This is a genomic window from Novosphingobium malaysiense (assembly GCF_000802225.1).
In the GTDB taxonomy this organism is placed as follows: Bacteria; Pseudomonadota; Alphaproteobacteria; order Sphingomonadales; family Sphingomonadaceae; genus Novosphingobium; species Novosphingobium malaysiense.
Genome location: NZ_JTDI01000003.1, coordinates 1 through 57,671 on the forward strand (window position 1 = coordinate 1; position 57,671 = coordinate 57,671).

General features: G+C 63.6%; 41 protein-coding genes, 1 tRNA gene and 1 pseudogene (1 of these 43 running past the window's edge). 19 read left to right on the top strand and 24 right to left on the bottom strand.

The window, feature by feature from the left end:
• Positions 1 to 181 precede the first annotated feature (181 nt).
• Both LK12_RS07960 and LK12_RS25140 read left to right on the top strand, forming a co-directional pair.
• Positions 182 to 258, top strand: a tRNA-Met gene (locus LK12_RS07960).
• Between the two features lie 298 nt (positions 259 to 556).
• Positions 557 to 721, top strand: a pseudogene (locus LK12_RS25140) (transposase); the annotation flags it as partial.
• A 42-nt stretch (positions 722 to 763) separates the two neighbouring features.
• On the opposite strand, the gene LK12_RS07970 reads toward LK12_RS25140, so the two are convergent.
• Positions 764 to 3,013, bottom strand: coding sequence for an arylsulfatase (locus tag LK12_RS07970; RefSeq protein ID WP_269430665.1), 2,250 nt, complete (start codon positions 3,011 to 3,013; stop codon positions 764 to 766).
• 214 nt (positions 3,014 to 3,227) lie between these two features.
• Here LK12_RS07970 and LK12_RS07975 point away from each other — a divergent pair, with 214 nt between their 5' ends.
• Positions 3,228 to 4,121, top strand: a complete 894-nt coding sequence (locus LK12_RS07975; protein ID WP_197063496.1) for a LysR family transcriptional regulator — start codon at positions 3,228 to 3,230, stop codon at positions 4,119 to 4,121.
• 741 nt (positions 4,122 to 4,862) lie between these two features.
• Here LK12_RS07975 and LK12_RS07980 read toward each other — a convergent pair.
• The 5 genes from LK12_RS07980 to LK12_RS08000 form a co-directional block, all read right to left on the bottom strand.
• The gene (locus tag LK12_RS07980) at positions 4,863 to 5,072 is read right to left on the bottom strand and encodes a hypothetical protein (protein ID WP_039281856.1); all 210 of its coding nucleotides are present in this window, start codon (positions 5,070 to 5,072) and stop codon (positions 4,863 to 4,865) included.
• Positions 5,073 to 5,947: 875 nt separating this feature from the next.
• Positions 5,948 to 8,416, bottom strand: coding sequence for a malto-oligosyltrehalose synthase (gene treY / locus LK12_RS07985; RefSeq protein WP_052223276.1), 2,469 nt, complete (start codon positions 8,414 to 8,416; stop codon positions 5,948 to 5,950).
• Positions 8,413 to 10,131: a malto-oligosyltrehalose trehalohydrolase gene (gene treZ, locus LK12_RS07990; RefSeq protein WP_052223277.1), complete on the bottom strand. Its 1,719-nt coding sequence runs from the start codon at positions 10,129 to 10,131 to the stop codon at positions 8,413 to 8,415. Before treZ ends, treY begins: the two co-directional genes overlap by 4 nt.
• A complete protein-coding gene (gene glgX, locus LK12_RS07995; RefSeq protein ID WP_039281860.1) occupies positions 10,128 to 12,236 on the bottom strand; it encodes a glycogen debranching protein GlgX in 2,109 nt (702 codons plus the stop codon). Before glgX ends, treZ begins: the two co-directional genes overlap by 4 nt.
• A gap of 15 nt (positions 12,237 to 12,251) precedes the next feature.
• Entirely contained in the window at positions 12,252 to 12,545 is a 294-nt protein-coding gene (locus LK12_RS08000; protein ID WP_039284939.1) for a DUF2934 domain-containing protein, read from the bottom strand.
• A gap of 257 nt (positions 12,546 to 12,802) precedes the next feature.
• On the opposite strand from LK12_RS08000, the gene LK12_RS08005 reads away from it, so the two are divergent.
• From LK12_RS08005 to glgB, 3 genes are read left to right on the top strand one after another with little or no spacing between them, the layout of a single operon-like run.
• Positions 12,803 to 15,886 carry a maltotransferase domain-containing protein gene (locus LK12_RS08005; protein WP_197063497.1) on the top strand — a complete coding sequence of 1,028 codons (3,084 nt, stop codon included), beginning with the start codon at positions 12,803 to 12,805 and terminating at the stop codon, positions 15,884 to 15,886.
• Entirely contained in the window at positions 15,883 to 19,080 is a 3,198-nt protein-coding gene (gene treS, locus LK12_RS08010; RefSeq protein WP_039281862.1) for a maltose alpha-D-glucosyltransferase, read from the top strand. The genes LK12_RS08005 and treS overlap by 4 nt, the downstream gene beginning before the upstream one ends.
• Positions 19,077 to 21,269, top strand: a complete 2,193-nt coding sequence (glgB, locus tag LK12_RS08015; RefSeq protein ID WP_039281865.1) for a 1,4-alpha-glucan branching protein GlgB — start codon at positions 19,077 to 19,079, stop codon at positions 21,267 to 21,269. Before treS ends, glgB begins: the two co-directional genes overlap by 4 nt.
• A gap of 63 nt (positions 21,270 to 21,332) precedes the next feature.
• On the opposite strand, the gene LK12_RS08020 is transcribed toward glgB, so the two are convergent.
• Entirely contained in the window at positions 21,333 to 21,557 is a 225-nt protein-coding gene (locus LK12_RS08020) for a hypothetical protein (RefSeq protein WP_039281869.1), read from the bottom strand.
• Between the two features lie 65 nt (positions 21,558 to 21,622).
• Positions 21,623 to 22,624 carry an AraC family transcriptional regulator gene (locus tag LK12_RS08025; RefSeq protein ID WP_231568290.1) on the bottom strand — a complete coding sequence of 334 codons (1,002 nt, stop codon included), beginning with the start codon at positions 22,622 to 22,624 and terminating at the stop codon, positions 21,623 to 21,625.
• A gap of 394 nt (positions 22,625 to 23,018) precedes the next feature.
• On the opposite strand from LK12_RS08025, the gene LK12_RS08030 reads away from it, so the two are divergent.
• From LK12_RS08030 to LK12_RS08055, 6 genes are read left to right on the top strand one after another with little or no spacing between them, the layout of a single operon-like run.
• Positions 23,019 to 24,029 carry an SDR family oxidoreductase gene (locus tag LK12_RS08030; protein WP_039281872.1) on the top strand — a complete coding sequence of 337 codons (1,011 nt, stop codon included), beginning with the start codon at positions 23,019 to 23,021 and terminating at the stop codon, positions 24,027 to 24,029.
• Positions 24,026 to 25,822 carry a glycoside hydrolase family 15 protein gene (locus LK12_RS08035; protein ID WP_039281875.1) on the top strand — a complete coding sequence of 599 codons (1,797 nt, stop codon included), beginning with the start codon at positions 24,026 to 24,028 and terminating at the stop codon, positions 25,820 to 25,822. Before LK12_RS08030 ends, LK12_RS08035 begins: the two co-directional genes overlap by 4 nt.
• Positions 25,819 to 26,703 (top strand): COX aromatic rich motif-containing protein, encoded by an 885-nt coding sequence (locus tag LK12_RS08040; protein WP_039281878.1) that lies wholly within the window; start codon positions 25,819 to 25,821, stop codon positions 26,701 to 26,703. Before LK12_RS08035 ends, LK12_RS08040 begins: the two co-directional genes overlap by 4 nt.
• On the top strand, positions 26,700 to 28,790 hold the full coding sequence (locus tag LK12_RS08045) for a cbb3-type cytochrome c oxidase subunit I (protein WP_082010429.1): 2,091 nt from the start codon (positions 26,700 to 26,702) through the stop codon (positions 28,788 to 28,790). Before LK12_RS08040 ends, LK12_RS08045 begins: the two co-directional genes overlap by 4 nt.
• Complete coding sequence (locus tag LK12_RS08050) at positions 28,787 to 29,413, top strand: cytochrome (ubi)quinol oxidase subunit III (RefSeq protein ID WP_039281882.1); 627 nt, start codon at positions 28,787 to 28,789, stop codon at positions 29,411 to 29,413. Before LK12_RS08045 ends, LK12_RS08050 begins: the two co-directional genes overlap by 4 nt.
• Positions 29,410 to 29,721, top strand: a complete 312-nt coding sequence (locus LK12_RS08055; protein WP_039281884.1) for a cytochrome o ubiquinol oxidase subunit IV — start codon at positions 29,410 to 29,412, stop codon at positions 29,719 to 29,721. Before LK12_RS08050 ends, LK12_RS08055 begins: the two co-directional genes overlap by 4 nt.
• A gap of 6 nt (positions 29,722 to 29,727) precedes the next feature.
• Here LK12_RS08055 and LK12_RS08060 read toward each other — a convergent pair whose 3' ends face one another.
• Entirely contained in the window at positions 29,728 to 31,068 is a 1,341-nt protein-coding gene (locus tag LK12_RS08060) for a sensor histidine kinase (protein WP_231568291.1), read from the bottom strand.
• Between the two features lie 44 nt (positions 31,069 to 31,112).
• Positions 31,113 to 31,769, bottom strand: a complete 657-nt coding sequence (locus LK12_RS08065) for a response regulator transcription factor (protein ID WP_039281886.1) — start codon at positions 31,767 to 31,769, stop codon at positions 31,113 to 31,115.
• 114 nt (positions 31,770 to 31,883) lie between these two features.
• Here LK12_RS08065 and LK12_RS08070 point away from each other — a divergent pair, with 114 nt between their 5' ends.
• The 6 genes from LK12_RS08070 (at position 31,884) to LK12_RS08095 (ending at position 39,805) form a co-directional block, all read left to right on the top strand.
• Positions 31,884 to 32,999 carry an efflux RND transporter periplasmic adaptor subunit gene (locus LK12_RS08070; protein ID WP_039281888.1) on the top strand — a complete coding sequence of 372 codons (1,116 nt, stop codon included), beginning with the start codon at positions 31,884 to 31,886 and terminating at the stop codon, positions 32,997 to 32,999.
• Between the two features lie 7 nt (positions 33,000 to 33,006).
• Entirely contained in the window at positions 33,007 to 36,132 is a 3,126-nt protein-coding gene (locus LK12_RS08075) for an efflux RND transporter permease subunit (RefSeq protein ID WP_039281890.1), read from the top strand.
• Positions 36,125 to 37,357 carry a TolC family protein gene (locus LK12_RS08080; protein ID WP_039281891.1) on the top strand — a complete coding sequence of 411 codons (1,233 nt, stop codon included), beginning with the start codon at positions 36,125 to 36,127 and terminating at the stop codon, positions 37,355 to 37,357. The genes LK12_RS08075 and LK12_RS08080 overlap by 8 nt, the downstream gene beginning before the upstream one ends.
• Positions 37,358 to 37,458: 101 nt before the next feature.
• Positions 37,459 to 37,803, top strand: coding sequence for a DNA-directed RNA polymerase subunit omega (gene rpoZ, locus LK12_RS08085; protein ID WP_039281892.1), 345 nt, complete (start codon positions 37,459 to 37,461; stop codon positions 37,801 to 37,803).
• A gap of 45 nt (positions 37,804 to 37,848) precedes the next feature.
• Positions 37,849 to 38,673, top strand: a complete 825-nt coding sequence (locus LK12_RS08090; RefSeq protein WP_082010430.1) for a ParA family protein — start codon at positions 37,849 to 37,851, stop codon at positions 38,671 to 38,673.
• Positions 38,674 to 38,758: 85 nt separating this feature from the next.
• Positions 38,759 to 39,805: a DUF3667 domain-containing protein gene (locus LK12_RS08095; RefSeq protein ID WP_039281893.1), complete on the top strand. Its 1,047-nt coding sequence runs from the start codon at positions 38,759 to 38,761 to the stop codon at positions 39,803 to 39,805.
• Between the two features lie 93 nt (positions 39,806 to 39,898).
• Here LK12_RS08095 and ftsH read toward each other — a convergent pair whose 3' ends face one another.
• The 5 genes from ftsH to LK12_RS08120 all read right to left on the bottom strand — a co-directional run bounded on the left by ftsH (position 39,899) and on the right by LK12_RS08120 (position 47,395).
• Positions 39,899 to 41,830: an ATP-dependent zinc metalloprotease FtsH gene (gene ftsH / locus LK12_RS08100; protein ID WP_039281896.1), complete on the bottom strand. Its 1,932-nt coding sequence runs from the start codon at positions 41,828 to 41,830 to the stop codon at positions 39,899 to 39,901.
• 125 nt (positions 41,831 to 41,955) lie between these two features.
• Complete coding sequence (locus tag LK12_RS08105; protein ID WP_039281899.1) at positions 41,956 to 42,732, bottom strand: tyrosine-protein phosphatase; 777 nt, start codon at positions 42,730 to 42,732, stop codon at positions 41,956 to 41,958.
• A gap of 7 nt (positions 42,733 to 42,739) precedes the next feature.
• Positions 42,740 to 43,249, bottom strand: a complete 510-nt coding sequence (locus LK12_RS08110) for a 2,4'-dihydroxyacetophenone dioxygenase family protein (protein ID WP_039281901.1) — start codon at positions 43,247 to 43,249, stop codon at positions 42,740 to 42,742.
• A gap of 82 nt (positions 43,250 to 43,331) precedes the next feature.
• Positions 43,332 to 45,419, bottom strand: coding sequence for a hydantoinase/oxoprolinase family protein (locus tag LK12_RS08115; RefSeq protein WP_039281904.1), 2,088 nt, complete (start codon positions 45,417 to 45,419; stop codon positions 43,332 to 43,334).
• Between the two features lie 155 nt (positions 45,420 to 45,574).
• The gene (locus tag LK12_RS08120) at positions 45,575 to 47,395 is read right to left on the bottom strand and encodes a hydantoinase B/oxoprolinase family protein (RefSeq protein ID WP_039281909.1); all 1,821 of its coding nucleotides are present in this window, start codon (positions 47,393 to 47,395) and stop codon (positions 45,575 to 45,577) included.
• Between the two features lie 174 nt (positions 47,396 to 47,569).
• Between LK12_RS08120 and LK12_RS08125 the strand changes: the two genes are divergently transcribed.
• Positions 47,570 to 48,745 (top strand): aminotransferase, encoded by a 1,176-nt coding sequence (locus LK12_RS08125; RefSeq protein ID WP_039281911.1) that lies wholly within the window; start codon positions 47,570 to 47,572, stop codon positions 48,743 to 48,745.
• 57 nt (positions 48,746 to 48,802) lie between these two features.
• Here the strand turns inward: LK12_RS08125 and LK12_RS08130 are convergent, their stop codons facing one another.
• From LK12_RS08130 to LK12_RS08170, 9 genes are all read right to left on the bottom strand, one after another.
• Complete coding sequence (locus LK12_RS08130; protein ID WP_039281914.1) at positions 48,803 to 50,098, bottom strand: amidohydrolase family protein; 1,296 nt, start codon at positions 50,096 to 50,098, stop codon at positions 48,803 to 48,805.
• A gap of 170 nt (positions 50,099 to 50,268) precedes the next feature.
• Positions 50,269 to 50,760, bottom strand: a complete 492-nt coding sequence (locus LK12_RS08135; RefSeq protein WP_052223280.1) for a hypothetical protein — start codon at positions 50,758 to 50,760, stop codon at positions 50,269 to 50,271.
• Between the two features lie 20 nt (positions 50,761 to 50,780).
• Positions 50,781 to 51,587, bottom strand: a complete 807-nt coding sequence (locus LK12_RS08140; protein WP_052223281.1) for an FAD:protein FMN transferase — start codon at positions 51,585 to 51,587, stop codon at positions 50,781 to 50,783.
• 10 nt (positions 51,588 to 51,597) lie between these two features.
• A complete protein-coding gene (locus LK12_RS08145; RefSeq protein ID WP_039281919.1) occupies positions 51,598 to 52,146 on the bottom strand; it encodes an FMN-binding protein in 549 nt (182 codons plus the stop codon).
• Positions 52,147 to 52,160: 14 nt separating this feature from the next.
• Complete coding sequence (locus LK12_RS08150; protein ID WP_039281921.1) at positions 52,161 to 53,051, bottom strand: DUF6662 family protein; 891 nt, start codon at positions 53,049 to 53,051, stop codon at positions 52,161 to 52,163.
• Positions 53,052 to 53,361: 310 nt separating this feature from the next.
• Positions 53,362 to 54,189 (bottom strand): SAM-dependent methyltransferase, encoded by an 828-nt coding sequence (locus LK12_RS24905; protein WP_039281923.1) that lies wholly within the window; start codon positions 54,187 to 54,189, stop codon positions 53,362 to 53,364.
• Positions 54,182 to 55,123, bottom strand: coding sequence for a glycine/sarcosine N-methyltransferase (locus tag LK12_RS25420; protein ID WP_456237687.1), 942 nt, complete (start codon positions 55,121 to 55,123; stop codon positions 54,182 to 54,184). Before LK12_RS25420 ends, LK12_RS24905 begins: the two co-directional genes overlap by 8 nt.
• A gap of 488 nt (positions 55,124 to 55,611) precedes the next feature.
• Positions 55,612 to 56,352 carry an SDR family NAD(P)-dependent oxidoreductase gene (locus LK12_RS08165; RefSeq protein ID WP_039281925.1) on the bottom strand — a complete coding sequence of 247 codons (741 nt, stop codon included), beginning with the start codon at positions 56,350 to 56,352 and terminating at the stop codon, positions 55,612 to 55,614.
• 11 nt (positions 56,353 to 56,363) lie between these two features.
• On the bottom strand, positions 56,364 to 57,671 hold the 3' portion of the coding sequence (locus LK12_RS08170) for a replicative DNA helicase (RefSeq protein WP_039281928.1). It continues 207 nt past the right edge of the window; 1,308 of the gene's 1,515 nt are visible here — the last part of the coding sequence; the start codon falls outside the window, past its right edge; it ends in the stop codon at positions 56,364 to 56,366.

Below are 57,671 nucleotides of genomic sequence, written 5' to 3' on the forward strand. Positions count from 1 at the left end.
ATTCTCAATGATCAAGGGCGAAAGCCCAAAAGGGGCCCCAAAAGGCCCCTTTTTGCGTCTCAACACGGCGCAAAAACACATAGGTGACGCGGGGTGGAGCAGCCCGCCGTTCAGGCCGACAACGTCGGAATGAACAACAAACAATCTGCTGCCGGGCTGCCATGTCAGCCCTCAATGGTGACGCGGGGTGGAGCAGCCCGGTAGCTCGTCAGGCTCATAACCTGAAGGTCGTAGGTTCAAATCCTACCCCCGCAACCACCGCCATAGAACTCGACACGCCGCCCACCAGGGCGGCGTTGTCGTTTAAGGCCCACGCCGCCAAATCTGCCGCGTTTGCTACGACTTCTGCTTCCGGACCATTGGCTGCTTCAGGGTAGATCATGACGCTCTCGATGAGATTATCCATCAATTCTGCGGCCTGAGCTTACGCTAGAGTCCGTAAACGGCCGGCTCTTCGACGATCCGGAACGTCCCCTTTCAGGGGCGCAAGTTGAGACTGAGCAGCCCCTAGATTTCTGGACGCCTTCTATCCTAATTTTGAGGACAGGAGACGACGATGGGGAAGCCCAATTTCAGCGATGAGTTCAAGCGGGATGCGGAGGCTCAGATCACCGAACGTGGGTATCCGGTAGCGGAGATTTCTGAGCGGTTCGGCCTCAGTCAGCATTCGCTGTATGCCTGGAAGCGGCAATTGGCGAAGGTGGTTTCTGGTGATGCCAGCAAGCAGGCTCCCGCTGTCTTCTTAGTCATTGTCTCTCTGCCCTCAATGCGGCCTCGTTACCATCGGCTGTACCGCACCTAGATCGAACGAAACCTTGTCGATCGTGCCGTCAAAGGCGAATGGCAGACGATAGTCATCGACCAGCGGCGTCCCAGCGTCATGGCCGATAGTGGCTTCTTCCGGGCTGAACTCGAACGGGACTGTGTGTTCCAGTCTGCCCCTGGCAACCGGCATGCCATCGACGGATAGGCTGAGCGTCCCTCCCTTGCCGAAGCCAGGACCGTCAACCATGAAGGCGATTGCAATCTTGTGCCGTCCGGCAGTGAGCGGCTCTGGCGCCGCAACGCGCACAAGCGCCTGCGCGCGATCGCTGTTGCGGTAGAAGAAGGCCGGTTTGCCGCCCAGAACCGCCAGCCCCCAACCTGAAAAACGGCCGCCTTGCGTCACCAGCATGCCCTCACCGCCGCCAGCCGGCACCTCCACGTCGGCCTCGATCGTCCAGCTGCGATTGTTGATCGCCGGGAACGCGCCAGATGGGTAGCGCTCGTCCGTGGGATAGAGCACATGGATGCCAGGCTCCGAAAGCGGCTCTGGCCGTGTGCCCGGCAGCATCGACGAAAAGTTGCTGTATTGCAGCGGCAGCACATTGTTGCGCGTCGCTTCCCTTTCCCAGAGGGCCTTGAGTTCGGCCACCTTGTCGGGGTGGGCAGCGGCGACGTCGGTGGTCTGGGACCAGTCGCGCCGCAAGTCGTAGAGCTGCCATTGAACTGCCGGGTCAGGCATCGCCGCATCAAGCCGCGGCTCCACCTTCACCGCTTCGGACAGCATCCAGCCATCGTGGTAGATCCCCGCATGGCCGAAGACCTCGAAGTATTGCGTCTTATGCCGCGCAGGCGCCATGGGGGAGTCGAAGCTATATGCGAAGCTGACGCCATCGAAAGGTTGCTGCGCAATCCCCTTCAGGCTCTTGGGCGCGGGCACGCCTGCCGCTTCGAGCACGGTCGGCATCACGTCGTTCACATCGACGAACTGGCTGCGCACGCCGCGTTGCACGATACCCGCCGGCCAGGACACCACCATGCCATTGCGGACCCCTCCCAGACGTGAGGCCACCAATTTGTAATAGGGGAACGGCGTGTTCAGCGCCGATGCCCAGCCCACCGGTCCTATGGGAAGACTGTCCGGCCCGCCGATGTCATCCAGTTTGGCCAGGGCATGGGTCATTTCGTCCCCGCCCTGCATCGCCGCGCTTATACGCGTGGCGTAGTTGACGCCACCGATCGCCCCGCCTTCGCCCGAGGCCCCGTTGTCGCCCTGAATGAACACGATCATGGTATTATTCAGTTCACCGGTGCGCTTCAGCGTATCAAGGACGCGCCCGATCTGCGCATCGCAGTAGGTCAGCATCGCAGCGTAGACTTCCATGTAGTGTGATGCGACCTTGCGCTCATCGGGCGACAGACTGTTCCACGGCCGCGTGCCTTCGGGCATGGGGGCGAGTCTGGTATCGGGTGGCACAAGGCCGAGCTTCTTCTGCCGGGCAAGTGCAGCCTCTCGGTAGGCGTCCCATCCGGAATCGAACTTGCCCTTGAAGCGCGCGATCCATTCAGCCGGCGCCTGCAGCGGTGCATGCGCGGTACCGGGCGCGTAATAGATCAGGAAGGGTTTTTCGGGGTTTTGCGAGTGCTGTGTCAAAAGCCAATCGATTGTATGATTGGCCAGATCGCGATCAAACACATAGCCGGACTCGGTCCCGTCGCCGCGCGTGGGCGGCTCGACGCTGCGGGTATTCTCGATCAGCTGCGGTGCGAACTGATCGGTCCAGCCCCCATTGAATCCGTAGAAGTAGCTGAAGCCAAGTCCATTACCCCATTGATCGAACGGCCCCATCGGCCCGCTCTGCCAGGTCGGGACATTGTGGTTCTTCCCAAACATCGCGGTGTCATAGCCGGCAGCGGACAGGACGTGCGCGATGGTGCCGGCGCTCTTGGGAATGACCGAATTGTATCCCGGTTCCGGGCGGGCGAGATCAGATACCGTCCCGAACCCCACCGCATGGTGATTGCGACCTGTTAGCAGCGCCGCGCGCGAGGATGAGCAAATCGCCGTGGTATTGAAGTTGTTGTAGACGAGACCGTTTGCCGCCAGCCGGTCTAGATTAGGCGTTGGAATGGCCCCGCCGAAGGTGCTGCTTGCCGCAAAGCCGACGTCGTCGGTCATGATGAGGAGGACGTTTGGTGCGCCATTGGGCGCCGTGGGTTTCGTGGGGAACCCGGATGGCGCCGGTTCCACTGACGGCTGAGCCGTCGCCTGAGCCCCGAATGTCAAAAGTCCGGTGCCGGCCAGCAGGGCATGTCTGACGACCTGCCTGATCCTCGTGTTCATGGTATCTCCCGCTCCCGCTTGCCGCTGCCATGACGGCTTGAGCCCTTTAGGATTTATCTTGCCTCGTGCACCAATTTGCGTCCAATGCATAATATGCGCTTCAGTAATGTATTGGACGCATATGATTGAATTTCGAACTCTCCGCCATTTTGTCGCCGTTGCCCGGCGCCTGAACTATTCACGTGCGGCCGAAGATGTTGGTCTGTCGCAATCTGCGCTGACGCGCAGCATCCAGTCGCTTGAGAAACAGACTGGCCTGCGGCTGTTCGACCGGACCCGTGCTTCCGTAACGCTCACTCCGCAAGGAAAGGCCTCTTTTCACGCGGCGCAGCAATTGCTCGCCTCGGCGGAGGATTTTACCAGCGAGATGGAGGCCATGGCCAAAGGCAAGGGCGGCCGGCTGAACTTCGGCATTGCTCCCGTTCCGGCACGTGTACTGCTCGCCGGTGTGTTGTCTGAAGTCTTCCGCGACACGCCCCGCCTGGAATGCAATGTCCTCGTCCGCGGCCCCGACGAGTTGTGGCCCATGCTGGAAGTCGGTGAGATCGAATTCTTCATCGCAGGCGAAGGGCAGATTCCAGAGCCCATGTCTGCGCGCATAGAACCGCTAGGCACCTTTCCGGTGAACATCGTCGTGCGGGCAGGTCATCCGGTCACGAGTGTCGCCGAAATTGACCGTGCCTACCCATTGTTGATGGCAAATAAGGCAGGAGTCGATAACGCCCTTATTTCCGAGCTGTTGCAGAAGAACAGCCACCCGACCCACGTGATCGAGGATTTCACGACGCTACTATCGCTCGTGCAGTCAACGGATGCCCTCTTGCTCGTCACCCCACTGGCCTTGAGAGAGCATCTTCAGGCGGGCACGCTGCGGGAATTGTCAGGCAAGAAGCCGACGGCAACCGGATTCCATCGGGTACTGTTGTATGCCAAGGCGGGCCGTACCTGCTCCTCAAGCGCGATGGCGGTTCGAGCCTTGTTCCAGCGCGCCATTCAAAACCCGCCTTGGCAATGATTGCACTACGATATGCGCAACATGAAAGGTGCTAGCGCCGAAGATACGACATAATTGCAGTAGAAACTGCCAGAGGATATAAATTGGTCGCAGCGCTGAATTGTTGATCAAGCTTGGCTAGTCTGCCTTAAGGCTCGTTGCACCGCTTTACATCGACTTGTCGCAACTTCGTGTTCTATTCCTGAAAGCCCGGTTGGACCGACTTTCCTAGCTTGGGCGATATGAGCACACACCGGAAAATATGTCCGTTTGCAGAAGGATGAAAACTCATCACGAGCGACCGGGATTGGTCGATGGCGGAACTGCCGTTTTCGACCCAGCTCGAGCCGTTCCGGTTTGGACGCGGGCACGACGGCTCACGCCAAGACCGGCCATTCCGAACACGCCGACGTGGACGAACCCGCTCTGGCTCCGGCAATCTGCGCATGTCATACAATCACACGTGGTTACCCGTTGGGCGCGGTACCGTCCGAACAATGCTGTGGTCAGTCAAACGGAAGCGAGTTCTGCACCGCTGGAATTCGGCCCCCGCAACCAATACACGAAAACCAACCGCAAACTTACCTCGCGCAAGACCGCACCCCTCAGCTGCCCGATAACCCCGAAACACAGCGGGAACGGCCCACGCACACCGCGCAAAAATGCACATAATCCCATCGGGCGATGTCGGGTGGGTGATCACTTCCAACTCGCTATTGCAGCAGTCCCCGATCTCGTCGCACCAGGCCGGATCATCGTCCGCTATTTTATGAGCCAGACTTGTTCTTCGGTTCGCCGGAGCCGGCAAATACGCTTGTTGCCCTGCCATAACTCCGCATATCTGTTAGCAGCTTCAAGACCCGCTATCATTAGCGCCTTGGCGGGATCGGGCGCCATAAATTCCACGATCTTGTCGACTCCCAGTCCATCGTCTTCGAACTTCAAGCGGTATGTCAAAAGCGGGCCGGCCATCGATCAATCCTAGTCCCCTGGGGCAACGACGTCTGGCCTAGGAACGGGCGCTTATGCCAGATCATTCCGGTGAAGTGTTTTTACTGAGCGATCATATGAGTTTATGCTCATTTGTGAGCGCAGTTTGGAGGTGGATAGGCCGGCGGACCGGTGCTCCGCTAGTCGGCGAGAACAGCAAGGCGGCGAACCTTGCGACACTGTCTTGACGCCGCTTGCCATCTGCGCGGTCATCCCATCGCCGGGGGCAGGCTTCCTCTCGTTCGGCCATCTGCAAGGCCCTCGGCCAAAAGCAGCCTCTTTTCCGTTTTATGGTACTCCGTGGAAAGCAACGCTTCGGTCGGATCTGCTCCCGAAAATTAGGCTGGTCCTGGCCATTTTGACGGGTTCTAGAAGCCTACCGATCACACCGTAGCCAAATGTACGACTGAGGTGGTCCCGCCTATTTGGACAGGTTTGCGGCTAAGTTTAGCTCATCCGGTTTTTGTTCATGCCGCCATTCTGATGCGTCTATTTGCCCGTATGCCTCGGCCGGGGTTCATCGATGGCTGGCTCCGGCATTACCGCGTAAGGTCGTGACTTGTCGGTTCGACGTGCCGCCGGTCGCCTGATGCATGGCCATGTGAACTGCGTCAGGGGCCGACTATCTGATGTATCCCGGGCGCGCGTGCACAGAGCAAAACGCGCGGCGGTGCAAATTACGCCAAAGAGGCTGCAATTCTATTGTGGACACAGACTGACGCGATCCCACCTCCGCCATCGTTGCGAAAGACGCGGTTGCCGTGCCAACACCGCTCCCGCTTATTGTCTGGGAGACCGTGAGAGAGTGGCAGCGGTCGCGCCTATCGGTGGAGCCAGTCGCCGCCTGATTCGGCGCGTCATGGCACCAGGTTGGTGTAAACCACGCCGTTGGCAAACGCTTCGGCAGCGGCGAGCATGCCGCCGTCTCCGGTCACGATCCGCGTATCGTCCCACCATTCGGCCTTCGGGCATTTCGCCGTCCCGTCGACAAGGGCTTCGGCGAGGCGCACGGCTATCGCGCACTCAAGGCGCATCTCGCCTTCGCTTCGGACGAAGGCAAGGATGTGCTCGGCCCGCGGGCCTTCGACAGACAGAGGGCGATAGTCCCCGCGAGCGAAGAGCGATGGATGACGTCGACGCAACGCGAGCATGTTGCGGATCAGGTATGGTTTGGCAGATAGGTCCGCCGGTCCGGAGACGTTGGCGAGCAGATTGCGACGGCAATCGTAGTCGACGGGGCGTCGGTTATCCGGGTCGACGAGGCTGAAGTCCTCCAGTTCGCTGCCCTGATAGATGTCGGGCACGCCGGGAGCGAGAAACTGCAGGGCCGTTTGCGCGAGGGAATTGGCCTCGGCGGCGGGGGCAAGCTTGCGCATGAAAGCTGCGAAGGATTGGCGAAAATCGGCATGCCGTTCATCTGTCAGCAGGTCCGCGGCCAACGTCTTGCAGCGTGCTTCGTATTCAAGGTCGGGCGCCGCCCAGGACGAGCGCACCTTTGCTTCGCGCAGCGCCTTTTCCTGCCAGGCATGGATGCGTGAGAGGAAGGCGGAAGGGGCCGAGCGGGCGTTGTCGTCCCAAGCGCCAACCAGGGTTTGCAGCAGCATGTAGAGGTCCGACGGATCGACGCCGGTCTCGCTGTCCCCGGCGTACGTCAACCAGTCCCTTGCATGGGATGCCCAGATATCGGGGGTGCCTGAAAGGACCGCAAGCCGGGCCCTCGCATCTGGTCCGCGTTTGTGGTCGTGGGTGGCCAGCGAGAGCATGGCGTGCGGCTGTTTGGCGGCGCGACTGGCCATCGCGGCGTGGAATTCATTGATGCTCAGCGCGCCATGCGCGGGATCCGAGCCGACTTCGTTGCAGGACAGCAGCACGCCATGGCGGTAGAAAGCCGTGTCTTCGACCGCTTTTGCAGCAATCGGGGCGCTGAGTTGCTGAAACTTTCTCACTGCCTGCGCGGCGATTTCGGGATCGCCAGGACCGGTGCCAGCAAGCCATTCGAGGACCTGCGCGACGATGGAAGCCTCGCCGGGGCCTGCCAGGGCTTGGGCGCCTTTGCGGGCGGCTTCGCGGACAGAAGCATCTTCCGGCGGCGCGTCGGTGCCGGTGCCGTAGGTGCGGTATACCGGGAACACCCATAGCAATCGCTCGATCGCGCGGCGCAGCATTGGCCGCGGAATCCAGGCAAGGTCCTCGATTGTCGTTGTCAGCTCGGTGAAGGCCTCGACGCAGGCCTCCAGCTGGCTTTCGAACTGCCAGGCCAGCAGTTGCTGGCGTGCGGAAAGTTCCTCGGCGGCGAAATCGGGGGGGCGGCCGCTTATTTCGGTCCACAGCGCCCGCAGACGGACCAATCCGGAGGAATCGTGGAGCAGGGCCGTCGCCTCGCGCATGAAATCGTAGCCGCTGGTACCTTCGATCGGCCAGTCCGCCGGAACCTGTTCACCCGGTGCAAGAATCTTCTCGACGACGATATAGGGGCGCCGTCCCTCTGCGGCGGACATCAGGCCTTCGGATAGTTTGCGGCAGTAGCCGGCCGGATCGGTCAGCCCGTCGATGTGATCCACGCGCACGCCGTCGATGATACCTTCGCCGAACAGCCGGAAGGGAAGCGCGTGGGTGGCTTCGAACACCGCCGGATCCTCGGCGCGCAGTCCGGCGAGTTCGTTGATCGAGAAGAACCGACGCCAGTTGATCCGGTCGTTCGCGGTCCGCCAGTAGGCCAGCCGGTAATGCTGCCGTCCCGCTAGTACGGCGAGGGCTTCGCGGCCGATTTCGGTTGCAGGATCGTGAAGCGCCAAGGCGTCGGCGATGCCGTGCACAGGGTCGTCCGGACGCAGGGGGTAGAGTGTTTCGCCGTAGAGTTGAAGATGACGCGTGCCATCGGCCTCGACAAGGCGCAGATGCCCGTCCGTAATGGCCGCTGCCAGCGTACCGCCCAGCACCGGCAGCAACAGCGGATCGCGCCAGTCTATGTCGAAATAGCGCGCGTACGAGCTGGCTTGCCCGTTTCTCAGGACATCCTGCCACCAGTGATTTTCGCCGCCGGCTACGCCCATGTGATTGGGCACAATGTCGATGATCAGCCCCATCTCGCGTTCGCGCAATGCGGCTGCGAGTTGCCGCAATCCTGGCTCACCGCCGAGTTCGGGATTGACCCGTGTCGGATCCGTGACGTCGTAGCCGTGCAACGAACCGCGCCGTGCGGTCGTGATCGGCGACGAGTAGACATGGCTCACGCCGAGCTCGTCGAGGTAGGCGACGATGCCGAGCGCGTCGGTAAACGTGAAGTCCTTGTGGAATTGCAGGCGATAGGTCGCGCGAGGGGTCATGTCTCCTCCAGCCAGGCTGCAAACGAGCCGCCTGCCCCGGCTCGACCGAGCGTGAATATGGCGTCGGCCTTGCTTTCCGGAAAGTCGACTCCATCGGCGCCGAGGTTGAGGGCAAGCGTAAGCCGGGTGCCATCGCTCATGCGCCACCGTGCGCTGACGGCGGCGTCGCCCAGCACGTCTGCGCCTTCCGGCTTGGAGCCGGCAAGCCGCGGGACAATGTCTCTGGTCCGCAAGGCGATCAACGAACGATAGAGCGCCGTCCATTCCGCTGCATCGGACGGAGCTTCCGGACGCGAGGCCTCGAATGTTTCCGGCGCATTTGGGTCGGGGATGCGCGCGCGGGCAGCCTCGTCGCGAAAGGCCGCGAACCTGGCGAATTCGCGGCGCCGGCCCTCCCGCACGGCGTCGGCAAGCGCATCGTGAAAATCGGTAAAGAAAAGGAACGGGGATCGGGATCCGATCTCGTCGCCCATGAACAGGAGGGGGATCTGCGGGGCGAGTAGCAGGAGGGCGGTCGCCGCGCGCAGCGGGTCCGCCGGCGCCAGCAGGGTGAGCCGCTCGCCGGTGGCGCGGTTGCCGATCTGGTCGTGGTTCTGGAGAAACGAGACGAACGCGGTAGGTCGCAGGTGTCCACTCGGTTTGCCACGTATCCGGCCCTTGTGGGTGGGCGAGGGCTCACCCTGGTAGATGAAGCCTTCCGCGAGGCACCGGGCCAGGCGCTCGGCCGGGCGATCGGCGAAATCGGCGTAGTAGGCTTCGTCCTCGCCGGTCAGCAGGACATGCATGACGTTGTGAAAGTCGTCGTTCCACTGCGCATCGTAAAGGCCCGCGGCCAGCCGATCGGCGTCGTTGGACTCGTTTTCGAGTACCAGATGAACGTGGCGGTCCGGCCCGATCCGTTCGCGGATATCGTATGCGAGCTTGTCGAGAAAGTCAGTATTGCCAATGGCATGCACGGCATCGAGGCGCAGCCCGTCGGCGCGAAAATCCTCTAGCCACATGAGCGCGTTCTCAAGGAAGAATGCCGCGACCTGCGGCCGGTCAACCGCGACCGCACCGCCCCATGGCGTGTCCAGGTCGGCATGGAAAAAGTCGGGGGCGTAGAGCCCCAGGTAGTTCCCGTCCGGGCCGAAATGATTGTAGACCACGTCCACGAGAACCATGATGTCCAGTTCGTGGGCCCGGTCGATCAGCCGTTTGAGGTCGGCAGGCGTGCCGTAGCTTTCGGCCGGCGCGAAAGGGAGCACGCCGTCGTAGCCCCAGTTGCGTTGGCCGCTGAAGGCGCCAAGCGGCATCAGTTCTATCGCGGTTATGCCGAGATCACGCAGCCTTGGCAGTTCGCCTTCGATGCCGCCAAAGCCTCCCATGAGGCCGGCGTGGACTTCCATGATGACCGCCTCGTGCCAATGCCTGCCCCGCCAATCGGCGGTCTGCCAGGCATGGTCGTCGGCGTCCGCCAGTACGCTCCAGCCATGGACGCCGCCGTTCTGCCCGCGCGACGCCGGGTCCGGTATGGCCAGGCCATCCGCCAGGCGAAAGCGGTAGCGAGTTCCCGGGAGAGCCTGTGTCTCGGCGTGCCACCAGCCGTCTTTCTCCGGCGTCATCGTCAGCGGCGTGCGATCCGCGATTTCCAGCGTCAAGGCTTCGGCGCCGGGTGCCCAGAGCCGAAAACGCCAGTGCCCGGGGCCGATGCAAAGCGGGCCCCAGCAGCTCATGTCTCCGGCGCTTCCATGCAGGAACGGATCAAAACGGCACTGTGCGGCGCAAGTTCGTACTGCGTGCCGAGCGGCATTTCGCCGCGCTCGGGCCGGGCGCTGTCGACCAGCAGGATCCGCTCGCTCGGATGCCCGGGCAAGTGGAACAGGAGCGGCGCGTCACCACCGTTGACCAGCAGGTTGACGGCTTCGATCCGACCGTCGGGCAGGGCGATGGCGCGCCGCATCGACAGGGCGCGGCCATGCGGATTGTCCCAGTCTTCCTCAGAAAGCTGCTCGCCGCGCTCGTCCCACCATTCGATGTCGTTGACGCCGTGGCCCGGGGAGTCCTGGCCATAGAGGAACACCGGAGAGCGAAGGGACACGTGCCTCCTGCGCAAGTCTATCAGCCGGGCGACGAACCTGTTGAGCGCTTCGCCTTCTTCCGTTTCGAGCAGGGACCAGTCGATCCAGCTGATCTCGTTGTCCTGGCAATAGGCATTGTTATTGCCGTGTTGCGTGCGCCCGAACTCATCGCCGGCGACCAGCATCGGCGTACCCAGCGAAGCGAACAGCGTGAGAAGCATGGAGCGGCGCACGCGTGCACGCGTCTCGCGGATCTCCGGGTCGTCGGTCGGGCCTTCCTCGCCCCAGTTTCGCGAGATGTTGTGATCGTGACCATCCCGGTTGTCTTCGCCGTTGGCCTCGTTGTGTCGCTGTTCGTACTGGACGAGATCTGCCAGCGTGTAGCCATCGTGGCTGGTAATGAAATTGATACTGGCCCAGGGGCGTCGGGCCCACCGGTCGAAGACGTCCCCGGAGCCGGACATGCGCGCGGCCAGTTCACCCCTGCGGCCTTCGTCGCCGCGCCAGTAGCTGCGCACGGTGTCGCGGTACTTGTCGTTCCATTCGGCGAAACCGGGCGGGAAATTTCCAAGCTGGTAGCCGCCCATGCCGACGTCCCAGGGTTCCGTGATCAGCTTCAGACGGCCGAGGATGGGGTCCTGGCGTATGACGTCGAAAAAGCCGGCGTTGGGATCGAAGCCGTGTTGCGTGCGCCCCAGCGTCAGGCCGAGATCGAAGCGGAAACCGTCGATGCCGAAGGACGTCGCCCAGTACCGCAGCGAATCCGCGACCATCTGGATCACGCGCGCGTGGCTGAGGTCGAAGGTGTTGCCGGTGCCGGTGTCGTTGAGGCAGTGCCGCGGGTCGTCCGGCAGCAACCGGTAGTAAGTGGCATTGTCGAGGCCGCGCCAGCACAACGTCTGGCCCAGTTCGCTGCCTTCGCAGCTGTGGTTGTAGACGACATCGAGGATAACCTCGATCCCGGCGGCATGTAGCCGCCGGACGGCGACGCGCAACTCGTCCTGGGTATCGCCGGAAAAGTAGCTCGGCTCGGGCGTGAAGAAGCTTAGCGTGTTGTAGCCCCAGTAGTTGCTGAGGCCTTTTTCCTGCAGGAACCGGTCCTGCACGAAGGCGTGGATCGGCATCAGTTCGAGCGCCGTCACGCCGAGCTGCTGGAGGTGTTCGATGACCTTGGGATGCGCCAGTGCCGCGAAGGTGCCGCGCTCTTGCGGGGGAGCATGTTCGAGCAGCTTGGTCAGGCCCTTGGCATGGGCTTCGTAGATGATCGTTTCCGACCAGGGGGTGTTGGGGCGCACGTCGTGCGACCAGTCGAAGCAGTCGTGCGTGACCACGGCCTTGGGCATGGCCGGCGCACTGTCGCGCCGGTCGAATCCAAGGTCGGCCTTGCGCCCCCGCACCGGGTATCCGTGCAAGGCATCCGTCCAGCGCAGGTTGCCGAGCAGTCGGCGCGCATAGGGATCCAGCAGAAGCTTGTTGGGATTGAAACGGTGCCCCTCGCGCGGGCGGTAGGGGCCATAGGCGCGGTAGCCGTAGACCAGCCCGGGGCGCGCATAAGGCAGGTAGCCGTGCCACACTTCGTCGGTGCACTCGGGCAGCGTGAGACGCTGGTATTCCCGCTTGCCGCGCGGATCGAACAGGCAAAGTTCGATCTTTTCGGCGTGGGCCGAAAAGACCGCGAAGTTGACACCGAGACCGTCGAAAGTTGCTCCGAGCGGGTAGGGTGAACCACTTTCGAGCCGGTCGGGCAATGTGTTGGTCATCGGTTGGATGGCAGCTTAGCCTTCCGGCTTCTTGGTGCGTGGCTTGGTTGTCTTTGCGGCTTTGGGGGCCGCTGTCGCAGTCTTTTTCCCGGCGGCAGGTTTCTTTGTCGCGGGTGGGGAGGCGGGAGCCTTGGTAGCGGACTTCTTGGCTTTCGGCGCCGCAGGCCTCTTAGCTGCGGGCTTGGCTTCGTTGCCTTCTATTTCCTGCCTTGCCTGATCCCAGTGCGCGTCGTGGCGGCCGTGGGGACGTCCTTCCTGCTCCCACAGCGCGTGCGCGCGTTCACGAATGCGTTGATCCTTGTCGGTCATAGTCGTCCCCTTGGCTTCCATGTCGGCGCGACGTCCGCATGGGGGTAGGCACGGCATTATCTTTGTATCTGCTATTTTCGACAACGGTCAAAATCGCGTCGGGTTGCAACACCGGCGAGACAATTCTCACAGACCCGATTCATGCATTTCGGGCGCTGTTCGCAGGCCCGTTTTGGCAGGCAAAAATAACTCGGAACGTCCTGCGGCGGTGCGCGTTGAAATTTTCAAGCGCTTCACACTCGCCAGGGGGAAGGACGTTGCCGCCCGCCGCAGATGAACCGATAGCCCATTGCCTCGTCGCCGTCGCTCATGAGACCGCGCAGTTGGGGGAAACACTCGCTCAGAACCTGCCTGAAGCCGCACGGTGCGGTTTCACCGGAATGCTCTGGCAGCAGGAGCGGTCGCTGGTCGACCCTGCAGGTCCCATTCCCGATTTCGTCCTCGAACAGTGCCGGCGCAGCGGCCTCTCGCCCCTCGTGGAAATCGATCTCGCGCGCTTCCCGCTGGACCATCCGCTGGTCGAACGGCACCCCGCGCTTTTTGCGGTGCGGCGCTGGGGGGCAGGGGACGCACCGATCGATCCGCGCAAGCAGCGCTCCGCCGTCGGACTGGCACGCGCGCGGCTGCGGCAGCCCGAAGCGGACATTCTGATCGATCCTCTGCTGGACGCAGCCACGACGCTCGTCGATTCCGGCGTGCGCGGATTTCGGTTGCGCGGAATCGATCGCATTCGGCCCGAATTCCTTTCCCGGTTCCTGTCCGCCCTGCGTGATAGGTCTCCCGGCCTGCTGCTGTTCGCCGATGCTGCGAACATGCCCCGCAGCGAGGCTCTGGCCCGCGCGAATCTGGGTTTCGACTTTCTGGTGACGTCCTTTGGTTGGTGGGACTTGCGCGCCGCGTGGCTGGTCGAGGAAACCGAGGCCCTGCGCTGCGGCATACCGCTCGTCGCCGAAGCCCGCGCGCAGCAGGTGCGTAGCGACAATCCTGCTGCCATCGGGCGCGCCCTGCTGGCAGCGGCGTCTACCGGCGCAGGGCTCATCGCTCCGCTGGGCGCCGTCCGCGTCTGTCCCGAAGCGGCGGCGCGCGCCGTCGGTGTTGCCGGTACCGCCCGGCATTACACCGGGGAAATGCGGCGTCTTTCCGCTTCGGCCAGCCCGGTCACGGCCCTGCTGCGGACCGACGGCGGCGATGTGCGCAAGGCCGATGCGGCCATGCTCACCCTGATCAACACCGATCCCGAACCGCAGCCCGCTCCCGATCCGCAGTCGCTGCTTCCATCGATGGGGGCGGAATTCGCTTTCGATGATGCCGTTTTCCGGCCGCTGCATGGCTGCGAGGTCCGGATCGCCGAAGCGCGGACGCGCTCGCCGATCCTGCTCACGCCCGACGGCGATGCCGAGGCCGCCGCCGCCCGGGCGCGGCTGGTGATCGAAGATGTCTCGCCGGTGGTCACTGGTGGACAATTTCCCGTCAAGCGCGTGGTCGGTGAGGCAGTTGCGGTCTCGGCTAAGGTCTTTGGCGACGGGCACGAGCAGCTGGCCGCCGAAGTCCAATGGCGCGCATGCGGCGAGGATGAATGGGCCTCCTCGCGCATGGAGCAGTTTCCGAACGATCTTTGGGAAGGCGCCTTTCCGTTACGGCGAATGGGGCGGCATGAATTCCGCATCGAGGCCTGGCTGGACCGGTTCGGCGGCTTCCGGCGCGACTTCCGCAAGAAGCTGGATGCCGGCGTGGCGGCGAAAGTGGACTACGCCGAAGGGCGCGTTCTCGTAGAGAAAGCTTCGAAGCGTGCGACAGGAGACCTCGCGAAAGCTCTGGCCCTGTGGAGCAGGAAGCTCAAGGACGACGATGACGCCGAAGCGCTGCTCTCGGAAGAACTCGCCGGCCTGATGGACCGGGCCGACGACAGGCCGCACCGACTCCACTCGTCCGTTCAGTTCATCGATGCCGAGCGTTTGCAGGCGCGCTTTTCGAGCTGGTATGAACTGTTCCCGCGCTCGCAGACCGACGATGCGAAGCGGCACGGGACCTTTCTCGACGTTATCGACCGGCTCCCGGCCATTCGCGAGATGGGTTTCGATACGCTGTACTTTCCACCGATCCATCCCATCGGCCGCATCAACCGCAAGGGTCCCAACAATTCGCTCACGGCGGGCGAGGGCGATCCCGGCAGCCCCTATGCGATCGGCAGCGCAGAAGGTGGGCACGATGCCCTGCACCCCGAACTGGGCAGCTTCGAGGATTTCGAACGCCTGATCGACGCGGCGCACGAGCATGGGCTCGAAATCGCACTCGATTTCGCGATCCAGTGCTCGCCCGACCATCCCTGGCTCAAGCAGCATCCCGATTGGTTCGATTGGCGCCCGGACGGCACGATCAAGTATGCCGAGAACCCGCCCAAGAAATACCAGGACATCGTCAACGTCGATTTCTATCAGACCGGGGCTATCCCTGATCTGTGGCTCGCGCTGCGCGATGTGGTGCTGTTCTGGGTCGAGCGCGGGGTGAAGACCTTCCGTGTCGACAATCCCCACACCAAGCCGCTGCCGTTCTGGGAATGGATGATCGCCGATGTGCGCGCCCGCCATCCCGACGCGATCTTCCTGGCAGAAGCCTTCACCCGCCCGGGCATGATGTACCGCCTTGCCAAGATCGGCTTTTCGCAGAGTTACACCTATTTCACCTGGCGCGACCACAAGGGCGAACTGATCGATTACATCACGGAATTGACGCAGACGGCACCCAAGGAATTCTACCGGCCGCACTTCTTCGTGAACACGCCGGACATCAATCCCTATTTCCTGCAGACTTCGGGGCGGCCCGGCTTCCGCATCCGTGCCGTGCTGGCGGCAACGCTTTCCGGTCTGTTCGGCGTCTATTCGGGCTTCGAGTTGTGCGAGGGGACGCCGGTGCCCGGCAAGGAGGAATACCTCGATTCGGAGAAGTACGAGATTCGCCCGCGCGACCTTGAAGCGCCGGGCAACATTGTCGGCGACATCACCCTGCTGAACCGCCTGCGTCGCAGCCATCCGGCCTTGCAGACGCACCTCAACACGCGGTTCCTGCACGTCGCGGACGATGCAATCCTCTACTACGCCAAGCCCAGTCCGGACGGCTGCGACATGCTGTTGGTGATGGTGAGCCTTGACCCGCACAATTCCCGTTCGGGTCATTTCGAAGTGCCGCTTTGGGATTTCGGCATCGACGACGACGGCAGCATCGGCGTCGAAGATCTCTCCATGGGCGCCCGCTTCCGCTGGTACGGCAAGTGGCAGCACATAACGCTCGATCCCGACCAACCTTATCGCATATGGCGCGTGGCGCCGGGAGCTGACGCATGAGCGACCAACAGGTCACCGATCCGCTCTGGTACAAGGACGCGGTCATCTACCAATTGCACGTGAAGTCCTTCTACGATTCCAACAACGACGGCATCGGGGACTTCGCCGGGCTGATGGAGAAGCTGGATTACATCACCGACCTGGGCGTGACGGCCGTCTGGCTGTTGCCGTTCTATCCCAGCCCGCGCCGCGACGATGGCTACGATATTGCCGAATACCGCGATGTCAGCCCCGACTACGGCACGCTCGACGACGCGCGGCGTTTTGTAGAAGCCGCGCACGAGCGGGGTCTGCGCGTCATTACCGAACTGGTCATCAATCACACCTCTGACCAGCACCCCTGGTTCCAGGCCGCCCGCAAGGCGCCGCCCGGTTCACCGGAGCGTGACTTCTACGTGTGGTCGGACAACGACAAGCTCTATTCAGGCACACGCATCATCTTCTGCGATACCGAGAAGTCGAACTGGTCGTGGGACGAGGAAGCGCAGGCCTATTACTGGCATCGCTTCTATTCGCACCAGCCCGATCTCAACTTCGACAATCCCAAGGTATTGGAGGAAGTGCTATCGGTCATGCGCTACTGGCTCGATGCCGGTGTCGACGGGATGCGGCTGGACGCGATCCCCTACCTGATCGAGCGCGACGGGACCTCGAACGAGAACCTGCCCGAGACCCATGCGGTGCTCAAGCAGATCCGCGCCGACCTCGACGAGCATTATCCCGACCGCATGCTGCTCGCCGAAGCGAACATGTGGCCGGAGGATACCCAGCAATATTTCGGGGACGACGACGAATGCCACATGGCGTTCCACTTCCCGCTGATGCCGCGCATGTACATGGCACTGGCCCAGGAAGACCGCTTCCCGATCACCGACATCATGCGCCAGACGCCGGACATTCCGGATAATTGCCAATGGGCGATCTTCCTGCGCAACCATGACGAGTTGACGCTGGAAATGGTCACCGATGCCGAGCGCGATTATCTGTGGAACGCCTATGCGGCCGACCGACGCGCGCGCATCAATCTGGGCATTCGCCGCCGGCTGGCGCCGCTGATGCAGCGCGACCGCCGGCGCGTTGAACTGATGCACGCCTTGCTGCTGAGCATGCCGGGCACGCCGGTGCTGTACTACGGCGACGAGATCGGCATGGGCGACAACCTGTTCCTGGGCGACCGCGACGGGGTGCGCACGCCGATGCAGTGGTCGTCCGACCGCAACGGCGGATTCTCTCGCGCGGACCCTGCGGCGCTGGTGCTGCCGCCGATCATGGACCCGCTCTATGGCTTCCAGGCCGTCAACGTCGAAGCGCAGGAGCGCGACCCGCACTCGCAGCTTGTCTGGCTCAAGGGCATGCTGGCGGCGCGGCGCGAGCATCAGGCCTTCGGGCGCGGCACGCAGCGCTTCCTGCGCCCCGCCAACCGCAAGATCCTGGCCTACCTGCGCGAGCATGAGGACGAAACGATCCTGTGCGTCGCCAACCTCAGCCATACCTCGCAGGCGGTGGAGCTGGACCTTCGCGAGTTCGAGGGGCGCACGCCCGTCGAGCTGTCCGGCGGCGCCACGTTCCCCCGGATCGGGCATCTTCCCTATCTGCTGACACTGCAGCCTTACGGCTTCCAGTGGTTCATGCTGTCCGAAGAGGCCGAGCCGCCGGATTGGTCCAGCGGCGCTCCCGGGACGGAGATGGAGAAATATACCTTCGTGCTGCGTCCCAATATCGATCAGGTTGTGGAAGGCAGTTCGCGCCAAGTCTTCGAGGGCGAAGTACTGCGCAATTACCTGCCATCGCGCCGCTGGTTCGGCGCCAAGGACGAGACGGTCGAGGCGATCCGCACCAGTCAGGTTGCCCATCTTCCCGCGACGGACGATCTGCTGCTTACGGAAATCGAAGTGACGACGGAATCGGGCACGGCAGTGTACACCCTGCCTCTGGGCATTGCCTGGGAAGGCACGCCCAACGGTGCGTTCGCTTCCAACCTGGCGATGGCGCGAGTGCGGCGAGGCCCCAGCGTTGGCCTGCTGACCGATGGCTTTGCCACCGCCAGCTTCGCCCACTCGATTCTATCCGGCCTGCGCGACGAAGTGTCGATTCCCATGGAGAACGGAGAAATCCGTTTCGAGAAGGACGAGGGGTTCGATCTCGAGCCGGACGCGGAGCCGGAATGGATTGCAGCGGAGCAGTCCAACAGCACGTTGATCGTTGGCCGCAGCGCGGTGCTCAAGCTGCTGCGCAAGATCCAGCCCGGGATTCATCCCGATCTGGAAATGGTGCGCTACCTCGCCGGAAACGGTTTCACAAACGTGCCGCCGATCCTGGGCAGCGTAACGCATTTCACTGCCGATGGTCCGATCCTGCTGATGCTGGTGCAACGCTTCGTCCTCAACCAGGGTGACGGCTGGCAGTGGACGCTCGGCGCGCTCGAGAGGATGGCGAACGACACAGAATGGAGCTTTTCCAACTATCGCCACTTCGCCACCAACCTCGGTCAGCGCCTTGCCGAGATGCATGGCGTGCTGGCGCGCGAGACAGAGGATCCCGCCTTCGCACCGGAAACAATGGATGCGGAAGAAGCCGGCCGTTTGGGGGCGCGCATCCAGCGGCAGGTCGACAATGCCCTGAACCTGCTGGAAGGGGACCCGCCGCTGGATGACGAGGTTCGCAGCGCCGCACAGGGCCTGATCGAACGGCGCGAGACCTTGATGGAACGCATCGCCACGAGCGCGCAGATTGGCGTGGGCTGTCCCCGCACCCGGATTCACGGCGACCTTCACCTAGGCCAGGTTCTGGTGACGGGCAACGACGTGATGATCATCGACTTCGAAGGTGAGCCTACGAGGCCGATCGCCGAGCGCCGCGCCAAGGACCTGCCGCAGCGCGATGTCGCGGGAATGCTGCGCTCCTTCGACTACGCATCCGCTGTCGCCGAACGCAACCGCCCCGCCGCCGCCGAATCCCGCGAACAGCATGCCGAGGCAGGCGCTGCCCGGTTCCGCGAAAGCGCCATGGATGCCTTCCTGGCCGGATATTGCGGCGAAGATGCATCTCCCGACCCGCTGGTCGACCTCTTCGTGCTCGAGAAGGCCGCCTACGAGGTCGCCTACGAAGCCGCCAACCGGCCGGACTGGATGGCGGTTCCCGTGACCGGGTTGGTGGAGACGGCGGAGCGCCTGATGTCGGGAGATACGACATGAACGCCCCGAATATGCCGAATACCCTCGAAACCCCCGTCGCCGCCCTGAACGAGGGCCGCCACGACGATCCGTTCGCCTTCCTCGGGCCCCACAAGGTCGGCGACGAAACGGTCGTGCGAACATTCCAGCCCGGTGCCGAAGGCGTCGATCTGCTCATGCGCGACGGGCGCAAGATCGCTGCCATGGAGGAATACGGCGGCGGGCTGTTTATCGCCTCCCTGCCGGAGGATACCGGCTATGCGCTGAGAATACGCTGGCCAGGGAGCGAGCACGAAACCGAAGATCCCTATAGCTTCGGGGCAATCCTCGGCGATCTAGACCTCTACCTTTTCGGCGAGGGTCGGCACTGGGATCTTGCGCGCAATTTCGGGGCCCATCCGCGCGTCATCGACGGCGTGGAAGGTGTCGCGTTCTCGGTCTGGGCACCCAATGCCCGGCGCGTGTCGGTCGTCGGCGATTTCAATTCGTGGGATGGCCGTCGCCATCCGATGCGGCGTCTGCATGGCGCGGGCGTGTGGGAACTGTTCGTTCCCCGCCTTGGGCCGGGCACACGCTACAAGTACGAAGTGGCCGGTGCGGACGGCTCTGTAATCCAGAAAGCCGATCCGCTTGCACGGCAGACGGAACCGCCCCCGGCAACCGGCTCGATCGTTGCGTCGGCGCCCGATTACACATGGACCGACGATGACTGGATGTCCGAGCGTGCAGCTCGCCAGCGGGCCGATGCGCCCATGTCGATTTACGAGGTCCATGCGAGTTCCTGGCTGCGGCCCGAGGACGATCCGCAAGGGCATTTCGGCTGGCGTGCTCTGGCCGAACGGCTGATCCCGTATGTCGCGGACATGGGCTTTACCCATGTCGAACTGCTGCCGATCATGGAGCATCCCTTCGGCGGATCGTGGGGCTATCAGCCGCTCTCGCAGTTCGCTCCCTCGGCCCGCTACGGAACCCCGGAAGGCTTTGCGGCGTTCGTCGATGCCTGCCACCGCTCCGGGATCGGCGTGATCCTCGACTGGGTACCGGCCCATTTTCCGACCGACCCGCACGGTCTAGCGCATTTCGACGGAACGCATCTCTATGAGCATGCCGACCCGCGCGAAGGGTTTCATCAGGACTGGAACACGCTGATCTACAATCTGGGGCGCAAGGAAGTGTCCGGCTTCCTGCTGGCCTCCGCCTTGTGGTGGCTGGAGACCTTCCATGTCGATGGCCTGCGCGTCGATGCCGTAGCCTCGATGCTCTACCGCGATTACAGCCGCAATGCCGATGAATGGGTGCCCAACATCTATGGCGGGCGCGAGAACCTGGAATCGGTCGCCTTCCTCAAGCACATGAATTCGCTGGTGGCCGAGCGCTGCCCGGGCGCTGTGACGATAGCCGAAGAGTCGACGGCATGGCCGGGGGTCTCGGCGCCGGTGAGCGAGGGCGGTCTGGGGTTTTCCTACAAGTGGAACATGGGCTGGATGCACGACTCGCTGCAATATGCCGAGCGCGATCCGCTCTATCGCAGCTGGCACCACGGTGAGCTGACGTTCGGTCTGGTCTACGCCTTTTCCGAAAGGTTCGTGCTGCCGATCAGCCACGACGAGGTGGTGCACGGCAAGGGCTCGCTGATCGGCAAGATGCCGGGCGACCGCTGGTGCAAGTTCGCCAACTTGCGCGCCTATCTTGCGTTCATGTGGACGCATCCGGGCAAGAAGCTGCTGTTCATGGGCAGCGAGATCGCGCAGGAGCGCGAATGGAACCATGATGCGGAAATAGCCTGGGACCTGCTCGACCAGGCAGAGCATGCTTCGGTGCAGCGGCTGGTACGCGATCTCAATGCGCTCTACGTCGACGAACCGGCCTTTCATGCCAGCGATGCCGACCCGGCCGGGTTCGAGTGGCTCGTCGGCGACGACAGCCAGAACAGCGTGTTCGTGTATGCCCGCCGCGCACCCGGGGCCCCGACCATCGTGGTCGCGCTCAACATGACGCCCGATCCGCGCTTCGGCTACGAAGTGACGATGCCGCGCTCCGGAACATGGCGCGAAGTGCTGAACAGCGACGCCTCGATGTATGGCGGTGCGAACATCGGAAATGGCGGAAGCGTCCATGCAACTGCCGACAGGAGGGCAGAGCTGGTTGTTCCTCCGCTCGGGGCTGTAATTCTACGCGAGGAAAAAGCCGAGGGACTGCCGCCGAACTGATCGTGCTCTTGCGAGATTTGCCACGATGCAGCCGGCGCAGAACTTCTGTATGGCGGGGTGACCCTAATCGTGTTCGTCGGCAGTTTCTGCCTTGTAGGCCGCGGAATCGGCCGGATGCGCCGGGACGACGGCCATCCCTTCGTTCTGGCCGGTGCTTTCCGACGCGACCACGGAATTGCTGGAACTTGCTCGAACTGACGAAACGATCGTTCCCAGAACGATGAGGACCAGAAGGCCCGCCAGAATCCATATCCAGCGCTTGCCGCTTAGAGGGAGTCTTTCTTCCATGAGGGAGTCCTTTCTCTTTGTGTGTCGAGCTTTCGCCCCTCATTCTTCGAAACGGAATCCAGGCGCTATAGGTTCCTGAAAGACCGTGCGTCCGGCCCGGCCTTTTTCTCGGCAGCGTTTCCGCGCAACAAGGTGGGAGATTGGCCAAACCAGCGGCGGCAACTGCGCGAGAAGATGGACTGCTCCGCGAAGCCCAGTTTTTCAGATATGTCGCGAAAGCCGATCCGGGTGCGTTGCAGGTAGTAAAGCGCCAGATCGCGTCGGACTTCGTCCTTCACGTCCTGGAAGCTGCAACCCTCCTGCCTGAGCCGGCGACGCAGCGTGCGATTGTGCAGGTTCATGGCGCGGGCCACTTCGCCGCTCGAACAGTCCCCCAGTTCCAGCCGGCGCAACACCAGCCCTCGTACTTCAGCGCGAACCGGCAGTCGCTCGCTCGGGTAGTGGCGCTCGATGAAGGCTACCATGTCGTTGTGGACCTGGCTGCTCTGCTGCAGGATCGGACACGCGAAATCCTGCTCCGAGAAAACCAGACCGTCCACCGGTTCGCCGAAGCGGACCTCGCATCCGAAATAGTGGCGGTAGAGGGCCGGGGGGGAAATCGGTTCGTGCCGGAAATGGACCCTGCGCGCGCGGGCATAGCCACCGGTCATTTCCTGCGCTTCCAGATGCCCCAGAAGCAAGACCAGTTCGATTGCCTGCGCCCGGTTGGCGATGTCATCCAGGAGGAGTTCGTGGCCGGTGAAAACGTGGCCGCTGTCGGGGAGCCGGCGCAGCCAGACGCGCGCGGCGCGACTGTGGGCGTTGCTGTGCTTGCAGGCAAAAGTGACCGCCTCGCCGAACAGGCGCGAGTTTCGCATGACCCGCCCGAGCGGCCCGAAAATGCTTCCGCCGCTTTGCAGGGACGCGAGCCGCATGCCGAGGTCCGGGCACTCGAGCGCCCGAGCCGCCACTTCGAGCAGGCGGATCGTCTGCCGGTAGGTGAGGGTGCCCTGGCCGTCCGCAAATTCGGCCTGCCCGATGCTCGCTGCGTCCAGCAGGGGCGCGAGATTGCCGCCCAGTTCCTTCACCAGCGCCGGAAATTCACGCAGCAGGGAGGCGTTGAGCCTTTCGAATTCGTCCTTGTCAGGCGCCGGTGGCACCTCTGTCTTTCCTGCCTTCAATAGGGGTGTTCCTTTCCGGTGGTATCGGGGCGAGCAGCATGCATGGCGCCTGCGTGATCTGAATTGTCCGGATCGGTCAAGTCGAAGTGTTGTTATTCGAGGTTGGAACGAACCGGCTATCTGGTCGTTAGGTAGGCATATCGCCCCTGCGGGAAGCGTTGGACTTCCTCGGCCTCCGGCCATCGGCGCGTTCGCCCGCCTGCCGGCGATTTCATCGGTCTGTCGCGACCATCCCATTGCAAGACAAGCGGTCGTGCCCGCCGCGATCCGCGTGCCTTGAAAGGCAAGAGGAGAAGCCACCTTGGCAACTGTCCGGAACACTCCCGTCGTCGTGGTAACTGGAGCATCGGCCGGGGTGGGCCGCGCAGTCGTGCGACGCTTCGCGCGAGACGGCGTCAAGATGGGCCTGATCGCGCGCGGCATGGACGGCCTGCGCGCGGCAGCGAAAGAGGTGGAGGATGCCGGTAGCGAGGCTCTCATCCTGCCCTGCGACGTGGCCGACAACGATGCAGTGGAGGCGGCTGCAGAAGAAGTGGAAGCGAAGTTCGGTCCCATCGATATCTGGATAAACGTCGCCTTCGCCGGCGTGCTTGCCCGGTTTCTCGACGTGGAGCCGGAAGACTACAAGCGTGTAACAGATGTCACCTACCTGGGTCAGATCAACGGCGCGCGGGCGGCTCTAAAGCGCATGGTACCGCGCAACAAGGGCAGCATCGTGTTGACCGGGTCGGCGCTGGCCTATCGTGGGGTCCCGTTGCAGACGGCCTATTGCGGGGCCAAGCATGCCATTCAGGGGTTCCAGGATTCCCTTCGGGCCGAACTCTTCCATGCACGCAGCGACGTGCACGTTTCGATGGTCCAGCTTCCGGGCGTCAACACGCCGCAATTCGACTGGATCAAGACCAACATGCCCAAGCAGCCGATGCCGGCAAGTGCCCCTTATCAGCCCGAGGTTCCGGCCGAGGCGATCCACTACGCGGCACACCATCGGCGCAAGCAGGTCATGGTCGGTTTCCCGACCGTTCAGGCGATCTGGGGCGACCGCTTGGCGTCCTCGCTGCTCGACCGCTATCTCGGCATGACCGGCGTTTCCGGCCAGCAGGACAAGGAGCCGGTGGCGAGCGACCGCCAGGACAACCTGTGGACCCCCGTTCCAGGCGATCATGGCGCGCATGGCCGGTTCGATGCCAAGGCGCGCAGTTGGAGCCCGCAACTGGTTGCGAACATGCATCGCGGGGCGATCGCACTGGGTACCGCGGCAGCGGCTGTTGCCGGCCTGCTCGCGTTTGGCAGAAAGGGCGCCCGGGCATGAAGGCCGACTGGCGGCCCCATCGCATCGAGGGCCATGGCTTCATATCCGATGGCGAGACGGCCGCGCTCGTGTACCAGGACGCGACGATCGACTGGCTGTGCATGCCGCGGTTCGATAGCGAGGCCTGCCTCGCATCGCTGCTGGGCAAGGCAGACAACGGCGGCTGGTGGCTTCACCCGACCGAAAAGGTCAAGAAATCGAGCCGCCGGTACATCGACGACACCCTGATCCTCGAAACGCTGTTCGAAACCGAAAAGGGCGAAGTCGCGATCATCGACTTCATGCCGATCGCTCGCGGCGAGGCCCCGGACATCGTGCGCATCGTCGAAGGGCGGCGCGGCAAGGTGGAAATGGCCTCCAGCCTTGCCCTGCGGTTTGATAATGGCAGCACGCACCCCCTGACCCGGAGCCAGTCCGACAAGGAAATGGTCGCCATCGCCGGACCCAATGCCGTGGCCCTGCGCTTCGATGCGCCGGTCGAACCTACCGAACACGCGTTCGAAAGCCGCTTTACGGTCAGCAAGGGAGAGCGCCGGACCCTCACCATGACCTGGTTTGCCAGCGACAATCCCGTTCCCGGTCCGGTGGATGCCGACAAGGCGCTCGACCAGGCGACCAAGTTTTGGACCAAATGGGCCAAGAAGACGAAATACGACGGTCTTGAGCCAGAGGCCGTGCAGCGTTCGCTGCTGACGCTCAAGGGGCTCATCCATGCCTCCACCGGTGGCGTCGTTGCAGCCGCGACCTCGTCGTTGCCGGAAAGGCCGGGCGGCTGGCGCAACTGGGACTACCGCTATTGCTGGCTGCGCGATGCGACGTTTACGTTGCTGGGGTTCATCCGCACCGGTCATGACGACGAGGCGCGGGCCTGGATCGGCTGGTTGCGCCGTGCCATCGCCGGGCAGCCCGTGGACATCCAGCCGTTCTATGGCATCGACGGCAGCCGTCATTCGCTCGAATGGGAATGCGACTGGTTGCTGGGATTCGGCGATTCCCAGCCGGTGCGTTTCGGGAATGGCGCCGTCGGCCAACGCCAGTTGGATGTCTACGGCGAAGTCATCGATGCCATCTTTCTGGCCCGCAAGCATGGGGTTTGCGAGGACGCCGAAGAGATCGTGGGATTGCTGGCAGAGCGGCTTGAGACCATCTGGCGCGAACCCGACGCCGGCATTTGGGAAAGCCGGGGCGATCCGCGCCAGCACGTCTATTCGAAGGCGATGTGCTGGGTCGCCTTCGACCGTGCTTCACGTATGCTCGCCGAGACGCATCCGGAACGGTGCACGCGATGGCGTGATCTCGCTGAGGAAGTGCGCGCCGAGGTCCTCTCCCAAGGCTACAACGAAAAGCGGGGCGCATTCACGCGCGCTTACGATGACGATGCTCTCGACGGAGCCGTCCTGCGCTTGCCGTTGGTGGGCTTCATCGACGCCGACGACGAGCGGATGGTCAACACGGTTTCCGCGATCGAACGGGACCTGTGCCGTGACGGGCTCGTATACCGGTATTCCAGCGACAACACTGATGACGGGGTGGGCGGTGCTGAAGGCGTCTTCCTCGCTGTCGCCTGCTGGCTTGCCGATGTCTATGCGATGCAGGGGCGAATGGACGACGCCCGCAAGCTGTTCGACAATCTTCTCGGGGCGGCCAACGATCTGGGCCTGCTGAGCGAGGAGTGGTGGCCCGAGGATCGTCGCTCGATGGGCAATTTTCCCCAGGCCCTCTCGCACGTGGCTCTCGTTAATACTGCGCTGGCGCTGTCGGCGAACGGCAAGCCGCCGCGGCTGGACACATGATCCGCCGCGGCGCGGCAGGCTGGATGCTGTTGGTGGCGCTGATGCCGGCGCTGGCAGGCTGTGCGGGAACGCCCAGTTTCCTGCTGCCGGCGGGGCCGATCGCCAGCGATCAGCGACACCTGTTCTTCGTGGTCATCGCATTGATGATGATTGTCGTCTTGCCCGTGTTTCTGGGACTGCCCTGGGTTCTGTGGCGGTACCGTCAGGGAAACGACAAGTCGGACTATCAGCCCAAATGGAGCTTTTCCAAACCGCTTGAATTCGCCATCTGGGGCGTGCCCGTTCTGGTGGTCGTGGCCCTGGCATGGCAGGTCTGGACGCAGACGCACAAGCTCGACCCCTACAAGCGCCTGGAAGGGCGGGGCGATCCGATCGAGGTGCAGGCCGTCGGGCTCGATTGGAAATGGCTGTTCATCTATCCGCGGCAGGGGATTGCGACCGTCAACCGGCTGGTAGTCCCGGCCGGGCGGCCGGTCCATATCAGCCTGACCAGCGACACCGTGATGCAATCGCTGATGATCCCGCGGCTGGGCGGTCAGATCTACGCCATGGCGGGGATGCGCACCCAGCTCAACCTGATTGCCGACCGTCCCGGTCGGTACCTCGGAGAGAACACGCAATACAATGGCAAGGGCTTCCACTTGCAGAAGTTCGACGCGGATGCCGTTACCCCTGCGCAGTTCGATCGCTGGATTGCGCAGGCGCGGGCCGGTCGGCCTGCGCTTGACGCGGAGCGCTATGCGCAGCTGGCCAAGCAATCAGTGCCCGACGAGCCCATGGTGTTCGGTTCCGTCCCGCCGGACCTCTTCGCCGGGATTATCGACAAATATGACGAGGCTGCCCCGAAAAAGGCGCAATTTCAGGAGGCGAGCAGCAAATGACGAGCGTACACGCCTGGTCCTACTGGCTCATCGGCCGGATCGACTGGCATTCCTTCGCCTTCGTGCGCGCTTGGCGTGACCCCTCCTTAAGCGAGATCATTGCCGCGGGCGCTGCCGCATTGGTGGTGATCGGGGCGCTGGCGGTAATCGGCGGGGTGACGTGGCTCGGCAAGTGGCGCTACCTCTGGAAGGAGTGGCTGACCAGCGTCGATCACAAGAAGATCGGCATCATGTATGTCGTCATCGCGCTGGTCATGCTCACGCGTGCGCTGATCGAGGCGGTCCTGATGCGCACGCAGCAGGCCATTGCCGTCAACCATTCCGGCATCCTCTCTCCCGAGCACTTCGGGCAGCTATTCAGCACGCACGGCTCGATTATGATCTTTTTCATGGCGATGCCTTTCCTCACCGGCCTCATCAACTATGTGATGCCGTTGCAGATCGGCGCACGGGACGTGGCCTTTCCAGTGATGAACTCGATCAGCCTCGGCCTGACTGCCGCCGGTGCGGCGATCATGATGGTGTCGCTGGTGATCGGGAAGTTCTCGACGGGCGGTTGGTCCGGGTATCCTCCCTATACCGAGATGGCCTTCAATTCGGGCGTCGGGCCGGATTACTGGATATGGGCGGTGACGCTCAGTTCGATCGGGACGACGATGACCGGGATCAACTTCGCCGTCACCATCTACAAGCTGCGCACGGCCGGAATGCACCTGTTCCGCATGCCGCTGTTCTGCTGGACATCGCTATGCACCAGCATCCTCATGATCTTTGCGATGCCGCCGCTCACGCTGGCCACGCTCATGCTGGCGCTGGATCGGTATCTGGATTTCCATTTCTTCACCAACGACCTCGGCGGCAACATGATGAACTATGCCAACCTTTTCTGGCTGTTCGGTCATCCCGAGGTCTACATCCTGATCCTGCCGGCCTTTGGCGTCTATTCGGAAGTGATCTCCACGTTCGCCACGAAGCAGCTCTACGGCTACAAATCGCTGGTCTATGCGACCATGGCGATCGCCGTGCTCAGCTTCACCGTCTGGCTGCATCACTTCTTCACGATGGGGCAGAACGCCAACATCAATGCCTTCTTCGGGATCGCCACGATGACGATCGGCATTCCCACTGGCGTGAAAGTCTACGACTGGATCCTGACCATGTACCGCGGGCGCGTGCGCTTCACGGTTCCGATGCTCTACGCGATTGCCTTCATCGTGACTTTCGTCATCGGCGGCATGAGCGGCATCATTCTCGCGATCCCGCCGCTGGACTATGTGGTGCACAACACGCTGTTCCTCGTCGCCCACTTCCACAACATGCTGATCCCCGGCCTGCTCTACGGGATGATCGCGGGCTATCAGTTCTGGTTTCCCAAGGCCTTCGGCTTCCGTCTGGACGAGCGTTGGGGACGCATTTCCTTCGCCTGCTGGGTCACGGGATTCTACCTCGCCTTCATGCCGCTCTATGTGCTGGGCGCCATGGGCATGCCGCGGCGGATGGCTGCGGTCTTCCAGCCCGAGTACCGGCCATGGCTCCTGATCGCGGGTCTAGGAGGCTTCGTGCTGCTGGCGGCGCTGGCCAGCCTGTTCGTCCAGCTCTGGGTGAGCGTCCGCAAGCGCGAGGAAAATCGTGTCTTCGTGGGCGATCCCTGGGACAGCCGCGCCCTGGAATGGTCGGTTTCCGCGCCTCCGCCGGAGTTCAACTTCGCCACATTGCCCGAAGTGCGCGGCCCGGATGCTTTCGGAGGCGTCAAGGAACGCAAGCAGGCCTACCTGCCACCGCCCCGCTATGGCGACATCGAAATGCCCGCAAATTCGACACTCGGCCCGGTGCTGGGCATAGCCGGGGGCGCTGTCGCTTTCGGGCTGGTGTGGTACATCTGGTGGCTGGCCATAGTCGGAATGCTGATCTGTATCGGTGCCGTCATTGCCGGCAGCTTCCGCCGCGACACCCACCGCACCATCCCTGCAGACGAAGTCGCTGAAACGATAGGCCATTGGCTGAGCAGGGCAGCCGAAGCGCGCGCCATCCCGCGCCCGCTTGAAACGACATCTGCCAACCAGGGACTTGCGGAGTCTGCGACATGAGCGCGAACGAACTCAAGCACGCCGGGATCAATCTGGGCCACGCCGATCCCCTGCTGCACGAGCGGGCAGGGGCGGAAGTCTTCGGGTTCTGGGTATTCCTGATGAGCGACGCGGTGATCTTCGCGCTCCTGTTCGCGACCTATGGCGTCATGCTGCCGCGTACGGCCGGTGGTCCCACGCCGCACGAAGTCTATGAAATCAAGAGCGCGTTTACCGAAACGTTGGTCCTGCTGCTGTCCAGCTTTACCTACGGCATGGCATCGCTGGCGATGAAGTACGAACACAGGCAACACCGCCTGCAGCAGTGGCTTGTCGTCACGCTGGCGCTGGGGCTGGCTTTCATTGCCATGGAAATTCACGATTTCTGGAAGATGTTCGGTGAGAACGCGACGCCACAGCGCAGCGGGTTCCTTTCCTCTTTCTACGCGCTGGTGCCCACGCACATGCTGCACGTGACCACCGGCTGCATCTGGATCGTGGTGCTGCTGGCGCAGTTGCGCCGCTTCGGCATCGACGCGCGCAACAAGCTCAATGTTTTGCGCCTGGGCCTGTTCTGGCACTTCCTCGATATCGTCTGGGTCGCGATCTTTTCCGTGGTCTATCTGCAGGGGCTTGCGAAATGAGCGGGCACAAGGAATACCGCCGCGAACTGCGCAATTACGCGATCGGCCTGGCTGCCGCGCTTTTGCTCACTGGTGTCGCATTCGCGACGGTCGCGTTCGACTGGGCGCCGTTCACCGGCACGATGATCGTCGTCTATGGTCTCGGCCTTGTCCAGATCATCGTCCACTTCCGGTTTTTCCTGCACATCGATCTTGAGAAATCGGCGAGGGACGACTTGCAGCTCATCCTGTTTTCGACGCTGATTACGCTGCTGATGGTTGGCGGTACGGTGGTGATCCTGTTCAACCTCTATCACCGGATGCAATAGGCGGGGCTACCCGTCGGCCGGCGGCCGCCCCGGGATGGTGACGAGGGCCTCCAGCCCGGGCTTCCCGTCCGCTCGCGCGCCGAGATCGACGGTCAGGCCGTAGGCTGCAGCGATGTCCTGGGCGATAGCGAGGCCCAGCCCCGATCCCGGCATGGCAGGATCCAGGCGCGTACCGATCTTGAAGGCTTCGGTGACCTGCTTGGCAGTAAGCCCCGGTCCGTCGTCCAGGACGCGGATTTGCAGGGTGCCATCTGTCCGAGCCAGGCCGACTGTCACGGCTTCCCGGCTCCATTTTCCGGCATTGTCGAGCAGGATCGCCAGCAACTCCGAAAGATCCACCGCGTCGATAGGCACTGTCGTATCCAGCCCGTCGGGGATGCTCGTGTCGAAGGTCTTGTCAGGATGCAGCCGGCGCATGGCCGAGAGCAGGGGCGGGAGCGCTTCGCATACCCGACTGGTCGTGCCTGGTCCCCGCGCGCTGGCGGCCGAGCGAGCCCTTGCGAGCCGGAATTCGATCTGTTGCACCATGATCTGGCTCTGTGTGAGGAGTACGCCGGCGGCATCGGCCGTCCGCGTGTCCTGCGACAACCGTTCGGCCTCGTCGGTGATGACCGCAAGCGGGGTGCGCAGTGCGTGGGCGAGATTGCCCGCCTCCACCCGCGCGCGCTCCACCGTAGTGCGGTTGTGGTCGATGAAGGCATTGAGGTCCGCTACCAGCGGCGCGATTTCGGTCGGATAGTCGCCTTCCAGCCGCGTGGCGGCACCGCTGCGCAAGCGCGCGGTGGCCGCGGTCAGCTTGTCGAGCGGATGCAGTCCGAAGGTCACGAGGACGATGCCGGTGGCGACCAGCGCTGCCGCCAGCGCGGCAAGCCACACGACGAGTTCGCGTTCGAAGCGGGCAATGGTCTCGTCGAGCAGGCGTTCATCGGTGGCAATGACGTAGTGGACATCGCCGACCCCCGGTACGCGGCGAATGAGACCATAGGTGATGGCAGGCCCCGTCGGCCCGCTTTCGACATGGTGGTGGATCGAACTGTCGTGGGCGACGCTTTCGTCGAGCGATCCCCGCGTCATCGAGGCCGACCGCATGGTTTCGCGGCCGTCCAGGCTGACCTGCCAATAAAAGCCGGAAAGCGGGACGAGGTAACGCGGATCGGAGAGCGGGCGGTCCATCCCGAGATTTCCGCCGGGCCCCACCCGGACCAGCGCCGCCAGCTCCTTGATATGGACTTCCAGTTCTTCGTGATAGCTTTGCTCGACATGCTTGGCGAAAAGACGTGTCGCCGAATACCACACCCCGCCGATGCCGAGTGTCACCCACAGCAGCGTGGCCAGCAGGATGCGCACTCGCAGCGAGTGCCATTGCCAGCGACCCTTTACCCTGGAGGCCGTCACTTGCCGAACCTGTAACCGAGCCCGCGAACGGTGCGGATCCGGTCTGTGCCGATCTTGCGTCGCAGCCGCGATACCAGGACTTCGACGGCATTGAGATCTCGGTGGCTCTCGAGGTCGTAGAGATGCTCGCCGATATCGGCCTGCGACAGGGTCTGGCCGGGGCGCCTGATGAACAGGTTCAGCAGTCGGAACTCCTGCTTGCTGAGAGAAATCTGCTTCCCGTCGCATTCGACCTGGCGAGCGACGGGATCGAGCTTGCATCCCCCAGCCTCGATCCAGGTGTTCCGGGGCCCCGACTGGCGGCGCAGCAGGGCGTGCAGCCGGGCCAGCAGTTCCTCGAACCGGACCGGTTTGACCACGAAGTCGTCACCCCCTGCATTCAGTCCGGAAACCTTGTCCTGCCAGCTGCCGCGGGCCGTCAGGATCAGGATGGGGCAATCGACCTTGCGGCTGCGCCAGTATCTCAGGAGGTCCATGCCGCTGCCGTCTGGCAGGCCGAGGTCGAGCACGACGGCTGCCATCTTGTCCATGTCGGGCCAGGCCTCGCCTTCCTCGCGGTTGCAGGCCACATCGACGGCGAAACCGGCGCCGCGCAACCTGTCCGAAAGGCGCGCGGCCAGCTGTTCGTCATCTTCCACCAGAAGCAGCCGCAAGGCCCAATCCCCTCTCGCATCGTGATGGCATGGGTTTCGCCATGCGCCTGAAAACTGACAATAGGCACTGAAACTGACAAGGTCCTGTCAGCTTGGCCTACCATTCTTGCGCGCATGGACAGGAAACTCCTTGCTGGCGGGGCCGCCGCCGTGCTCGCGCTCGCCGCAGTCGGCTATTTCATGCTCACTCCATCCACGCCCCCGCAGGAGGCTGCCGAGGCGCCCGACAGCGGCGGCGGCGCGCTGAGCGACGAGCAGATCAAGCAACTGGGAATTGCCACCGTGGCTGCCACCGCGTCCGATACGGTGCCGCTTGGCACGGTGCCCGGCCAGATCTCGCTGCCGCCTGAGGCCAAGGTGGCCGTGACCACCCCTTTCGATGGAACCGCGACGCGGGTGTTCGTGCTCCAGGGAGAACAGGTCGGTCGCGGACAACCGCTTGCCATCGTGCGCTCGGCCGCGCCGGTGCAGTTCAGTGCCGATCTCGCCCGCGCGCAGGCCGACCTCGCCGTCGACCGGGCCAAGGCACAGCGGCTGGAAATGCTCGCGCGTGACGGCATCGTGGCCGGCGCGCGAGCAGACGAAGCCAAGGCCGCGCTACGCCGGAGCGAAGCGACCGTGGCCGAAAACCGCCGCCTGCTGTCTCTGGCCGGCGCCGGACACGATGGCACGGTAACGCTGCGCGCGCCGATTTCCGGGCGCGTGTCGACCGTGGCCATCGAGACCGGCGGGCATGTCGGTGGAGACATGGCCCCGTTCGTGATCGAGAACACCACTGCACTGACGCTGGACCTGCAATTGCCGGCACGGCTGGCCGGGCAGGTGCGGCCTGGAATGGAGGTCTCCGTGCCGCTGCCCGGAGACGGCAATGCGAGGGCCAGCGGGCGCATCGTCTCGGTCGGTGCATCGCTCGATCCCATGACCCGCTCGACTGCCGCCAAGGCGCGACTGGGCGGAGTCCCCGGGCTTATGCCGGGCCAGAGCGTCATGGCCGTGATCAGCGGCGTGAAAGGCGCCCGGCAGGCGGGCATATCGGTTCCCTCGCAGGCCGTTACCCGGATCGGCGACCAGGACGTGGTCTTTGTGCGGCAGGGTGGGCGCTTCGAGCGGCGCCCCGTCACGGTCGCGACGGACGCGGGAGGTCAGGCGATCATCGCTTCCGGCGTGAAGGCGGGAGATCAGGTCGCGGTCAGCGGCATCGCCGAACTCAAGTCCCTGATCGCGGAGTAATCGGGCCATGCTGCGCAAGCTTGTGGAACGGGCGCTGTCATGGCGTCTTGCGATCCTCGGCCTCGCCCTCGGGCTGGCGGGCATGGGGGCATGGGCCTTCATGCGCCTGCCCATCGACGCCTTTCCCGACATCAGCTCCACCCAGGTGAAGATCATCCTGAAGGCCCCAGGCATGACGCCGGAGGAGGTGGAAAGCCGGGTGATCACGCCGATAGAAATGGAGATGCTGGGCATCCCCAACCAGGCCGTCCTGCGCTCGGTCGCCAAGTACGCGATTGCCGACATCACCATCGACTTTGCCGACGGGACGGACATCTACTGGGCCCGCACGCAGGTCGCCGAGCGGCTGAACGGCGTGATGGGCGATCTTCCCGGCAATGTCAGCGGCGGCATGGCGCCGATCTCCACGCCGCTCTCCGACATGTACATGTTCACGCTGGAAGGGCCGCAAAGCCTTGCCGAGAAACGGCGCACGCTGGACTGGGTGATCCGTCCGGCCCTGCGCACCGTTCCCGGAGTCGCCGACGTCAATGCACTCGGCGGCCGTGTCGAGACCTTCGAGGTGGTCCCCAACGCATCGGCGCTCGCTGCTGCGAACCTCACGGTCTCGGACCTGGCCGGCGCCATCGAACAGTCCAACAGGAACGATGGTGCCGGCCGCCTTGTCTCCGGCGAGGAAGCGCTCATCGTGCGCGCAACGGGTGCGATCCAAACGCTGGACGACCTCGGGGCGATCGTGGTGCGCAGCGAGAACGGCAAGGTCCTGCGCGTGAGCGACGTGGCACAGGTGCGCACCGGCAGCCTCACGCGCTACGGCGCCGTCACCAAGGACGGCAAGGGCGAGGCGGTCGAGGGGCTGGTCATCGGCCTGCGCGGAGCGGATGCCGCGCAAGTGGTGGAGGGCGTGAAGCAACGTCTCGTCGAACTGCAGCCGAGCCTGCCGCAGGGCATGAGCGTCTCGGTCTTCTATGACCGCTCCGACCTGATCCAGCGCGCGGTCGGGACGGTGGAGGAAGCGCTGCTGGAGGCGACGCTGCTGGTGGTCGTGTTGCTTTTGCTGTTCCTGGGCGATGTCCGCGCTTCGGTGATCGTCGCGCTGGCCCTGCCGATGGCCGCGCTGCTCACTTTCATCTTCATGCGATCGATCGGCCTGACCGCCAACCTCATGAGCCTGGGAGGATTGGCGATTGCCGTGGGCATGCTAGTCGATGGTGCGGTCGTGGTCGTCGAGAATGTGGTAGAGCGCCTTTCAGATCCCAGGCACGCGAATTCGAGCAAGCTGCACAATGTCTTCATAGCCGCCGCGGAGGTCGCCAAGCCGGTGGCCTCGGGCATGACGATCATCGCCCTGGTGTTTCTGCCGCTGCTCGCGCTGCAGGGCCTGGAAGGCAAGCTGTTCTCCCCCGTCGCGCTGACGATCGTTCTGGCACTACTTTCCGCGCTCGTGCTGTCACTCACACTGGTTCCGGTATTGGCCTTTTACGTACTCAAGGTGAGGGCGGACGAGGGTCACCACGAGCCCTGGCTGATGCGACAGGTCGGGCCGCGGTATCATTCGTTGCTGACAGCGGCCTTCGCGCGCCGCAAGCTGGTCTACACTGTCGCTGGTATCGCGCTGCTGCTGACCGGCGTCGCCTATTCGGTGACGGGCAAGACCTTCCTGCCGACCATGGACGAAGGCTCGGTGATCGTTCAGCTCACCAAGCTGCCCTCGATTTCGCTCGAGCATAGCGTCGAGGGCGATCTCAAGGTCCAGCGAGCCATTCTATCCAAGGTTCCCGAAGTGACCGAAGTGGTTGCCCGCGTCGGCTCCGACGAACTCGGTCTCGATCCCATGGGCCTCAACGAGACCGATACCTTCCTCAAGCTGAAGCCGCGCGAGGAATGGCGCGTGCCGGACAAGGAATGGCTCGTCGGGCAGTTGCGCAAGGCGCTCGTCGACCTGCCGGGGATCGAACCCAGCTTCACGCAACCCATCGAGATGCGCATTTCGGAAATGCTCACCGGTTCGCGCGGCGACCTCGCCATCAAGATCTTCGGTCCGGACCTGAAGGAACTCGCGCGCATCGCCGGCGATATCCAGGGCCGGCTCCAAGGCATCAGAGGTACCAGCGAGGCGATGACTGTCGCCAACGACAGCGTCGACTATCTTCAACTCGGCGTCGACCGCGTCGCTGCGGGGCGTGCAGGCATGCCGGTAAACGAGTTGCAGGATGCCATGCGCGCCCAGGTCGAGGGTGTGCATGCCGGGGTTGTCGCGGAAGGAATCCGCCGGATCCCGATCGTCATCCGCGGGGAAGGGCAGTCGCTTTCGCCTCAGCAATTCGCCGATACGCTCTACCGTTCGCCCACCGGCCAACTGGTGCGCGCCAGCGACGTCGCCAAAGTATCGCGCGTCGAGGGGCCGGTGAAGCTGGAGCACGAGAACGGATCGCGCTTTGCCCTCGTCCAGGCCTTCGTCTCGGGTCGCGACCTTGTCGGCTATGTCGAGGAAGCGAAGGTCGACATCGCCGCAAATGTCACGCTTCCGCCGGGTTATCGCATCGTCTGGGGCGGCCAGTTCGAGAACCAGCAGCGTGCCTCCGCCCGTCTCATGGTGGTGCTGCCTATCTCGCTGGTGATGATCTTCGTGGTACTCTACGCGACGCTCGGTTCGCTGCGCGCCTCGCTGCTGATCCTCGGCATGATCCCTTTCGCGCTGGTGGGCGGCATGATCTCGCTTGCACTTTCGGGCGAGTATCTCTCGGTACCGGCCTCGGTCGGCTTCATCGCCCTGCTGGGCATCGCGGTGCTCAACGGCCTCGTCATGGTCAGCTATTTCCGACAACTGCGCGAGGAAGGCGTCCCACTTTCCGAAGCGGTGCGGCGCGGAGCGGAGCGGCGTCTGCGGCCGGTGCTGATGACTGCGACGATTGCCGCATTCGGTCTGGTGCCGCTGCTCTTCGCAAGTGGACCGGGATCGGAGATACAGAAGCCCTTGGCCATCGTGGTGATCGGCGGTCTCGTGTCCTCGACCCTGCTCACTCTGGTACTGCTGCCGATCCTCTATGAGCGTTTCGGTGAGAACAAGGCGGAGCGCGATGCGGGCGATCATGACCACCCGGACGGGGAAGGGGAGACGGCCGATGCGTAAGCTGCTCCTTGCCGGCGCCGTGCTGCTTGCGGCCGCTCCGGCCCTTTCCGAGCCCGGCCTCCCGGACGATGCAGCAGTCGTCGCCGCGCTCGACGCGCATCCCTCGGTCCAGGCCGCCATGGCCCGCACCGGCGCCGCGCGAGCGCAGGCCCGGGCCCTCGCGCGCGGCTCGCACGAGTTCACTTTCACCGGCAGCTACATAAACCGCTCGGTCGACCGCGAAGGCTCCTTCGATGAATTCGACGCACAGCTGACCCGGCCGATCCGCCTGCCCGGCAAAGCTCGCCTCGACCGCGAGATCGGCACTTTCGGCGTGGCTGCGGCCGAGAACCGGGCGGAAGACGCGCGCCATCAGGCCGCGCTCCTGCTCGCCCAGAGCTGGTGGGACTGGCTGGGGGCCGCCGCGGAAGCGCGAGTCGACCGGCAGGCAGCGGAAAACTACGCGAAACTCCTGGAAGCCGTGCGCCGGCGTGTCGCCGTTCGCGATGCCGCGCAGCTCGATGCCGACCAGGCCGCAGCGGCGCTGGGAGCCGCTCAGGTGGCCGCCGAGCAGTCGGCCGGTCGCGAGGCACTGGCACGCGCTCGTCTTGCGTCGCAATTCCCGGCGCTGCCCTTGGGTGACGTGCCGCCACCGGTCCCGATGCCGAAACTGCCCGACAGAGGCATCGAAGCGCTCGGCAGGCTCGTGATCAAACACAGCCACGAGATAGCCGCGGCCGATGCCGAGGCCCAGCAGGCGGGGGCTACGGCATCGCGCGCGCGCGCCGACCGTATCGCCGATCCCTCTTTGGGCGTGCGCCTGTTTTCGGAGCGCGGCGGCGCAGAGCGCGGTGCGGGCGTGCTGTTCTCGATGCCGCTGGGCGGCGGGCACCGCCGTGCCCTGGCCGACCAGGCGGATGCAGAAGCCAGCGCGGCCCGGGCAGATGCCATGGCGGTGCGTTTCGCGGTGACCGAAGTCGCCGAGACCGACATGACCGAGGCCCGCTTCCGCTATGCAGCCTGGCAGCGTGCGCGCGACGGGCTCAATGCCCAGATAGCGGCCTTGCAGAAGCTGCGCGAAGGGCACAAGGCCGGCGAAATCGACCTGTCCGACGAACTGCTCGGGGAACGGCAAGTCCACGATGCATTCCGCGTCGAAGCTCACGCGCGCACCGAAGCCATGCGTGCTCTCACACGGCTGCGCATCGATTCCCATTCGATCTGGATCGGTCAGGACGAAGACTGACGGAATTCCGGGACTGCTCGCTGCCCCGATTTCCTTGACTTTTGCAGGTGCGCTACCTATTTGGCCGCCTTTACGAACTTGCAGATTCTCACGGAGTGCCCATGGCGCGCGTTACTGTCGAAGATTGCGTCGACAAGATTCCCAACCGCTTCGATCTCGTCCTGCTTGCTGCGCAGCGTGCGCGCGAGATTTCCGGCGGCGCCGAGCTCACCGTCGACCGCGACCGCGACAAGAACCCGGTCGTTGCCCTGCGCGAAATCGCAGAGCAGACGGTTCGTCCCGACGAACTCAAGGAATCGCTGGTCACCTCGATGCAGCGCGTCCTTCCCGAGGACGACGACGAGATGGACGATATCGGTTCGCTCAGCCAGTCGGCCGAAGCCCTGCGCATCACGGCCTCGGCGCCCACGCGCAACACCTCGATCGGCGGCGATTACGACGGCTGATCCTTTTCGTTGACTGTCCTCCAGGGACAGGCGACGATCTGTTGCGTGGCAGGGAAAAAACGTAAATTACCGCGCATTGCCGGATTATCGCGGGGGCCGTCCAGACGGGCAGGCCCTCGTGACGCGTCTGCGGCCGGCGCGACGATTGCCGTCTACAGCGTCAAGGGCGGCGTCGGAAAGACGACCTTCGCGGCCAATCTTGCCTGGTGCTCGGCAGTCCTTTCCCGGCGTAAGACCCTGCTTTGGGATCTCGATGCTTCGGGCGGATCGGGGTTCCTCTACGGGCTCGAAGCCAAGGGATCCGGCCTTGCCGAAGAAGTTTTCTCGCGAAACCGTTCACCGCGAGCGCTGATCCAGCACACCGCTTTCGAGAACATCGACGTCCTGCCCGCAGACGAAAGCATTCGCGCGCTGGATGCACAACTGGCACAGATCGGCAAGCGCAAGCGTCTCGCCAAGCTCGCCCGCGAACTGACGGCCGATTACGAGCGGATCGTGCTCGATTGTCCGCCGGTGATGAACGAACTTTCGGCTCAGGTGGTGCGAGCGGCGGATCTCGTAATCGTGCCGCTGCCTCCGTCGCCCCTGTCGGCACGCGCTTTCGATCTGGTGGTGCGCGAGATATCCGGCAATGCGAAGCGTCATCCGCCCATCCTGCCCGTTCTTTCGATGCTGGACATGCGGCGTACGCTCCACCGGCAGGCGCGCGAAGCCAACCCGGACTGGCCTGCGGTCCCCTATGCCAGCGTGGTCGAACAATGTGCGGTCCGCCAGAAGCCGGTCGGCGTTCTCGCCCCGAGCAGTCCGGCCTCGGCCGCTTTTGCGCACCTGTGGAAGGCGATAGACAGGAAGCTGGCGGAACGCGCCTGAACCGGTAGATGCGCGCCGTGTGTGTACAATGCGCTGTTCAGTCGAGGTCCGAGAAGCTAGGTCTGCCTTCCGGAACGGGGGAAGCATGAGCGAAATCAGCGAAAGCCTGGCGGAAGCAGGGCAGGGCGCTCTGGCTGGAACTGCTGCGGAACGGCATGCGGGCAGTCACGGCGACGGCCATACGCATGAAAGCCATTGCCTCAACTGTGGAACCGCGTTGATCGGGTCGCATTGCCATGCCTGCGGGCAGGCGGCGCATGTGCACCGTACGCTTGGCGCATTCTTCCACGACCTGCTGCACGGCGTGTTCCATTTCGAAGGCAAGATCTGGCGCACCCTGCCGCTGCTGGTGTGGCGACCGGGCAGGCTTACCCGCGAATACGTCGACGGCAAGCGCGCCAGCTATGTTTCCCCGATCGCCCTGTTCCTGTTTTTCGTGTTCCTCATGTTCGCGGTCTTTCACGCGACCGAGAGCCATGATGAAAGCGCCGGCGGGGATCGCGTTATCCAGATCAACTCGAGCCTGGAGTCGGTGGAGGAAGATCTGGACCGGCTCAAGTCCGAGCGAGCCGAGGCAGTTGCAAAGGGGGCTCCGACCGCGAAGCTCGACGCTGATATCAAGGACAAGGAGGAGGCCCTCGAGACGCTGCATGATTTCGAGAACAGCGGCGTGAAGGAAACGTTGGGGGCAACGGGGGCTCGCAGCGATATTCCGCAGGTGGACAAGGCTCTCAAGACCTTCCGGGAGAACCCGGACCTCGCTGTCTACAAGTTGCAGACTTACGCTTACAAGTTCAGCTGGGCGCTAATACCGATTTCCGTGCCGTTCCTTTGGCTCCTGTTCCCGTTCAGCCGCCGGTTCCACCTCTACGATCACACGGTGTTCGTCACCTATTCGCTCAGCTTCATGACTCTGTTGATCATTGCGGCGATGCTGGCCGGAGCTTTCGGCGCGGGATGGGTGTGGATGGCACTGATCTTCGTGCCGCCTATCCACATGTTTCGCCAATTGCGCGAAACTTACAGGGTTTCGCGCTTCGGAGCCTTGTGGCGGACTTGGACGCTGCTCTGGTTCGCAGGTGCTGCGTTGCTGATCTTTTTCATTCTCATCATGGCTCAAACAGGCGGCTGACCCGGAACGCGCGCCCGAATCGCCAAAGGGGCGCAAGGGTTTGTGGCCCTTGCGCCCCTTCCTGCATTCTCCCGGGGGAGAGCCGTGTCTCGATCAGGCGCCCTGCGGAGCGGTCCCTCCGGAAAAGCGTTTGCCTGCCTTGGGGATCGACGAACCCGTCACCGGCCGGGCCGATGTCGGGCCGCGCGGCTCGCTCGGACGGTCCAGCGAACCGGTCTCCAGCAGCTGCTTGATCTCGTCGCCCGAAAGCGTTTCGTATTCGAGCATTGCCTTGGCCAGCGTGTGCAGTGCTTCGATCTTGTCGGTGAGGATCTGCGTCGCGCGGGCATGGGCATTGTCGACCAATGCGCGGATTTCGGCGTCGATGACCTTGTTGGTCTCGTCCGACGCCATCGTGCGCTGGGAGCCACCCATGCCGAGATAGCCTTCCTGGCTTTCCTCGTACTGAAGTGGGCCGAGCTTATCCGACATGCCCCACTTGGTGACCATGTTGCGCGCGAGGCTGGTGGCGTACTGGATGTCGGACGAGGCGCCCGAGGAGACCTTGTCGTGGCCGAAGATGATCTCTTCCGCCACGCGGCCGCCCATGGCGACCGAGAGGTTCGCCAGCATCTTGTCGCGATGGTACGAGTAGCTGTCGCGTTCCGGCAGGCGCATGACCATGCCCAAGGCGCGGCCGCGCGGGATGATCGTGGCCTTGTGGATCGGGTCCGAGGCTTCCTCGTTGACCGAAACGATGGCGTGACCGGCCTCATGATAGGCGGTCATTTTCTTCTCTTCCTCGGTCATGACCATGGAGCGGCGCTCGGCGCCCATCATGACCTTGTCCTTGGCGTCCTCGAATTCCTGCATGGCGACCAGGCGCTTGTTGCGCCGGGCAGCGAGCAGGGCGGCCTCGTTCACGAGATTCGCGAGGTCGGCACCGGAAAAACCGGGCGTGCCGCGGGCAATCACGCGTGCGTTGACGTCGGGCGCCAGGGGCACCTTCTTCATGTGCACGGCAAGGATCTTCTCGCGGCCCTCGATGTCGGGCACCGGCACCACGACCTGACGGTCGAAACGGCCCGGGCGCAGCAGCGCGGGGTCGAGCACGTCGGGGCGGTTGGTCGCTGCGATGATGATGATGCCTTCGTTGGCCTCGAAGCCGTCCATCTCGACAAGGAGCTGGTTCAGCGTCTGCTCGCGCTCGTCGTTCGAGTTGCCGAGGCCGTGACCGCGATGGCGGCCCACGGCGTCAATTTCGTCGATAAAGACGATGCACGGCGCGTTCTTCTTGGCCTGTTCGAACATGTCGCGCACGCGGCTGGCGCCGACGCCCACGAACATCTCTACGAAGTCGGAACCGGAAATGGTGAAGAACGGCACGCCTGCCTCACCGGCGATGGCGCGGGCGAGCAGGGTCTTGCCGGTACCGGGCGAACCGACCAGCAGCGCACCCTTGGGGATCTGGCCGCCGAGCTTGGAGAAGCGGCCCGGATCGCGCAGGAACTCGACGATTTCCTGCAGTTCCTCACGCGCCTCGTCGATGCCGGCAACGTCGTCGAACGTGACGCGGCCCGATCGTTCGGTCAGCATCTTGGCCTTGGACTTGCCGAAGCCCATCGCACCCGAGCCGCCGCCTTTCTGCACCTGACGCAGCGCGAAGAAGGCGATGCCCACGATCAGCAGGAAGGGCAGGGTCTGGGCGAGGATGTAGACCAGCAGGCTGCCCTGTTCGGCCTCCTTGCCGGAATACTTCACGTCGTGGTCCTGCAGCAGTTGGGTCAGCGTGGTGTCGCCGGGCACGGGCACGGTGGCGAAGCTGTCGCCATTGGTGAACTTGCCGGTGATGCGGTCTTCGCTGATTTCGACCGAGGCAACGCTGTCGGAGGCGACCTTGGCGCGAAAATCGGAATAGGGGATCGTCGGCCCGGCTTCGCCGCGCGCGCCGAACATCGAGACTACCATGAGCAGAGCAAGAAAGATGCCGCCCCAGACGAGGAGGCTCTTGATCCATGGATTGCCGTTGGGCTGGTCGTCGTTCATTGTCGGAGATGGTCCTTTCGCACGACAATGTAAGCGCGCCGGGCTGAATCTCAAGTTAGCATAGGCATACAGAGTAATCGTTTCGGCAGGCCGTTGCGGAAAAGCCTGCCAGGTGCCTGTTCGGCCTATTCGAGCAACTGCGCGCGCACGGCTTGCGCGGCATCGGCGGGCACCCCGATTTCAGCGAGATAGCCTTCGGCAGAGCCGCAGCGTTCCGCGATGGAATCGAGGAATGCCGAAATGTACGCCGGGCGCGCGCCGGCGAGGGCATCCATCACCGCTTCGGAAAGGCCGGCATAGGGGGACTTGGCATCCTGCGGGCAGGCCCCGAAGGCCGTGCGCAGGTTGACCGCCTTCTCGGTGAGCGTGAAGTCGGCGACGACGATGTCGCGCGGGACGCCGAGTACCGACAGCACCAGCGCGGCGGCCCCGCCGGTGCGGTCCTTGCCCGCCGTGCAGTTGAAGGCGATGGGCACGTGACCATCGGCAATGCGGCGGATGAGTTCGGCATAGGCCGGCGCCTGCTGGAAGGGCAGGTGACGAAAGCCCTCGGCCATGATCTCCATGGCCTGCTCCTCGCTGTCGATGCCGCGTTCGGCCATCGTGTGAAGCTGGCCGAAGACTTCCTGATGATCGCGGCTCCAGTATGTCACGCCCGCCTCGGCGCACCAGCGGTTGGGATCGCGCTTCTGCTCGCGCACGCTGCGGAAGTCGACGACGCAGCGGATGCCGAGATTGACAAGTTGTGCGGCGTCTGCAGGCGTTAGGCGGGCCATCGAGCCCGAGCGATAGAGCTTGCCCCACTTCACCTGCCGTCCGTCCGCCGTGGGATATCCGCCCATGTCGCGGAAATTGATGCCGCCCTCGAGCTGCAGCAGGCGTCGGGAAAGATTCTCTTCCATTTGCGCCTCAAGCCGTGAAGGCTGCCGGCCCCGACGGGCGGATATAGCGCGGCATGTCGATACCCTGCTGCTGGGCAGCGTCGAGGAAGATCTGCTCCATCGATCCGGCATGGTCGGTGGAGAGGTAATTGCCGCCATCGTCGAAGACGACGTTCACGCCCGAGACGACCATGAAGCCTTCGACCGGCTCGCCATCGTCGGGAATGTGGAAGGTGTGGACCGTACCCGGCGGTTCATAGAGATAGCTGCCCGCAGTCTGCATGTCCTGCGGGTACTCCTTGTAACCCCAGGTGCCCTTGAGCGTGAAGAAATGCACCGCGCCGGTGTGGAAATGCTTGGGAAGCTGCGTGCCCGGCGCATAGTGGGCGTAAAGCACCCAGGTGCCGTTGTCCGGATCGAGGAACAGCGGCCACAGCTTCATGCCCGGGATCAGGTGCCCCAGATCGATGGCCGGCTCTTCGTTGACGTTGAGCGAAAGCAGGCGGTCCTGCTCGTGGATTGCTAGCGGCAGCGGCATGGCGGGTATCCTCTCTCTATCGGGGACAGGATACCGCGATACCGGTGCGCGCAAAGCCCCCACATGACGCGGGGGCGGTACTTCACGCCTTCACGAGTTGATAGTCGCCCGCATCGTCCACCTGCGCCTTCCAGCCCGGATAGACGACGATGGTGGTGAAGGTCTCTTCGATGATGGCCGGACTCATCACTTCCATGCCCGCTTCGAGGTCCTTGCCGCGATAGATCGGCACCTGGGCGAAACCCTCGCCGAGATTGGCACGGCGTTTCTTCGCCGGCGTCGGAGCCTTACCCGAGGGCGTGAAGCCTCCCGAAGCCTTGGGAGTGCGCGTCTCGACGTGGGCGGCGAGGCGGACGCCCGAGATTTCCGGGATCTCGTGTTCGCGGATGTGGGCGTATTCGTCCATGTGGCGCTGGTTGAACAGCTCGATGGCGCGTTCGCCGAAATCGTCGCCGATGAACGAGAGATCGCCCAGCGGCACATCGGCCTTGTAGTCGAGCGAGAGCGAGAAGTTTTGCCCCGGATAGCGCATGTTGAGCTGGTAGTTCACGCGGATGTCGTCGGCATCGAAGTGCGCGTCTGTGAAGTACTTGCGCGCGCGGGTGGACAGGTCGGTCCAGAGCTGGCGGATGCGGTCGAGATCGGGCGCCTTGGCCGAGGCGATGTAGGAGCGTTCCTCATCGATCGTCGGGTTGGCGACCAGCGTGCCGAGCGCCGAGAACGTGGGCGAGGCCTTGGGCACCAGCACGCGTTTGATGCCGAGATCCTCGGCCTGAATCGCCGCGAAGGCCGGGCCGTTGCCGCCATAGGCGAGCATGACGAGGTCCTTGGGATCGATACCCTTGCCCGCGGTCGTGCGGCGCACGCCCTGGCTCATGTTGGCATTGACCACGCGCCAGCAGTCGAACGCGGCCTGTTCGGCATCGTAGTCGTCGCCGACGTCTTCCATTTGCTCGGCGATTGTCTGGAAGGCTTCGGTCACGCCTTTCTTCGAGAGCGAGAAGCTGCCGCCGGCAAAGCCTTCGTCGGTCGAGAGGATGCCGAGCATCACCAGCGCGTCGGTGACGGTCGGCTCGGTGCCGCCGCGGCCGTAGCAGATCGGGCCGGGTTCGGAGCCTGCCGACTTCGGGCCGACTTCGAGCGCGCCTGCATTGACATGACAGATCGAGCCACCGCCGGCGCCGAGCGTCTCCACCTTCACCATCGGCACGCCGATCAGGTAGCGGTGGTGCATGTTCCAACCGGCCTCGGCCGGGGCCTGTCCACCGACCACCAGCGACATGTCGTAGCTGGTGCCGCCCATGTCGACGCAGAGCAAGTCGGGGCAGCCCTTGGCACTCCCGGTATGGGCAGAACCGATCACGCCGCCCGCAGGGCCCGAGGCCAGCACGCGGATCGGAGCGCCGTCGATGTATTCCTTGGTCATCACGCCGCCGGCGGCCTGCATGACCATGAGCTGGTTCTTGTATCCGCCCTCGACGAGGCGCTGCACCAGCTTTTCCAGATAGCCGATCACGCGCGGGCCGACATAGGCGTTGACCACGGTGGTGGAGGTGCGGTCGTACTCCGGCGCGCGCGGCAGCACTTCGTGGCTGGCGGAGATATAGGCGTTCTGGATTTCCTGGGTGACGATCTCCTTGGCCCGGCGCTCGTGCTCGGGGTTGACGAAGGAGAACAGGAAGCTGATCGCGACTGCCTCGACATTTTGCAGGCGCAGCTTGCGGCAGGCCTCGCGCAGCGCGTCTTCGTCGAGCGCGTGATGCACGGTGCCGTCATGCAGGATGCGCTCGGGCACGGTCAGGCGGCGGCGGCGCGGGGTGATCTGCTTGGGCGGCGCGAGCCGCACGTCCCAGATGTCTTCCTTGAAACCGCGGCGGTACTCGATCTCGTCGCGGAAACCCTCGGTGGTGATGAGGCCGGTGAGCGCGCCGTTCATCTCGATCAGGGTGTTGTCGGCCACGGTCGTGCCGTGGACGATGGCTTCGCACTTGCCGAGGAAGTCGCCGAGTTCGAGGCCTTCCTTCTCGGCCAGCTTGCCGAGGCCCTCCATCACGCCCAGCGAGCGGTCCTCTGGAGTGGAGAGGTTCTTGTGCAGCACCACTTCGTCGCCCTTGAGAAGCGCGAAGTCGGTGAAAGTGCCGCCGATGTCGATGCCAACGCGATAGGTCATTTGCTTGCCTTTTGCTGAAGAGCCGAGCGGCTCTCCGTCCCTCCCTGATCGTCGCCCTCGCGAAGGCGGGGGCCCCGCTGTTTTCTCATGCGCAGTCGCAGGAAGCGGGATCCCCGCCTGCGCGGGGATGACGATGAAACTGAACTAAGTGCCGGTTACTCCGCCGCTTCCGCCATGGCCGACATTTCGGCCCGCAGCGCCTTGGTCGCTTCGTGGTCCACGGCGAGCGTGTAGTCCTCGAGGCTGCCGGTCAGCACCACGCCGTACTTGGCGCGCGCGGCTTCGGGGCTGACATACTCGTCGAGCACGTCTTCCTTCACCGCTTCGGGATCGCGCAGCAGCGGCTGGCCGAAGCCCGCACCGCCGCCGTGCTGGTAGGCGATCACGGCGCCTTCGGGGAGCAGGTCCTGCGCGGTGCGTTCAATCTTGCGCTCGTTGGGCGAGCCCACCTCGAAGTGGTTGGTATAGGGAATGGCATCCTCGCCGCCGCACATTCCCCGCAGCGGGTGATCCGCCGAAACCATCCAGGCCATCGCCGAAGTCGGCTTGAGCACCTGCTTCACATTAAGCGAGCCGGGCGCGCCGCGCCACTGGCCGGCGCCGCCGCCGTCAGTGGTCATCTCGCGGCTGATGTTGAGGATCGGGAAGCGGCTTTCCGCGTCCTCCGCCTCCGACAGGATCAGGTTGCCCAGCGAATTGGGGCACGATCCCCAGCCGTCGAGGCCCTGGATCGCGGAGACGTCCATCGAGCGGCAATCGACGCCCTGGTCCATCCACATCATGCCGTTCTCGTCGAAACCGATGACGGCGTTGGGCATGCCGATCTTGTAGAGCTGCGGCTGGGCCCGTTCGGGCGCGACCTGGCTGAGTGCGACGCAGACCGCCTCGGTGATTTCGCAGGCCGGGTGGAACGAGCCGAGCGCAGCGGGCTTGTTCGGCGGCGGCTGCGCGATGCAGCCTTCGGGGATCACGATCTCCACCGCGTTGAACATGCCCTCGTTGCGCACGATCGTCGGGTCGAGGTGCGTGATCACCTGCGTCATCACGTAGCTGCGCGAATTGGCGAAAGTGTTCCACACGCCGACGAGGTCCTGCCGGTCGTCAGTGCCGGTAAGGTCGACGGTGAGCTGGCCGCCGTCCACGGTGCAGGCGACATGGACCTTGATGTCCTTGGTGCCCGCGGTGTCGTGGTCGATGAAGACGGTGCCTTCATACGTGCCGTTCGGCCACTTGGCGATTTCCTCGCGCATGCGCTTTTCGGTGTGTTCGATCGAGTGGTTGATCGCGGCCTTCACCGTTTCCGAGCCCCACTTCGCCAGCAGGTCCTCCAGCATCTTGGCGGCATGCTGCACGCCGCCGATCATCGCAGCGATGTCGCCCGCGAACGTGGCGAAACGGTTGTTGCGCACCACGAAGTCGAACACGTCCTTGCGCAGCTCGCCGCGGTGGACGAGCTTGAGGCAGGGATAGATCACGCCTTCGGTGAAGACGTCGGTCGCTTCCAGCGTGAAGCCGCCCGGATCCTTGCCGCCGGTATCGCCCTGGTGGGCCTGCAGCGTCTGGATGCAGATCAGTTCGCCCTTTTCGTCGTAGACCGGGCCGTAGACGTTGTAGTCGGGCAAGTGGCCGCCGCCGTGATCGGGATCGTTGGCGAGGAACACGTCGCCCGGTCCCCAGTCGTAACGCTCCTGATTCATCAGGCCCCAGCGCGTTTCCATCTGGTTCACGAAAGTGAGGTGCGGCGTACCGATCGCGCCCATGGCCAGGCGGCCATGCGCATCGACGATAGCGGCATTGCGCTCGTTCGACTGGTTGATGATGGGAGAGGATGCGGCCCGGCCGAGGTAGGTCGCGCTCTCGAAGCAGACGGTCTCGAAGGCGCCGCGGATGATGTCGGCGGTAACCTGGTCGATCTCTGCAGTTGTCGGCAGGGGCTCGCGCGGGGCGGCCAGCTTGCGGTTCAGTTCGTAGGACATCGCTATAGTTTCCTCTTCCGCCCGTCCTTCTTGTTCGTCGAGGATCGGGATAGGGCCACGGTCTGTCCATCTCTCGACAAACGGCGCGGCTCGGCGTGCAATTTGCGAAAAGCAGCGCTATCGCGCGACCGACCTTTCGACCATGCCCGTAAAGGCCATCGGAGCAGCACCGCGATGAAGACCACCGGCCGCATCCACCCCGTCTATGCCGGGATGGAACGCACCGTATTCGACCGAATGTCTGCGCTCGCGCGCGAACTCGGGGCTATCAATCTGGGGCAAGGCTTCCCCGATGCGCCCGGTCCCCAGCCAGTGCTCGAAGCCGCCTCGCGTGCCCTGCGCGAAAAGTCGAACCAGTACCCGCCCGGTGCAGGCCTGCCGGAGTTACGTCGGGCGATCTGCAGCTATTACACGCGGCGCCAAGGGCTTGAGATTTTACCTGAGCAAGTGACGGTAACCTCCGGAGCTACTGAGGCAATTGCCGCATCGGTACTGGCGCTCGTGCAGCCTGGCGACGAAGTGATCCTGTTCCAGCCTGCTTACGATGCCTATGCGCCGATGGTCCGCCGGGCAGGGGGTGTGCCGGTCTCGGTCATGCTGCAACCACCGCTTTTCCGGTACGATGCGGAAGCGCTGGAGCAGGCCATCACGCCGCGAACGCGCGTGCTTATGCTCAACGACCCGCTCAATCCTGCAGGCACCGTGGCAAGCGAAGGCGAACTTGCCGCCATCGCGCGGACCTGCGTGAGACACGATCTGATCGCAATCTGCGACGAGGTCTGGGAAGACGTGCGTTTCGACGGCGTGCCCCACAAGTCGCTGATGAGCTTTGCCGACATGGCGGACCGCGCCGTGAAGATCGGCTCCGCCGGCAAGATATTCGGCATCACCGGCTGGAAGATCGGCTGGATGATCGCACGGGACGACCTTGCTGAAGCCGTATCCCGTGCCCACCAGTTCCTCACCTATGCCAGCGCCCCGCCGCTGCAATGGGCGGTGGCCGAGGGCCTGGAGATGCCCGACGCGATGCTGGCAGATCAGCGGGCCGAATGGGCCGCTGCGAGGGGCCGGCTCAAGGCGGGGCTTGAGGAGACCGGCTTTGCCGTCCTGCCCAATGCGGCGACGTGGTTCCTGTGCATCGACCTTGCCGCTTCGGGCATCATGCTCGGCGACCGGGAGTTCAGCGAGCGTGCCGTAACCGAAGCGGGCGTTGCGACCGTTCCGGTCTCGGCGCTGTACGAAGGCGCTGTGAGGCCCGAGCACATCGTGCGCTTCTGCTTTACCAAGCCGCATCCGATGCTGGACGAGGCGGTGGACAGACTGGCCCGGTGGCGTCGCAGTCTGGGATAGGGTATCGCCTGCGCGGACACGGCAGCTCATGCGCCGCGTCCGTGCAAGCGGCTCTGCTTAGAACTCTAGGTTGTAGAGTTCTCTGGCGTTGAGCTCGAGCACGCGCCTGCGCGTTTCTTGATCGTGCTCGGCCAGCACAGCGACGAGCTTGTTCTGGACGCCGGGGTAGAGCGAGGTCGGGTGCGGATAGTCGGTTTCGAACATCACCTTGTCGACGCCGATCTCGTCCAGCATGTTGCGCGGCGCGTAGTCCTCGAACCAGAAGCTCACCCAGAAGTTCTGCTTGAAGTATTCCTTGGGCCGCTTCTTGAGGCCGCGGTTCTGCGCGGTGCGGAATTCGTCGAGCTGGTGCTCCATGCCTTCCAGCCAGAACGGCACCCAGCCGGCCCCGCTTTCGATCAGTCCGATCTTGAGGTTCGGGTACTTGTCGAGAATGCCCGAGACCATGAAGTTCGACATCGTGGCGGCGCACCCAATGTGGTGAATCAAGGCGTGGATCGGCAATTTCTGATCGAAGCCGAGATTGTCCCAGATTGCGGTGTTGGCGTCGAGCGAGGCGTTGAGGTGGAAGTTGAGCGGAATGCCGGTCGCTTCACAGGTCTCGAACACTTCCTCCCAGAAGGGCGAGACGCCGCCGTCCGGGCCGACATAGCCTTCGGACAGGCGCTCGGGCCGGTCGGGCAGGGTGATGCCTTTCAGGCCGAGATCGGCAATGCGCCGCATCTCGGCATTCATCACGTCCTTGCCCCAGTAGGGCAGGGTGCCCATACAGTTTATGCGGCCGTCGGAGGCGTCCATCCTGTCCTTGCAGGCATCGTTGAAGATCTGCGTGATGGTGATGGCAAGCTCGTCGTCATTGAGCGCGACGAGCGATCCGGCCTGGGTGACGCCGCCGTTCTGGAAACAAATCTGCGCCCAGACGCCCATCGCGTCCATCGCATCCAATCGGGCGCCGACGTCGAACGATCCGGGGTCGATCTGGTCGTAGTTGGGGAAGGCCAGCCGTCCGAGCAGCTTGTTGCGGTCCTTGCCGATGACGTTGCCGCCCATCGAGCCGAAATGGCGATCGCCCACGAACCATTGGTCCGCGCCGTCGATGCGCCTGACATGCGGCATCTTATCCTTCAAATGCGCGGGTGCGTTGGCCGTCCAGAGATCGGCAGGCTCGGTGAAATGCGTGTCGCAATCGACGATCTTGATTCCGGCGAACATCGGATCGAGGCCGCGGGCCTCCGTGGCGAAATCGACTTCGCGGATATGCCCGCCAGGCGCCCAGCCTTCCTTGAGCCAGTAGCTGGCGGCATCATCCGCCCGGGCTTTGACTACGCTTTCCGTCTTTGTATCGGTTGACATGGCTCTCTCCCGTGCATGACGCTTCGTGGCGCCACATTCGTGCAATTCCGGGCGCTTTCCGCATCCGGGCAGCCATGATCCTAACCCTGCACAAAATATGTAGCAAGCGTTTGGTTAATTATGCGGGTCGGCGCCGTGGCTGCTGGCGCGGGAGGGTGGGGCCGGCTCTTTCAGCGATCGGCAACTGCAGATGCCGGTTGTGTCGCGGAAGCTTTTTTCCGGCGGCGCACGAGTTGTCCGTTGACGTAGTGCCACAGGAAGGCGGCGGGCAGGGCCAGGCCGATGATCCAGTGGATCAGGCTGCTCCATTCGCGCAAGGCTTCGCCGCCTGCGTAGTACAGAAGATAGCCGGTCACGACGAGGACGCTCAGCACCACACTCAGCACGATGCCCGCGAAGCGCTGGGCCGTGTGGTGCCAGCCCTTGGGGATGTGCGCGACGAACATGCCGCCGATTCCGAGCAGGGCAGGAATGAGGAAGAGGCCATGCAGCTTCATCATCCACGGCTCGAGAGGGTTCATCTCCGGACCGAAGTCGCCTTCTGTCTGCCCGTAGTAATGAAGCAGCAGCCACGCGGCGCCGGTCAGCCACAGCCCCGTGCCCGAAAGGCTGAGTAGCCAGATCTGCCACGAAGCAAGGCGTGCTGTCCGGCGGTTGGGCATTTGTCGGTCGTCTCCAGATTTCAGTCGGTCAGCACGAAGCCGCCACGCGTTTCAAGCAGGCGCCGGGCCATGTCACGATCGGCCATGGCGATCTTGGTCATGGCGTCCGCAATCGCGCAGCGGTCGGCCACGACGGTCACGCGCTCCTTGCAGACGAGCGCCTTGCGGTCAAAGCCGATGTGCGGCGTGAAGATGCGCCCCCAGCGGCGGCGGCGGTTGTTCAGATTGGCCGAAGTGGCCACGGCGCGGTCGGTCAATTCGATTTCCTTGCGAACCGTTCCATCGGCATCCCTGAGCGCCACCGGCCAAGCGCGGTTGCCGAACATGCGCATGTCCCCGCCGGCATTGATCAGGCCTTCGCTTGCACCGGCTTTCTTCAGGGCCGTGACGGCGCAGTCGACGGCATAGCCCTTGGCAATGCCGCCCAGGTCGATCAGTACGGGGCGCGAGCAGAGAACCTGCCCGCACTCGAGGATTTCGATGTCTGCTCCTGTTCCCCAGCGCAAGGTTCGCCGCCGCGAACGCGGGGCGGGGAGAAAGCCGCCGCGCACCAGTTCGCGTCCTATAGTCACGTCGAACAGGCCGTCGCTGGCGCGGTGGAGGTCCTGGGCAAGGCGCAGAACTTCGGCCGTTTCGGGAGCGACCGCAACGATCTGGCCCGGCGTTGCCTGGCGGATGCGGGCGAGGTCGCTGTCTTCCGCGTGAAACGACATGAGCGCCTGGACGCGCGCGATCGCCGCGAAGGCCGCATCGATTGCCGGTGCGGCCTCCTCGGGCACGGTTACCTCGACAAAGGTGCCGAGGAGCGGGCGGCAGCGCGTGTGCACGGAGGGCCGTTCAGGGCTTGGCCAAAGCCACCTGATGCAGCGCCAGCAGGCGTTTCACTCCGTCGGTGATGTTCCTGCACGACAGGGTGGCACCCGAGATGTTCGGGATGTCCTTGTTGAGCTTGAACGGATCGCTCACGGACTTGCCGCGGAACAGGTTGCGCCACTTGGCATTGCGCACCTGGCTGCCCTTGCTCTCGCGGTAGGACATGATCTCGACGCCGAGCACATGTCCGTCCATCGAAATTCCCGTAGCATAGGTGATCATTTCATGCTTGCCGATCACCTCGTCGACGATGACCCAGCCGACCTGCTTGCCGCCGGCGATGGCTTTCCAGACGCTCGGCTTGTCGGTGCGCTGCGGCACGTGTGCGATCGACTTGATCTGCTTGAGCTGCGCCGAGGATAGCGACACCGGATAGGCCGCAAAGCTCGTCGCATTGGGGATCACGGCGCGCTGTGCCTGTTCGACGTTGAGATAGTCGACGGCATAAGCCGGCGTGGCCATCACGGTCAGGGCGGGCAGGCTCAGCATCGCCGTCCAGATCGAACGGTTCATTGCCTTTTTCCTCCTCAGAAGTTGTAGCCCAGCTTCAGCCGGAACTCGTTCTTGGTCTTCTCGATCAGGTGAAGATCGCTGGTCTGGCCGGGGTACCGCTCACCGCCACCGGCGATCTGCGGGAACCAGGTGAGTGTCGCCCACATGGTCCTGCCGCCGTAGTGGATCGACGGACCGGCAAAGAGCGACCAGCGTTCGTTGCCGACTTCGGTCTCGTATTCCGAAGTCCACTGGGTTTCGGCGCCGATGAACCAGTTGGGTGCCACGCGGTACGACAGGCCCGTGCCGGCGGAGACCTCGATTTCCATTTCCGGCGTTGTCGGCCAGTCGAATCCCTCGGGCAGGTCGGCAATCGCGCCGCGGTCCTCGTAGCCGGCCTTCAGGCCGATGTTGCCGATCCAGGTGAGCTGGCCTTGCATGAAGTACTTCTGCGCAGCGAGGACCGTGTGGGCCTCGTATTCGAGCTTGTCCTGGCCGCTGTGCGGGTCGAGCCGGTTGACCTCGACCGAGGTGATGATGGCGAGGCCGAAGTTGTCGAGGGCAGGGCTCAGGACATTGAACTTGGCGCCCAGCTCGACGCCGGAGAAGCGCGGACCCTTGTCGATGGGCTTGGGCAGGTAGCCGTCGATGGTCAGACCGGCCGTATCGATCGAGAGGATGTTCGCCGCCACCGAAACCTGGATGCGATCGGTGATGCCGTATTCGAGTTCAAGCTGCGTATCAATGGCACGGTAGTGCCCCTCGCCCTTGCCGGAACGCAGCGTGTTGAAGATGTACAGGTCGCTCGATCCCTTGGGCAGGACCTCCGCACCGGCATTGTACCCGAGCAGGTTTTCGTCGGCATGGGCGACGCCGGGCAGGGCAAGACAGGCGGCTGCTGCCGCCCAAGCGAATCGATTGTTCATGAATCCCTCACTGTTTTTTGGTGTGACGTCGCACGTATCGCTACTGAGAATGCGTCGCAACAGCTATTTTCACAATCCAGCAACAATTGATTTGATCTGGATCAAATAATTGAGGGTGATTTGCAATTTCATCACGATATGTGCCCGCGGGAAGCAGGCGAGGGCGCCTTGGCAGTTTACGCGCACGTCGAGACCGGGGCCGTCATGATGACGGCCCCGGTCCCTTGGTCTGACATGGAATGAATCTGACGCTTCGCGGAAAGGCGGATGCCTTCAGGCGCCGCAGGCCTCTGATGGAGACGAGTGCGCGTCAGTCGTTCTTGCGATAGAGCATGATCGCCCAGCGCAAGTTTCCGTTTGCGGCACCCTGTACCCAATGATCGAGCCCGGCCGACATGCGCGACACGAAGGCGTCCGGCAGGCCAAGCTCGTCCTTGCGGGCCAGCATTTCCTCACGCACGCGCCGGTAGTGCGTGCCGAGTTGGCCGGTGAGTTCCTCGGTCTCCACTTCGGTGAAGCCACGGGCGGTCAGGCCGTCGCGGTAGAAGCCGATGGAGGCCAGATCGGGCAGGTGGATGCGGTCGTAGATCGGCTGCAGCGCGGCCTTGTCGGCAAGGCCGTCGGCCTGCATGGGGTCGTGAAAGACGAACAGGGCGCCGGGCCTGAGAACGCGGGCCACTTCGTCGAGCACGGCGCCGCGGTCCGGCGCGTGCAGGATCGCGTCCTGGCTCCAGGCCACGTCGAAACTCTCGTCCGCAAAGGGCATGGCGTCGAACGATCCGTCTACGACCTCGATGCGGTCGGCAAGGCCGGCGGCCTCGGTCAGCTTGCGGTTGCGTTCGTTCTCCACGCTCGAGAGGTTGAGGCATGTCACCTTCGCGCCGTACTCGCCGGCGAGTACGCGTGCGGCACCGCCATAGCCCGAGCCCAGGTCGATGACGCGCTTGCCGGACAGGTTGCCGAGCTTTCCCGCCATGTGCTCCACGGTGAGGCGGCTTGCGGCGCGGATGTCGTCGGTGGTGTCGTAGAGGCCGATGTGAATGTCTTCGCCGCCCCATACTGCGCTGTAGAAGCCATCGGCCTCGTCGCTGTCGTAATAGTCGCGGGCGATCGCGACCCCTTCTGCCACATCATTCATAATTCTTCTCCGCCACGTGAACGAAGAAATCGGGATTGGCTTCCTCGCTCTCTTCCTGGAAGTCGCCGTAAGTCTTGATCTTCCGGAAGCCCGCGTCCTCCAGAAGTCCGCGCATGTACTGCTTGCGCAGCGGGAACATGTTGAGGTTGTGCGAGGAGCCATCGGGGAACCGGTATTCGAACCGGGCCAGACCTTCGTCCACGTGCACCGGTTCTGCCACCACCTGATCGCCGCAGTAGTAGTACTTGTGCTTCGACGAGAACCCGTGATCCAGGATGCCGTCGTAGTTGCGCTGATCGATGATGAGAATGCCGTCGTGCTTCAGGGCAGCGTAGAACTCGGCAAGCGCACGGCGACGGTCCGCTTCGTCGAACAGGTGCGTGAAGCTGTTGCCCAGGCATATGATCGCGTCGAACTTCCCGTGGATGTCCTTGTTCAGCCAGCGCCAGTCGGCATGGATGGTCTTGAGCACGACGCCGTGCCGCATTCCGTTATCGAATGCCTTGGCCAACATCTCGGCGGACCCGTCGGACGATGAGACATTGAAGCCCGCTTTCAGCAATTGCACCGAATGAAAGCCGGTGCCGGCAGCTACATCGAGCACGGCGTGCTTGCCACGCGCCTTGAGCACGTCGATGAAAAAGCGGCCTTCGCTTTCGGCGCGCTGCTGCCAATCGATGAGTTCGTCCCACTTCTCGACAAAGCCGCGGACGTATTCGGATACGTATTTGTCCGTTTCCCGGACGGCGATGGGATCCTTCCCGTAGTCTTGCGCATCTTCCGGTGCGAAGACAGTCTGTTGCTGATCGTTGATAGATCTTCCCCTCGTTTTTCGGACGTCGCAAATAACCCGTCGCGAGAGATACGCGCGGGATAACCAGAGATCACTGCGGAAGTGTGCACTTTTGTACCAAAGATAATCTGGGGTGGCCACACTGAAAGGGGGCGATTTTTATCGGTGATTTTGGCTTTACTATATCTTCGTTTATTGCATCAATGACAAAGTAATGTTTAAACCGTCATTGGAATAATGAAGTTTTCATTGCGCCTATTTCAAATACGGGCTGAGAAGATGCTTCAATTCACAGCGGGTGGGTTCTTGTCTGCCGCAAAAGTGCAATATTCTGACCACCGCATCGACCGGCACAGGATATGCCAACATCTTCAAGGGTTTGTATGGTGCAGTGCACAATCGGTCTGGCGGCGCATATTCCTCCGGCACATGTAGCGGACAAGTTGCTGACAGCGCCGTGGAGGTGAAACGGTGCACGGAAATGTCGGGAATGCCGGTCGGCCGGCCGCGTTCGGGGGGGTGTGGAAGGCAATATCGATTCGGGAGGTTTGTCGATTCCACACCGCGAAATTGCCGGTGCACAGGGATGGAGCGCTCGCGGGTGCCGGCCAGCAACCAGGGTTGCCGCCTCAGGCGTTCAGGCCGCCGTTGACGCTGATGACCTGACCAGTAATCTTTGCGGCGCCATCGCCGCAAAGGAACAGAGCCAGCGGGGCGATGTCGTCGGCAGAGGGCAGGCCTAGCCCGGCCCGTCTGGCAGCCTTGGCCATCCTCTCTGATCCCATGCGCAAGGCGCTCTCCGTACCTTCCACGAAGCTGGGGGAAATGACATGGGCGCGGATGCCGTCTCGGGCGGCTTCCAGCGCGAAGTTGCGAATGAAGCCGATCGTTCCGGCACGCGCGGCGCCGATCAGGGTCTGGCGCGGAGCGGCATATATGCCGGCATCCGATATGAATCCGATCAGGGTCCCGCCCTGTTGGGCAAGGAAATCGTAGGAGGCATGAGCCAGCCGTTCGATCCAGCCAACCGAGACGTTCAGGAAATCTCCGAAGACTTCGGGCGAAGTCTCCGGAAACAGGCCGGTAATTCCCATCGGTCCGGTCGCGGTGCAGTCGACCACCGCGTCGATGCGGCCATATTGTTCCGCCACTTCCGCCACGAGCGTTTCAGCCGCATCATCGTCCCAGATATCGGCGAGGAACCCGTCGATTGGGCCGAGATAGGAAAGGCCGGTCACGGCCGCGTCGACTTTGTCCTGCCGGCGCCCGTGCAAAGCCACCTTCCAGCCCTGCGAAAGCGCATGGCGCGCAATCGCACTGCCGATCGATCCCGAGCCGCCGGCAATCAGCAGAACCTTGTGGTCAGTCACGTGCGCCCACGTCAGTCATTGTCGAACGCCGCGCGCAGGTCGTCGGGGGCGAGGTCGGAGAACTTGGTGATCCGCGCCTCGAACTTCAGGCGCACGCGCCCGGTTGAACCGTGACGCTGCTTGGCGACGATCAGTTCGGCAAGCCCGGTCACCTGTTCCATCTTTTGGCGCCAGGCCTCCCACTTCTCGACGACGTCCGGCGGATCGTTTTCGGCCGGGTACTTGGGCTCCGTAGCATTGACGTAGTAGTCCTCGCGATAGACGAACCAGACCATGTCGGCGTCTTGCTCGATCGAGCCGGATTCGCGAAGGTCGGAGAGCATCGGCTTCTTGTCTTCGCGCTGTTCCACCGCACGCGACAGCTGCGACAGGGCGATAACCGGAACTTCAAGTTCTTTTGCCAGGGTCTTGAGACCGCGGGAAATTTCCGAGATTTCGTTCACGCGGTTGTCCTGCGCACGGCCCGATCCGGACAGCAGCTGCAGGTAGTCGATGATGATCAGGCCGATATTGTGGCGGCGCTTGAGGCGGCGCGCGCGAGTGCGCAGCGCGGCGATCGAAAGGCCCGGGGTGTCGTCGATGAACAGCGGCAGTTCGGCCAGGCGCTGGCTGGCGAATGAGAGTTGCTGGAAGTCCTCGCGGCTGATCTTGCCCATGCGCAGCGCTTCGGACGAAATGCCCGACTGTTCGGCCAGGATACGCGTCGCCAACTGGTCAGCGCTCATTTCGAGGCTGAAGAAGGCCGTCGGCGCGCCTACCGACTTGGCGTGCTCGATGCCGTCGCGAACGGTATCGTCGACATAACGCTGGGCGGTGTTGAAGGCGATGTTGGTGACCAGCGAGGTCTTGCCCATGCCGGGACGGCCGGCAAGGATGATAAGGTCGGAATCGTGCAGGCCGCCGATCTTCTCGTTCACCGAGTTGAGGCCGGTGGTCTTGCCCGAGATGTGGCCGCCCGAATTGAACGCCTTTTCGATGTTGAAAATGGCCGTGCGCGTGGCGGCGCCGAAGCTCTTGGCCTCATTGGCGGAGGCAGCGCCTTCCGCCACCTTGTAAAGCGCGGCTTCCGCCCGTTCCACCTGCTCCATCGGTTCGACCGATTCGGAGGTGTCCATCGCGCCTTCGACCAGCCCGCGACCCACCGAGATCAATTCGCGCAAGAGAGCCAGGTCGTATATCTGGTCGGCCAGTTCGCGCGGGGCCAGCAAACCCTGGCCATCGGCCGTCAGGCGGGCGAGATAGGCCACGCCGCCCAGGGCCTTCAGCGATTCGTCGGCTTCGAAATAGGGCCGCAGTGTCACCGGGGTGACCACGGCCTT

Coding starts and splice junctions, on each gene's coding strand:
- treY (WP_052223276.1), bottom strand. CDS start 8,416: ATGACCCCTCGCGCGACCTATCGCCTGCAATTCCACAAGGACTTCACG.
- glgB (WP_039281865.1), top strand. CDS start 19,077: ATGAACGCCCCGAATATGCCGAATACCCTCGAAACCCCCGTCGCCGCC.
- LK12_RS08145 (WP_039281919.1), bottom strand. CDS start 52,146: ATGAACCGTTCGATCTGGACGGCGATGCTGAGCCTGCCCGCCCTGACC.
- LK12_RS24905 (WP_039281923.1), bottom strand. CDS start 54,189: ATGAATGATGTGGCAGAAGGGGTCGCGATCGCCCGCGACTATTACGAC.
- LK12_RS08125 (WP_039281911.1), top strand. CDS start 47,570: ATGAAGACCACCGGCCGCATCCACCCCGTCTATGCCGGGATGGAACGC.
- LK12_RS07975 (WP_197063496.1), top strand. CDS start 3,228: ATGATTGAATTTCGAACTCTCCGCCATTTTGTCGCCGTTGCCCGGCGC.
- LK12_RS08070 (WP_039281888.1), top strand. CDS start 31,884: ATGGACAGGAAACTCCTTGCTGGCGGGGCCGCCGCCGTGCTCGCGCTC.
- glgX (WP_039281860.1), bottom strand. CDS start 12,236: ATGACCAACACATTGCCCGACCGGCTCGAAAGTGGTTCACCCTACCCG.
- LK12_RS08040 (WP_039281878.1), top strand. CDS start 25,819: ATGATCCGCCGCGGCGCGGCAGGCTGGATGCTGTTGGTGGCGCTGATG.
- LK12_RS08115 (WP_039281904.1), bottom strand. CDS start 45,419: ATGACCTATCGCGTTGGCATCGACATCGGCGGCACTTTCACCGACTTC.
- LK12_RS08050 (WP_039281882.1), top strand. CDS start 28,787: ATGAGCGCGAACGAACTCAAGCACGCCGGGATCAATCTGGGCCACGCC.
- LK12_RS08080 (WP_039281891.1), top strand. CDS start 36,125: ATGCGTAAGCTGCTCCTTGCCGGCGCCGTGCTGCTTGCGGCCGCTCCG.
- LK12_RS08130 (WP_039281914.1), bottom strand. CDS start 50,098: ATGTCAACCGATACAAAGACGGAAAGCGTAGTCAAAGCCCGGGCGGAT.
- LK12_RS08120 (WP_039281909.1), bottom strand. CDS start 47,395: ATGTCCTACGAACTGAACCGCAAGCTGGCCGCCCCGCGCGAGCCCCTG.
- treS (WP_039281862.1), top strand. CDS start 15,883: ATGAGCGACCAACAGGTCACCGATCCGCTCTGGTACAAGGACGCGGTC.
- LK12_RS08075 (WP_039281890.1), top strand. CDS start 33,007: ATGCTGCGCAAGCTTGTGGAACGGGCGCTGTCATGGCGTCTTGCGATC.
- treZ (WP_052223277.1), bottom strand. CDS start 10,131: ATGAGCTGCTGGGGCCCGCTTTGCATCGGCCCCGGGCACTGGCGTTTT.
- LK12_RS08035 (WP_039281875.1), top strand. CDS start 24,026: ATGAAGGCCGACTGGCGGCCCCATCGCATCGAGGGCCATGGCTTCATA.
- LK12_RS08045 (WP_082010429.1), top strand. CDS start 26,700: ATGACGAGCGTACACGCCTGGTCCTACTGGCTCATCGGCCGGATCGAC.
- LK12_RS08135 (WP_052223280.1), bottom strand. CDS start 50,760: ATGCCCAACCGCCGGACAGCACGCCTTGCTTCGTGGCAGATCTGGCTA.
- ftsH (WP_039281896.1), bottom strand. CDS start 41,830: ATGAACGACGACCAGCCCAACGGCAATCCATGGATCAAGAGCCTCCTC.
- LK12_RS08150 (WP_039281921.1), bottom strand. CDS start 53,051: ATGAACAATCGATTCGCTTGGGCGGCAGCAGCCGCCTGTCTTGCCCTG.
- LK12_RS07980 (WP_039281856.1), bottom strand. CDS start 5,072: ATGGCCGGCCCGCTTTTGACATACCGCTTGAAGTTCGAAGACGATGGA.
- LK12_RS08055 (WP_039281884.1), top strand. CDS start 29,410: ATGAGCGGGCACAAGGAATACCGCCGCGAACTGCGCAATTACGCGATC.
- LK12_RS08110 (WP_039281901.1), bottom strand. CDS start 43,249: ATGCCGCTGCCGCTAGCAATCCACGAGCAGGACCGCCTGCTTTCGCTC.
- LK12_RS08095 (WP_039281893.1), top strand. CDS start 38,759: ATGAGCGAAATCAGCGAAAGCCTGGCGGAAGCAGGGCAGGGCGCTCTG.
- rpoZ (WP_039281892.1), top strand. CDS start 37,459: ATGGCGCGCGTTACTGTCGAAGATTGCGTCGACAAGATTCCCAACCGC.
- LK12_RS08105 (WP_039281899.1), bottom strand. CDS start 42,732: ATGGAAGAGAATCTTTCCCGACGCCTGCTGCAGCTCGAGGGCGGCATC.
- LK12_RS08000 (WP_039284939.1), bottom strand. CDS start 12,545: ATGACCGACAAGGATCAACGCATTCGTGAACGCGCGCACGCGCTGTGG.
- LK12_RS08020 (WP_039281869.1), bottom strand. CDS start 21,557: ATGGAAGAAAGACTCCCTCTAAGCGGCAAGCGCTGGATATGGATTCTG.